Raw genomic sequence first — 55,014 nt, 5'->3', positions numbered from 1 at the left:
GAGCGCGGTCTTGTCGGGCAGTTCGGCGAGGAAGACGACGCCGAAGACGACTGCCGTCACGGTCAGGCTGATCAAGGGATCCTCTATCGGTCGGGGCCGCCCCGCCGAGAGTGCTGGTCCTGGCTGCTCCTGCGCTGCGGACACCTCGGCACGGCAGCACACGGATCGCCCCCGCCGTACGGCACGGGCGTGCACTGCTTGCCGAAGGTCTCGCTGGCCGGGCTCGCGCACGAGACCTGCCTCCGGGCGCCGGCTCAGGCGAGCTGAGCAGTGTGTCGACGGTCCGGCGAAGAGCTACTCCCCTTCTGCGCCGTCCATAGTACGCGACCCCCGCGAGCGGGCCCGAGGGTCGAAAGTCCCGGACCGCTCCGTCACGAGTCCTGCCGCACCCGTAGACGCGCCATGCACACGTCACTAACTTCTTACCGGCCGCACACCTGTGCGCCATGCGGCGCCGTGAGCATTCCCCTGCTCGCGTCCCGACACCCCCACACTCCAAGGGAGTTCGCATGCCGAAGTTCTACGCGCGTCGACGGCTCGGTTTCCTCGCCGCGTTCACCGGGCTCATAGCCTCGGCCGGGCTGCTCAACGGCCCGGCCGCCTCCGCCGCCCTCCCCACCCCGGTCAGCGCCGCCACCGCCCGCACCTATCTCGCCTCCCTCACCGTGGAGACCGAGAGCCGCACCGGCTACGACCGCGACCTCTTCCCGCACTGGATCTCCCAGTCCGGCAACTGCAACACCCGCGAGACCGTCCTCAAGCGCGACGGTTCGGGCGTCACCACCGACACCTCCTGCTACCCCACCCGCGGCAGCTGGTACTCCCCCTACGACGGCGCCACCTGGTCCGCCGCCTCCGACGTCGACATCGACCACCTGGTCCCGCTCGCCGAGGCCTGGGACTCCGGCGCCGGCTCCTGGACCACCTCCCGGCGCCAGTCCTTCGCCAACGACCTGACCCGCCCCCAGCTCCTCGCGGTCACCGACAACGTCAACCAGTCCAAGGGCGACCAGGACCCCGCCACCTGGATGCCCTCGCGCAGCGCCTACCGCTGCACGTACGTCCGCGCCTGGGTCCAGGTGAAGTACTACTACGACCTCTCGGTCGACTCCGCGGAGAAGTCGGCGCTGCGGGGCCACCTCGCGAACTGCTGATCCACCGTCCGCCGCGGGTCCGGCGCGCGTTCGGCGCGGAACCTCCCCGCCGGCCTCCGTCGTTCCGTACCGTACGGGGCGACGGAGGAGGGGATCACCATGGCCGGACTGCGCCTGGGACCACTGCTGAGATACACCGACGGCTCGTGCGCGACCGTGTGGGTCGAGAGCGACCGGCCGTGCACCGCCGAGGTGCGCTGCGCCGACGGCGCCACGGGCACGACCCGTACGTTCCAGATCGCGGGCCACCACTACGCGCTGGTCGCGGTGAGCGGCCTGACACCCGGCACGGCGACCGAGTACGAGGTGCTCCTCGACGGCGCGCGCGTGTGGCCGCCGCCCGACTCCCGTTTCCCGCCCTCCGTCATCGCCACGTCCCCGGCGGACGCGGGCGCGCGCATCGCCTTCGGCTCCTGCCGCTGGGCCGCGCCCCCGGCCGGCGGCCACGATCCGGTGGGGCCGGACGCGCTGGACACCCTCTCCGCCCGCATCGCGGCCGACCCCCAGGGCGCGCGCCCCGACGTACTGCTCCTGCTCGGCGACCAGGTCTACGCCGACGAGATCTCCGACGCCACGCGCCGCTGGATCTCCGGCCGCCGCGACCTCGCCGACCCTCCCGGCGCCCAGGTCGCGGACTACGAGGAGTACACCCGCCTCTACTACGAGTCGTGGCTCGACCCCGAGGTGCGCTGGCTGCTGTCGACCGTGCCCAGCTGCATGATCTTCGACGACCACGACGTCATCGACGACTGGAACACCTCAGAGGCCTGGCTCGCCGACATGCGGGCCACCGACTGGTGGCGCGAACGGCTGCTGAGCGGGCTGATGTCCTACTGGGTGTACCAGCAACTCGGCAACCTCTCCCCCGCGGAGCTGGCCACCGACCCCCTCTACGCGGCCGTCCGCGACATCCCCGACGGCACCGACGTGCTGCGCACGTTCGCCGCGCGGGCCGACGCCGACCCGGCCTCCGTCCGCTGGAGCTACCGGCGCGACTTCGGCCGCGTACGGCTGCTGATGGTGGACTCCCGCGCGGCCCGCGTCCTGAAGGAGGACCGCCGCGCGATGCTCGACCCGGGCGAGGCCGCCTGGCTGCGCGAGCAGATCCTCGACGGGCGGGGCGGCGGGGCGGAGGTGGACGCGGGCGACCACGCGGAGACGGGCACGGGTAAGCGTGCGGAGGCGAGCGATCACGCGGAGACGGGCGCGGGTAAGCGTACGGACGCGAGCGACCACGCGGAGACAGGCGCGGGCGACGGTGCGACGGTCGGTGCGCGCGTCGGCGAGCGGGAGGGCGCCTACGACCACCTGCTGATCGGCACCTCCCTGCCCTGGCTGCTGCCTCACCTGGTGCACGACGTGGAGGCGTGGAACGCAGCGATGTGCGCCGGTGAGCGGGGCGCGCGCTGGGCGCGGCTCGGGGAGCGGATCCGGCGGGGCGCCGACCTGGAGCACTGGTCGGCCTTCCCGTCCTCGTTCGACGCCCTCGGGGACCTGATCGCCGAGGCCGGTACGGGGCCCGGGGCGCCCGCGACGGTGAGCGTGCTGTCGGGCGACGTCCACCACGCCTACGTGGCCGAACCGTCCTGGCCGGGGCGCGCACCCGACGCGCACGTCGCGCAGCTGACCTGCTCCCCCGTCCACAACTCCGTCCCGATCTCCATCCGGCTCGGCTTCCGTTTCGGCTGGAGCGCATTGGCGCGTGCCCTCGGGCGGCGCGTCGCCCGGCACGGGCGCTGCGCGGAGCCGGCGGTCGGCTGGCGCAAAACCGGCGGCCCGTGGTTCGGCAACCAGATCATGACGCTGACGCTGCGGGGGCGGTCGGCCCGGCTGCGGCTCGAGCAGGCCCGGGCGGAACGCGACGGGACGACCGCCCTGCGGATGATCACGGACCGGGAGCTGGCGTAGGACCAGGGCGGGGCCGGGTATGGATTCAGTCATGCCAACAGGCCTCGGCCTGAGCGTGGGAGCGCTCCCACCTGCGGGATGCGCCACGACGGGACAGTGACCGCCCGCCACGTTATGGCCAAATGTTGAACTTGCAAGTACTCATTAGGCTCACCTAACGTGGGCAGCCCACTCGGTTCCGTCCCCACCGGCCCCTGTCCCGGGCCGGCCCGACCGAAGGAGCACCCCCCACATGTCCGGACGCCTCAACAGCGCTCAGCCCTATGCCCTCGGCCTGTTCCGCATGGTCGTCGGCCTGCTTTTCGCCTGCCACGGCGCCGCCTCCCTCTTCGGGGTCCTCGGCGGCGCTTCCGGCACCGGCGGCACGGTCGAGGCGGGCACCTGGCCCGGCTGGTACGCCGCCGTGATCCAGCTGGTCGGCGGCGGCCTCGTCCTGCTGGGACTCGGCACCCGCGCCGCCGCGCTCGTCTCCTCGGGCTCCATGGCCTACGCGTACTTCAAGGTGCACCAGCCGGGCGCCCTGTGGCCGATGGAGAACGGCGGCGAGGCCTCGGCCATGTTCTGCTGGGCCTTCCTGCTGCTCGCCTTCACCGGCTCCGGCGCCTTCGGGCTCGACCGGCTCTTCGCCCGGCGCGCGTCCGAGCCGGAGCAGGCGGCCACGGAGCGGCAGACCCCGGTCGCGGCCTGATCCGCCTCCACGTCCCCGGAGGGCCCGGGGACGTGACGGCCTCCTCTTGGTGAACGTTCCGTGCCGAACACCCAAGCCCCCTGTGAACCGCCTGTCACACCCCCGGCGTACGCTGTATGGCTGTCATCGGCCGCTCCTGCCGTCCCCGCGTCCTGCGGCATGGCCCGGCCCACGGGGGAGTAACGGGAGTTGTGGTGGTCGAGAGTCTCGGAAGCATCGGTTCGCTGGTCAGCAGCCCATGGATCTATGTGCTGGTGGCCACTTCCGTGCTCCTCGACATCTTCCTGCCGGTGCTGCCGAGCGGCGTGCTGGTGATCGCGGCGGCCACGGCGGCGGCAGCGGGCTCGGGCGCGGCGGCCGCCGGACGGGTCCCGCAGGACGTGCCCGACATCCTGCTCCTGGTCCTGTGCGCGGCGACCGCCTCCGTCCTCGGCGACCTGGCGGTCTACCGCCTCGCGTGGCGCGGCGGGCCGCGTCTGGACCGCGCGATCGCCCGTTCCCGTCGGCTGACGACGGCGCAGGAACGTCTCGGCGGAGCGCTCGCCCGAGGGGGCGGCGCCCTCGTCGTACTGGCCCGTTTCGCCCCCGCCGGCCGCTCGGTGGTCTCCCTCGTCGCCGGCACCGCGCACCGCCGGATCCGCGAGTTCCTCCCCTGGTCCGCCCTCGCCGGACTCGCCTGGGCCCTGTACAGCGTGGCCCTCGGCTACTTCGGCAGTCAGTGGCTGGGCGCGACCTGGCTGGCGACGGGGGTGTCCCTGGCGGCGCTCTTCGGCGCGGGCGCGGTGGCGGCGTACCTGATGCGCCGCCAGCCCGGGGCGCGGGAGGCGTCGTAGCGGACGCCGGGGCCGGGGTCGCGACGACCCATCGGTCACGACTCCGAGTCACAGGTCACGGGTCACACGTCACGGGCACAGGTCACGAGGCCCGCCGGGCACCGGCGCCTCCCCGTACCTCCAGGTCGGCGAGCAGCTCGGCCGTGGCGCCCGCGACGGCCTCCACGGCCCGTTCGAAGACCTCGCGATTGTGCGCGGCCGGCGCGCGGAAACCGGAGACCTTGCGAACGTACTGCAGGGCGGCGGCCCTGATCTCGTCCTCGGTGGCCTCCTCGGGGAGCGCGGGCGGACGCAGTGTCTTGATGCTGCGGCACATGGCCTCAGTCTCCTCTCTTCAGGTCCACCCGCCAGTCGTTCGACCTGATCCAGTGGCCCTTGGGGTATTCGAAGTCGGCCTGGCCGAGCAGGGTGAAGCCGGCCCGTCGGCAGACCGCGTTGGAGGCGGCGTGGTCGATGCTCGGGAACGCGTGCAGATACCGGTGCGGACCGGCGTCGCGGGCGGCCTCCGCCACGGCACGGGCGGCCCGCGCGGCCAGCCCCCGCCCCTGGAACTCCGGCAGCACCGCCCACCCGGTCTCCCAGACCTCCGCGCCCCGCCAGGTCCGCTGCCAGTACCCGATCGAGCCGACGGTCTCGCCGCCGTCCGCCAGCGTGACCCTGTACATCCGCCCCGATTCCAACCCGACGTAGCGCCGGTGCCGTACCGCGAGCTGCTCCTCGGTCTCCGGGCCGCCCAGGTGCGCGGTCATCTCGGGGGCGTTGGTCCTGCGCAGCAGGCACAGATCCCCCTCCGCCCAGGGCACCAGGCACACCCAGTCCCCTTCACCACCGGCCCGCTCTTCCACGCCGTCCATGTTCTTCACCTGTCTCCTTCAAGGATGCCCCGTCCTTTAGGGCGGGGAGGAATCGAAGCTCCTGCGGGGCAGGGCAAGGAGCGGCGGTCCGCCGCCAGGGCGGATCGCCGTTGACCTCGGACTGCCCGCAGAGGCCCACGAGTTGACTCGCCGATCAAGGCGTTACTAGCGTCATTTGCGTGAAGATAACCGCGCAGGTGAAGTTGTTGCCTGCGTCCGCGCATGACGCGGACGCATTGGTGGCGACCCTGCGTGCCTGCAACCGGGCCGCGAACGCGGCCTCGCAGGTGGCGTTCGCGAAGGACCTCAAGCGCCGGAACGTGCTGCAAGAGGCCGTGTACCACCGGATCAAGGCTGACTTCGATCTCGGGGCACAGGCCGCTGTGCGCACGGTGAAGAAGGTGTGCGACGCCTACGCCACGTTCAAGGCGAACCTTCGGGCCGGGAACTACGGCCCCGAGGGCTCGAAGCGACGGATCAGGGCCGAGTCGAAGCCGGTCCGCTTCCGTGAGACGTCGGCGCAACCGTTCGACGACCGGATGCTGACCTGGAACCTGGACACCAGGACGGTGTCGGTCTGGACGGTGGCCGGCCGGCTCAAGGGCATCCCGTTCGTCTGCTCCCCGGAGGCGATGCGGCTCCTCGCGCAGCGCAAGGGAGAGTCCGACCTGGTGATGCGGGACGGCATGTTCTTCCTCATCGCCACCATCGACATCCCCGAACCCGAGGTTTCCGGGCCTGACGGCTTCCTCGGGGTGGACCTCGGGATCGTGAACATCGCCACCACCTCGGACGGCCGGATCATGTCCAGCCGTCAGGTGAACCGGTACCGGCAGCGTAAGCGCGACCTGCGCGGCACGCTGGTCTTTCCTGGCCGTGACCCTCTGCCGGATACCGGTCAGGTCTTCCAGACCGATACCCCGCGAGGTGCGTTCAGCAGTATGCACGAGCTTCTTGGCGATGATGTGGTTGCGCTGGGTGGCGTACCGGGCTTCCTTGCGCCGCTGGCGCTTGAGGACACGAGCCGCGCTTTTGGTGCGCTTCTTCTGGAGCTGGCACGACTGCACTCCTGGGCCTTCGCCCAGCTCGGCGCCTTTGTCGAGTACAAGGCCAGGCGGGCGGGTGTCGCCGTGGTCCATGTGGACCCGCGCAACACCTCCCGCCAGTGCTCCGAGTGCTGGCACACCCACCGCACCAACCGGGTGACACAGGCACGGTTCGTGTGCCGGTCCTGCGGGATCGTCCTGCACGCGGACCACAACGGCTCCCGCAACATCGCCCACCGGGCCGATGCCGCGTGGCAGCGGGGCGCAGTCAACCACCCCAGAACGCCATAGGCGTTCCGGACGCAGGGTCCCACAGGGGAACAACAGCACCACGTTCCTCTCTGCCTGCAAGCCTCCCCCCTTCAGGGGGAGGTAGTTGACGGTAGGGCAGGGGTCTGCCCCGGCGGGGGCCACTCATTCGCGTGAACCACTGAAGGGAACGCGCGCCTCAAAATCGAACAGGCGTATCATTGGATCGTGGCTACGACCTATGACTTCCCCAGTGACCTCCTCGCCGGTCAGGAGGAACTGCATCAGGTCCGGGCCGAGTTGTCGGCCCTGCTCAAGAGACTGCCCTGGTCCGTCGAACCACTCGACGGCTTCAGCGACGACAACGGCTGGCGCAAGGTCGAACGCCCGGCCTCGCCCGGCTGGTCCGCGGACGAACAGGCCGAGGTGGAGAAGCTCCGACGGCGCGAGCGCGAACTCGCCGTGTTCGTCAGCACCCATCGCTACTGGTCGCAGATCACCGGCCCCGACCAGGTGACCGCCCGCTCGGAACTGAAACGCGCACACTCCGCCCCGGCCCCCGAGACCCCGCCCGAAGACGCCTGAGAAGACTGAGAAGACCCCGCACCGGCAGGGCACCGTGCGGAGCGCGCCGAGCGGGCGCACGCGAAAGGCCCCCGGAGCATTCTCCGAGGGCCTCGCACCGACGACAGCGGCGCCGGTCCTGGTGGGCGCGGACGGTTTCGAACCGCCGACATCCTGCTTGTAAGGCAGGCGCTCTACCCCTGAGCTACGCACCCAGGACGAGTGGACAGCGTACATGGCACAGGGCGCTGCCCGGCAATCGCATTGGCGCCGGCCTCCCGTCACACCGGGCGGGGGTTAACCCCACCCCCGATCCGGGAGTGGCCCGGATCCCGCCGGGGCCCGCCGCTCCATACGCTCGAAGAGCCTCGCCGCGCCGGGCCCCGCTCCGCGGAATCACCCGGCGGCGCCTCGTCGTCCGTCCTTGGGGGAACCGTCATGTCCCGCCGTATCCTTCCGGCCCGCGCGTCCGCCCACGCGTCCGCCCGCGCGTCGGTCCGCGCACTCGCCGCCGCCGGTACCGTCGCCGTCCTCGTCGCGGGCCTCAGTGCCTGCACCTCCGCGGAGGACGACAAGGACCCCGACCACCGGACCTTCTCCTTCCGGGGCGACACCCTCACCATCGACGCCGACGACTCCGGCCTGGAGGTCGTCGCCGCCGACGGCAATGCCGCCGGCAAGGTCGAGGTGACGCGGTGGTTCCAGGGCTCGGTCGTCCTCGGTTCCGACCCCGAGGTCACCTGGACCATGGAGGACGGCAACCGGCTGAAGTTGCGCACGCACTGCTCCGGCGTGGTCGCCGACTGTGCCGGCAAGCACCGCGTGGAGGTGCCGCGTGGCATCGCCGTCAAGGTGGAGACCGACGACGGCAGCGTGCGGGCGCAGGGCTTCCGGGACGCGCTGGAGATCCGTACGGCGGACGGGTCCGTCCGCGTCAGCGACACCACCGGGCCGCTGGAACTGCACAGCGACGACGGATCGCTGCGCGCGGACGTCTCCTCGCGCCGCATCGAGGCGTCCACCAAGGACGGCTCGGTCCGCCTCGATCTGCGCGACGTCCCGGACCTGGTGGAGACCCGCAGCGACGACGGCTCCGTGAGCGTCGCCCTGCCCCGCGACACGTACAAGGTGTCCGCCGAGAGCGACGACGGTTCGGTCGACGTGTCCGTGCCCCGGGACGACACCAGCGCCCACGTGGTGAACGCGCGGACCCAGGACGGCAAAGTCACGGTCCGAACCGCGAACTGACCGGCCCGTGTGTTCGTCCCTAACGGGTGGGAGAATGAACCCGGGCAGGACGGACGACACGGGAGAGGGATGTGACGGCGACACCATCGCAGCCGGACTCGCCGATGGTGCCGCGCGCGCGGCGCCTGCCTCACCACTCCATCCGCCGCCGCACGCCCGGCGCGGTCCGTGACGTGCTCACCCTCGTGGGCCTGCCGGTCCTCGTCGCGCTCGCGCTTCCCGCCGCGTTCACCGGAGGCGGCACGCGCCGCTGGTTCGGCGGGCGGGCCGAGAGCCAGCGGGCCGAGGCACAGGCCGCGAAGGACGACGCCGCGGCGGCCTTCTACGAGCTGGACACCGCGCAGCGGGACCTGCGGATCTCGGTGGAGACGATCGCGGCCGTCGACTCCTCCGCCGCCGCCCGGCGCGCGGTCGGCGACTTCGAGGCGCTCGGCCGGCGCATCGACGAGGTCAGCCACCAGTACATCAACGCCGTCGACGCCCACGACCTGGACCGGGACGACCTGGAGGCGTCGGCCGCCTCCCGCGCCCGCACCGAACTGACCGCCGCCAAGACCGAGCTCGGCCGCGTCAAACAGGAGCTGGACCGCTTCGCCCAAGGACTCGGCCCCCTGCTCGGCAAGGCCGAGACCCAGCTGGCCCGGCTGGCGCCCGCCGTCGAGCGGGCCCGGCAGGCGCTGCTCGCCGCCTCCAACGCCCTGGACACGGCACGCGAGTCCCGGCTGAACGCGGACGACCTCGCCGCCCGGCTCGCCGCCCTCGGCCCGGAGCTGACCCGGCTGAACCAGGGCGCCGGACAGCACGGCGTGCCCCAGACCCTGGAGCGGGCCGAGCGGGTCACCCGGGAGGCCGAGTCGGTCCGCGCGGAAGCCGAGCGGCTGCCCGAACGCGCCGCCGAGATCGGCCACCGGCTGGTCTCCCTGCGCACCCGCGCCCAGGCCCTGACCACCCGCACCGAGCAGGTCGAACCGGTACTGAGCGAGCTGCGACGCCGATTCACCGCCGCCTGCTGGCAGGACCTCCAGCAGGTGCCCGACCAGGCCGCCGAGTCGGTCCGGCAGGCCGAACGGAAACTGGCCGAGGCCCAGAGTGCCCGCGACGAACAGCGCTGGCCGGACGCCACCGCCCTGTTGTCGACGGTACGGGCACTGCTGAACGCGACCGACGAGGCCGTCTCGGCCGCCGGCGACCGCCTGCGGCAGCTGAACGCCGTGCAGAAGGACCCCCAGCAGGAGATCGAGCGCACCCGTTTCGCCATCCGGGACGCCCAGCGCCTGGCCATGGCCGGCCGCAACACGCCGGACCCCCGCCATGCGCGGCCGCTGGACGACGCGGTGGCGCGGCTGGAACGGGCGATCACCACGCTGGAGGGCCGGCACCCCGACTACTGGCACTTCCTCACGGAGACTGAGGAGGTCCGGCAGACGGTGGCCCATGTGGTCTCCCAGATCCGTGAGGAGCGCGGCGCCGGTCACTGATCACCGACCGGCCGCCGGTGAAGGTGCACGTCTCCCCCCGACCGGATTCGGCTTCACCCGCCGACGCCGGCCGTCCCGCCGGTTAACCTGTGCCCATGCCTCGCTACGAGTACCGCTGCCGGAGCTGCGGCGACACCTTCGAACTGAGCCGCCCCATGGCCGAGTCCTCCGCTCCCGCCGCCTGCCCGGCCGGCCACGACGACACGGTGAAGCTGCTGTCGACGGTCGCGGTCGGCGGCTCCTCCACCGGCTCCGCTCCCGCTCCCGCGCCGGGCGGCGGAGGCGGTGGCGGCTGCTGCGGCGGAGGCTGCTGCGGCTGACCGCCCGGCTTCGGCTCCCGTCGGCCTCCTTCAGCTGCCCAGGTAGCGCAGCACGGCCAGCACTCTGCGTGAATAGCCCTCCCCTCCGGTCAGTTCCAGCTTGTCGAAGATCGCGTTGGTGTGTTTCTCCACCGCGCTCTGCGAGATGTGCAGCCGCCGCGCGATCGCCGCGTTGGTGTGCCCCTGCGCCATCTCGGCCAGCACGTCCCGCTCCCGCGCGGTGAGCCGGGCGAGCAGGTCGGTGTGGGTGGTGCGGCCGAGCAGCTGCCGGACGACCTCCGGGTCGAAGGCCGCGCGTCCGCCGGCCACCCGCTCCAGCGCGTCCAGGAACTCGTCGATCTGGACCACCCGGTCCTTCAGCAGATACCCCACGCCTTCGGTGTCACCGGTCAGCAGCTCCGTCGCGTACCGCTTCTCGACGTACTGGGAGAGCACCAGGACCCCGACCTCGGGCCAGCGCTCGCGTATCTCCAGCGCGGCGCGCAGGCCCTCGTCCGTGTGCGTGGGCGGCATCCGGACATCGGCGACGACCACGTCCGGCGGGTCCTCGGCGACCGCCTTCAGCAGCAGCTCGGCGTTGCCCACGGCCGCGAGCACCTCGTGCCCCTCCTCCGTCAGCAGCCGCACCAGCCCCTCCCTCAGCAGGGTCGAGTCCTCGGCGAGGATCAACCGCATGGCAGCTCCGCGGTCACGAGGGTGGGCCCGCCCGGCGGGCTGACCACGCTGAGGCTGCCGTCGAGGGCCGCGACACGTCGGGCGAGCCCGAACAGTCCGCTGCCGGCGGCGTTCGCCCCGCCGCGGCCGTCGTCCTGGACGCTCACGTACATCCGTTGCTCCTCAGCTCTGACAGCGACGCTTATCCGGGTGGGCGCCGCGTGCTTGACGGCGTTCGTGACAGCCTCGCAGACGACGAAGTAGGCGACGGTCGCCACGGCCTGCTCGGGCTCCTCGGCCACGTCGTACTCCACTCCCACCGGCACGGACGCCCGCTCGGCGACCGTCTCCAGGGCCGCGCGCAGACCCGCCTCGTCCAGCGTGGTCGGGTAGATCCGCCAGGCCACCTCGCGCAGCTCGTCCAGGGCGCGGCGGCTCTCTTCGTGAGCCTGGCCCAGAAGCCGGTCCCGCCGGTCGGCGTCCTGGCTGCGGCGGGCACGGCCGAGCAGCATGCCGAGGGCGACGAGGCGCTGCTGCACGCCGTCGTGCAGGTCACGCTCGATGCGGCGCCGTTCGTCGTTCACCGCGTCGACCACGGCGGCGCGGCTGGCGGACAGCTCGGCGATGCGCCGCTCCAGCTCCTCCTGGTGGCGGGGGCCGAGGAAGTGGCGCGCCAGCTGCCCCTCCAATCCCACCACGCCGAATATTCCCTGCACGGCGAGGAACACGAGGAAGAAGCCGCCCAGACTGCCGAGGACGAACGAACCGGGGTTGCGTATGCCGTCCAGCAGGAGCCAGCCGTACATCCCGAAGGTGCCGTACCCGAGGCCGATCGCGGCCGTCAGCATCACCACGCCGCCCAGGACGCCCAGGGCCCAGTGGCAGGCCACGTACCGCAGGGCCCGCACGTCCTCGTGCGCGGGCGTGATGCGGAGGTCCAGCCACATCGCCAGCCGGGCCCGCTCCAGGCCCGCCAGTGTCCGCGCGCCCGCGAGGACCGGACGCAGGACGGCACGGCGGGCGGTGGGCCAGGCCGCCACCGGCAGGAGTACCGCGCCGGCCAGCAGGGCGAAGAGCAGCTCGACGGCGGCCGTGGCGGTCCCCATGATCAGGCCCACCCCGCACCGCACTGCACGTCGCGCCATGTTTCGCATGATCGCGAGGCTAGCCGGGCGCCGGCACGGCGCACACTGCGGAAAACCGCAATTCCCGCCTGCGGTACACCGCACACGATCGTGCGGTCTTCCTCAGGGTCCCTTCAGCCTCGATTTTCTAGCGTGGTCGGCATGACAGCCATCGCAGCGCAGACGGCCGCGGACAGCGGTGCCGCACCGCAGTGGATCAACGACCTCATGGACGCGCTCGGCGCACCGGGCGCCGGCCTGGCCATCGCTCTGGAGAACCTCTTTCCTCCCCTGCCGAGCGAAGTGATCCTTCCCCTCGCCGGGTTCGCGGCGAGCTCCGGCCGGATGAACCTGATCGCCGTCCTGCTGTGGACGACGGCCGGTTCGGTCATCGGCGCGCTCGCTCTGTACGGGGTCGGCGCCCTGCTCGGCCGGGACCGCACGGTGGCGATAGCGGGCAAGCTGCCGCTGGTGAAGGTGTCGGACATAGAGAAGACGGAGGCGTGGTTCCAGAAGCACGGGACCAAGGCGGTCTTCTTCGGTCGGATGATCCCCATCTTCCGGAGCCTGATCTCCGTGCCGGCGGGTGTGGAGAGGATGCGGCTGCCCGTCTTCCTCGCTCTGACCACGCTGGGCAGCGCGATCTGGAACACGGTGTTCGTGCTCGCGGGCTACGCGCTGGGGGACAACTGGTCCGAGGTCTCGGGCATCGCCTCCACCTATTCGAAGGTGATCCTCGCCCTGGCCGCCCTGGCGTTGCTGGTCTTCATCGGCATGCGTCTGCTGCGGCCCGGCGGCGGACAGCGCAGGCGGGGCCGCGGACGCGACGGAGGACAGGAGATACGTCCGTCGGCCGATGACGACGGCCACCCCGGCACCGGGGGCGGTGCCGGGGGCCGTGGCGGCGGGGTCAGCGAGCCGGATTCGCCGCGCGGAGGAACTCCCGGAGAATCCGCTCACCGGCCAGCACGCCGCGCTCGGGCAAGGCGCTGATCTCCGGAGCCGTCCAGTCGGAGTCGGCCAGCTCGCCGTGGCCGGGGCGCCACCCCCGGTCGGCGGCGAGCAGCAGGTCGGCGTCGAGGAGGGAGTCGCCGGCGGCGAGGGTGAGGTCGGCGCCGGTGCGGCGGGCGACCTCGCGCACGGCGGCGCTCTTGGTGAGCGGCTTGGGGACGGCGTAGATCTTCCGGCCTTGGAGGGACACGGTCCAGCCCCGGTTCTCGGCCCACACGGCGAGTTCCTTCACCCAGTCCTCGGGCAGCAGCTCGCGCTCGACCACGAGGTAGGCGAAGAGGTCTTCGGCGACCCGGTGCTTGCGGACCCACAAGGGGTCGGCGGTGTTCATGAGGTGGTCGCGGATCTCGGCCAGCGATGCGCATTCGTCGGCCAGCCGTGCGGTCACCCGCGCGTGCCAGTCGGGGTCGGAGACGCCGTCCACCAGCAGGTGGCCGCCGTTGGCGCAGATCGCGTACCGGGCGGGCGGGCCGGGGAGGTTGATGCGCTGGTACTGCGCGCGGGTGCGGGTGGTCGTCGGTACGAAGACCGCCGTGTCGCCGAGTTCGGCCAGCAGTCCGGCGGCCGTCTCGGTCATGTAGGAGAGGGGTCTGCTCTGGTAGACCTCGACGCACAGCAGCCGGGGTGCCCGCAGGTCGGGCATGGTCAGCCCGAGCGCGGCGGCGGAGTAGATGAGCGTGCGATCGAGGTCGCTCGCGACGAGCACCGGCATCAGAGCGCCACCGCCTTGCCGTCGGCGCCGGTCGCGCCCCGCGTGTACTTGGGGTGGATCAGACCGACGCAGGTGTAGGGGAGGCCGGCGACCTCCTCGACGGGTACGCCCCGCTGCTCCGCCAGGAGGCGTACATGGTCGAGGTCGGCGCCGGCGCCGGCTCGGGCGAGCACCTTCCACGGGACTCGGCGCAGCATGACGCGGGTGGTCTCGCCGACGCCGGGCTTGACGAGGTTGACGTCGTGGATGCCGTACTCCTCGCTGATGCGCTCGACGGCGGTCCAGCCCTCCCAGGTGGGGCTGCGGTCGGCGGACAGGAGGTCCTTGACCTGGGCGTCGACCGTGTCGGCGACGTCCGGGAAGCGGGCGGTGACGGCGTCGAGGAAGGCCGTCGACAGGTCGGCGCCGGCGAGTTCGCGGTAGAACTTCGCGCCGTGGAAGTCGTGCGGGCCGACGAGATCGGCGCGGAGCACGGTGCGGGATATCAGGCCGGAGACTGTGGAGTTGAGGCAGGCGGAGGGGATGAGGAAGTCGTCCCGGGTGCCGTAGGTGCGTACGCAGGAACCGGGATCGGCCAGCACGGCGATCTCGGGGTCGAAGCCGGTGATGCCGTCGCTGGACTCGAAGTCGCGCAGGGCGGCGGCGAGTTCACGGGTGATGGCGCCCTTGCCGGTCCAGCCGTCGACGAAGACGACGTCGGCGGGGTCGTGGCGGTCGGCCAGCCAGCGCAGTGCGTTGGCGTCGATACCGCGGCCCCGGACGATCGACACCGCGTAGTGAGGGAGGTCGAGACCATGGCGGTACTGCGCCCAGCGGCGCATCAGGATTCCGACGGGTGTGCCCGCGCGGGCGAGGGACACCAGGACGGGGCGGGGGGACCGCTCCGTGAGCACGATCTCGGTGACGGCGCCGACGGCGCGGGCCAGGCGGGCGGCGGACGTCGCCAGCGCCGCGTGGAACAGTTCCTGGTACTGCTCGCTGGGCTGGTACTCCACCGGCAGCGACTCGGCGTAGTGGGCGCCGCCGCTCTGGATGGCCTCCTCGCGCTCCTCGGTCGGAGCTTCCAGCGTCACGTCCGAGAGGTCCTGGAGCAGCCAGCCCACCTCGTCGGGGGCGTACGAGGAGAAGTCGGGGCCGCGCAGGGGCTCGGGCAGCATGGGGGGCCTTTCGGGGGCGTGCGAGGCATGCGGGGCTTGCGGGACGTACGACGGGACCACAGCCAGCAGGACGTGCGGGGAGTGGGCGGTGAGCCGGGCCAGCAGTCCGTCGGGCGCGTGGAGTGCGGGGGTGTCGGCGGCCGAGTCGACGACGGCGACGGCGGCGTCGAAGCCGGCGCCCGCGACGTTGTAGGCGTAGCGCTCGCCGGGACCGTCGGCCGGATCGTCGTGCGCGGGGAAGACCAGGCGGGTGCGTATCGCGTAGCCGGGGTCGTCCACCGCGAGGACGGGAGAGCGGGTGGTGGTCGAGTAGCGCACGTCGGCATCGACCGTGTGCTCGAGCTCGCGGGCCAGGCGCAGTGGGGCGTACATCAGCTCTTCGAAGCCGAGGACGAGCACGCGCCGGGCGCCGCTGGGCAGCGCTTCGGCGATCCGGCCGGCCATGCCGGGCAGCGCCGCCTCCAGCCGCTCCCGGTGAGCCGGCGTGAACCCGTGCCGTCCGCCGTCCGGTACGCCCGCGGGCCAGTGCAGGTCGACGCGCGCGACGGTCCCCGCGGCGGACGTGGGAGCCGGGGCGGGCGTTTCCGGCCCGGCGGCGCCCTGTGCGGAGGCTCCCGCACGGATCGGGGCGGGTACGGTGGCGCCGGCGCCGGTGCCGGTGCCGGTGCCGGTGGCGGTGGCGGTCACACCGTCGCGGGAGGTTTGCGCGAGCCCGGGTTTCTCGGCGGCCCGGCTTTCGCCGGCGGGCCCGGCGGCGAGTGCCTCGTACCGGGCGACCAGTTCCTGCCCCTTCCGGAGGACGTCGTCCGGCAGCCGGACCGTGCCGGAGGCGGCCGTCACCAGGTCCACGCGGGCGCCGATCTCCCGGGCGAAATCCTCGAGCCGGCCCGCGTCGGCGGGCGAGCGCATGTCGACCAGGGCCACGACGACGTACCGCTTGCGCGGGTAGCGCTCGTGCAGGGCGCGGACGGTGTTGAGGACCGTGTTGCCGGTGGAGAACTCGTCGTCGACGAGGACCAGCGGCCCGTCCCCGGCGAGCAGCGCCGGGTCCTCGGGCAGCAGTAGGTGGGAGGTCGCGTGCGAGTGGGATTCCTCGAAGCCGCCCGCACGGGCGACGCCGGCGACCGGGCGGCGGGTGGAGTGCAGGTACGGGGCGGTGCCGAGGCCGTCGGCGACCGAGTGGCCGAGGCCGGTGGCGGTCTCCGCGTAGCCGAGGACGACGGCGCGGTCGGCGGCCTCGGCACCGAGCAGGTCGCGGACGCGGCGGCCGAGGGCGACGCCGTGGCCGTGGACGACGGAGGGCGACTGCGGGACGTGCTTGCCGAGCACGTTGGAGACGAGCAGGTGCGCCCGCTTGGGGTTGCGGCGCAGGGCGAGTCCCAGCAGGGCGGGCAGTGTGTCGTCGCCGGCGAGTTCGACGCCGAGCCGCTCGGCGACCCAGCTGCCGGACCAGACTCCGGCGCGCTCGTCGGCGCGCGCCCTCTCGGTCATGTACTCGTGCCTCCCGTTGTCCACCGCGGTGTGGGCCCTTGCGTCGGTCATGGATTCCTTGCGTTCGGTCGGACGGGGCGTTCGGTCGGACGGGGTGTTCAGTCGGACAGGCCGGCGGCGAGCAGTTCCACGAAGCCGATGTCCTCGTTGGCCACCCCGAAGACCTCGGCGCGCAGCAGTGTCCGCTCGGCCCAGGCACGGTGGGGCTTCACCTCGTTCATCTTGTTGGTGTACGACGACCTCAGTACACCCCCGCCGCAGCGTTCCGGCCGCAGGATGTCCTGGGCGTCGCTGAACTCCTCGTGGCTGACCACGGACAGCGCGTGCACCGGCAGCACGTGCGAGGGGTGGATGCAGGTCTTGCCGAGCAGTCCGTTGGCGCGGTCCAGGGAGATCTCCCGCAACAGGCCGTCCATGGCGTGTTCGATGAGCTTCGATCGCAGTTCCACGGCCTGCACTTCGAGGAAGGGGCTCTGCCTCAGTTGAGGTTTGAACATCCTCTCCTGGACGCGGAAGTACTCCCACACCGGTCCGGTCACGGTGAATCCGGTGCCGTCGGCCCTGGCCAGCATGTTCACGACGTCGGCAATCACGGAGGCGACGATCTGGACGTCGTACGCCGTCATGTCGGGGCCCCTGCGCAGCCCGTAGGAGGAGCAGAAGTCGGTCACGCCGAGGCGCAGGGCGAGCACGCGGTCGCGGTACTTGTCGACCGCGCGGAAGATGCCTTCCAGGGTCTGGACTCGGGTCTCGCGGTACAGCAGGTCGGGCGACTCCAGCACGGGCATGGCGAAGAGCCGGTGCCCGGTGGCGCCCTCGGCGGCGGAGAGGGCCTCCAGGAAGGGCATGCCGCGTGTCTCGGTGAACTTCGGCAGTACGAATCCGGACAGCAGCCGGACCGCCGGGCCGAGGCGCCGTACGAGGTCGGGTATCTGCTCGGGGGTGCGGACCCGGACGAACAGCAGAGGAACGTCGACGTCGGAACGTTTCTCCAGGTCGTTGAGCCGACGGACGAGATTCTCCTCGCCGACCGGCACGTCGGCGTCGTCGATCGAGTCCTCCAGGCACAGCACCATGGACACCACGCCCCGAGCGGCCTGCTTGAGGATGTCCTCGTCGAGTCTGGGCCGGGTGGCCGGGCTGTAGAGCGTCGCGCCCAGGGCCGTGGACAGCAGCCGGGCCGGGGAGTCCGCCGTGAAGGTGCAGGGCTCCTGGTGGAAGAGACGTTTCCGCACTTCAGGGGCGATCTGTCCGAAATGACGCATGAATACTCCCCCGTGGTGTCTGGGCGACCTGTGAACTGTCCAAGGTGGCCGGTAATAGTACGTACGTGACCATGTCGGCGGTTCCCACCGGGCATGAATTCCAGGTAACCCGGCCGTGTCGACGGCGGCGACCCGGGGGTGCGCGGACACGACCCGAGTACCCGCCCCCGCGTTGTCGTGACCAGGACCGAGAAGGCAGGATGACGGCATGACGCACGCGATGCTGAAGGGATCGAACGTCCCGCTGCAAGCCACCACGGTACGCGCCGTGCTGCGCTGGACTCCCGGGCAGGGGGTCCCCGACGTCGACGCCTCCGCACTGCTGCTGGGGCCCGACGACCGTGTGCGTTCCGACGAGGACTTCGTCTTCTACAACCAGCCCCGGCACCCCTCCGGCCAGGTCTGGCGGCTCGGCAAGAAGCGGGTCGCCGAGGGTCTGACCGACACGATCCAGACAGACCTGACGGGGGTCGAGGCCTCGGTGGGCCGGATCCTGCTGGTCGCCTCGGCCGACGGCGTCGCCTTCGACCGGGGCACCTCGCTGCGCATCCTGCTGTACGACGCCACGGTCGGCGACGCGGAGCCGCTGGCCCACTTCGACGTCAAGCCGGAGACGGGCCAGGAGACGGCGCTGATCTGCGGCGAGCTCTACCGGCGCGGGGAGGGCTGGAAGTTCCGGGCGCTGGGCGAGGGGTACTCGAACGGGCTCAGGGGCCTGGCGACCGACTTCGGCATCTCGGTGGACGAGTCGGAAGGGGCGGACGACCCCGTGTCGGCGCTCCGGCCGGAGACGTCCCCGCACACGCCCGCCCAGTCGTCGCCGCCCGTTCCCGCCCAGCCGCCCGCTCCCGCGGCGCCGGCGGTCGGTCCCGAGGAGCCGACGACCGTCCAGCCTCTGCCCCCGGAGGTCTCCCGCCCGCTGCCCCCGGAGCAGCCCGCTGGGGTCCCGGCGCAGCCCGCGTACGGCTACCCGCAGCAGCCGCCGCCGGTTCAGCCCGCCTACGGCTATCCGCAGCCGGCTGCCAGGCCCTCGTACGGGTACCCGCAGGCTCCCGCAGCGGCGGGAGTCACCGGCGCGCAGTCCGGCTACGGTTACCCGCCGCCGGTGTCCGGGACGCCCGACCCGGACTTCCGGCTGCCGCCGCAGGGGCCGCAGTTCGTCGGCCGGTAGGCGGTCCACCTCACCGGTCGCCTCACCGGTCGCCCACCAGGCCCGTTCCGCATCTGGGTCCGGGCGCCGCGGTCCGGGCGCCGCGGCCGGGTTCCTACCGCTCCGCCTTGCTCTTGTGCCCCCGGCCCCACTGCAGTCCCCACCCGTAGAGCCGGTCCAGCTCCCCCTGGAAGCCGTACACGAACTTCACCTCGCGGCGGACGAAGATCTCGTCCTTGACGTTCTCGATCATCACCACTGCGCAGGACCGGGCCTGGGGGTGACGCTCGTCGAGGCCTATCTCGATGCGGGGCCCGTTGCTCGGGTAGAGCGTCACGATGGCGTGGGTGCGGTCGAAGGCCGGCGTCTGGTCGTAGATGTAGGCGAAGAGCAGCAGTCGCTTGATGGCGTCCTTGTGGTCCAGGTTGACGTAGATCGTCTCGCCGGAGGCCGAGCCGAACCGGTCGTCGCCGCTGAGCTTGACGTACGGCGGCCCGTTGACGTCGCCCAGGAAGCCGCCGAGCGGCTGGACGACCCCGCGGGTGCCGTCCTGGAGTTCGTAGAGGCAGCCGAGGTCGAGGTCGACGTTGACCATGCTCTGGCTGTGGCCCACGACCTCGGGGGGCTTGAGTGCCTTGAAGGGGTGGCGCAGCAGGCTCTCGCGCTGGGTGCCCATGATGTCCGAGGTCCGCATCCGCCAGGAGAGGTTGATGCGGAGGTTGCCGGTCGCCGCTCCCTGTCTGGTCAGGGAGACCTGGCTGTGCCGTTTGGTCAGCTGGATGGAGTTGGTCGCCGCGCTGCCCGAGTCGAACTCGGACTCGCGACCGCGCCACAGACCGTCCAAGAAGCCCATTCCCGCCCCCACGTTCACTCGCACCGGCCGCGGACCGCCGACGGGGCGGCCCCGAGGAGTCGTCCTCGTCGGCCGCCCCGTCGAGAGCGTTCCTCACCCGGGCCGTGTTCACACCAGAGGTGCGGGCGCACCGGGGGCGAACCCGGCCCGGGAACAGAAGGGTTTCACACCCCGGAGGAGACCTCCGCCTTCTCCTTGCCGCCTTCTCCCCCGGCCGCGGCGAGCCGCTTGTTGCGGCGCACGGAGGACCAGAAGGAGGCGCCGATGAGGACGACACCGATCATGCCGGTGATGAACTCGTTGATCTCGTACTGGATGGTCACCAGCAGGACGATCGCCAGGGCGCCGATCGCGTAGTGGGCGCCGTGCTCCAGGTAGACGTAGTCGTCGAGGGTGCCCTCGCGGACCAGGTAGACCGTGAGCGAACGGACGTACATGGCGCCGATGCCCAGACCCAGGGCCATCAGGACGATGTCGTTGGTGATGGCGAAGGCGCCGATGACGCCGTCGAAGGAGAACGACGCGTCCAGGACCTCGAGGTAGAGGAACATGAAGAACGCGGCCTTGCCGGCCAGCTTGACGGCCGACTTGGGCTTGCCCGCGCGTTCGGCGGCCTCTTCCGCCTCGTGTTCGCGCTCCTCCTCTTCCTCGAGCTTGTCCTCGAAGAAGCCGGAGAGGCCGCCGACGACCAGGTAGGTGATGAGACCGGCGATGCCGGAGAGTAGGACCGTCTCCGCCTTGTCGGCGTGGGTGCCGCCGTGCTGGTGGGCGTGGGCGCCGAAGGTGATCGCGGAGATCAGCAGCACGATCAGGGCGATGCAGACCGACAGCATGTCGACCTTGCCGAGCTTGGCCAGCGGGCGCTCCAGCCAGCCCAGCCACTTGATGTCCCGGTCCTCGAAGATGAAGTCGAGGAAGATCATCAGGAGGAACATGCCACCGAAGGCGGCGATCGACGGGTGGGCGTCGGTCACCAGCTCCTGGTAGCGGTCCTTGTCGGTGAGGGCGAGGTCGACGGCCTCGATCGGGCCGAGCGACGCGCTGACGGCGACGATGACGACCGGGAAGACCAGGCGCATGCCGAAGACGGCGATCAGGATGCCGATGGTGAGGAAGATCTTCTGCCAGAAGGCATTCATCTTCTTCAGGATCCCGGCGTTGACCACCGCGTTGTCGAAGGACAGCGAGATCTCCAGGATGGACAGGATCGCCACCACTCCGAAGGCGGCCCACCCCCCGTAGAAGATCGCGGCCACCAGGCCGAGCGCGGTGACCGCGAACGACCACCCGAAGGTTTTCAGAACCACTGGCTACCCAATCGTGTTTGTACGGGGCTCCCCCGCGCCGTACGCGGCTTTACGAAACGTTGACTCCGAAGTCTAGGGCGATGCCGCGGAGCCCCGACGCGTACCCCTGCCCGACCGCACGGAACTTCCACTCGCCCTGGTAGCGGTAGAGCTCTCCGAAGATCATCGCGGTCTCGGTGGAGGCGTCCTCGCTGAGGTCGTAGCGGGCGAGTTCCTGGCCGTCGGCCTGGTTGACGACCCGGATGAAGGCGTTGCTCACCTGGCCGAAGGTCTGGCCGCGCTCGTCGGCCATGTGGATCGACACCGGGAAGACGATCTTGTCGCACCGTTCGGGCACCGTCGAGAGGTCGACGATCACCGACTCGTCGTCACCGTCGCCCTCGCCGGTGAGGTTGTCGCCGGTGTGCTCGATGGAGCCGTCCGGGCTCTTGAGCTGGTTGTAGAAGACGAACCACTCGTCGCCGAGCACCCGGCCGCTGCTGCACGCCAGCGCGCTGGCGTCGAGGTCGAAGGGTGCTCCGGTGGTGGAGCGCGCGTCCCAGCCGAGTCCGACCAGTACCTGTGTGAGGTTCGGTGCGGCCTTGGACAGGGAGACGTTGCCTCCCTTGGCAAGCGTGACGCCCATGTTGCTGTCCCTCCCCGGGTGATGGTTCCTGGTGTTCCTGCGCGTCCGGCGCCGCACGCAAACCGTGCGGCGCCGGACGGTCGGGGCGCTGGCCCCGGCGGTTCAGGTCGCTCAGACGTTGACGCCGAAGTCCTGGGCGATGCCGCGCAGGCCCGAGGCGTAGCCCTGGCCGATGGCGCGGAACTTCCACTCGGCGCCGTGCCGGTACAGCTCGCCGAAGACCATGGCGGTCTCCGTGGAGGCGTCCTCACTGAGGTCGTAGCGGGCGATCTCGGCGCCGCCGGCCTGGTTGACGACGCGGATGAACGCGTTGCGGACCTGGCCGAAGGACTGCTGGCGGTTCTCGGCGTCGTAGATCGACACCGGGAAGGTGATCTTCTCGACGTCGGCGGGGACGGTGGCGAGGTCGATCTTGATCTGCTCGTCGTCGCCCTCGCCCTCACCGGTGAGGTTGTCACCGGTGTGCTCGACCGAGCCGTCCGGGCTCTTCAGGTTGTTGAAGAAGATGAAGTGCGCGTCGCTGGCGACCTTGCCGCCGCTGTTCAGCAGCAGCGCGCTGGCGTCGAGGTCGAAGTCGGTACCGGTCGTGGTGCGGATGTCCCACCCCAGACCGACGATGACCGCGGTGAGGCCGGGGGCCTCCTTGGTCAGCGATACGTTGCCGCCCTTGCTGAGGCTGACTCCCACGAGTCCTCCATTGGTGTCCAGGGGCGGGGCGCCCCGTAGTGCGTGGATATCGGATCAACGATCCGATCCTAGTGACGGGTTCCCGCCCCCCGCAGGCCCTGCGGCCGACAAATCACATGGTGTCGGTTCACACCGTGCCGGGCACGGGGCGACGATCACAGGGTGTCGAGCGCCTTCACGTACTCGTCGAGGTCGCGGGCGTCCGGCAGGCCGTTGACGACGGTCCAGCGGACGACGCCCTCCCGGTCGATGATGAAGGTGCCGCGGACGGCGCAGCCCTTGTCCTCGTCGAAGACGCCGTAGTCGCGCGAGACGTTGCCGTGCGGCCAGAAATCGGACAGCAGCGGGTACTCCAGGCCCTCCTGCTCGGCGAAGACGCGCAGGGTGTGGATGGAGTCGTTGGACACGGCGAGCACCTGGGTGTCGCGGTCGGAGAACCGCGGCAGGTTGTCGCGCACCTCGCACAGCTCGCCGGTGCACACGCCGGTGAAGGCGAACGGGTAGAAGAGCAGCACGACGTTCTTGTGCCCGTGGAAGTCGGACAGCCGGACGGTCGCGCCGTGGTTGTCCTTGAGTTCGAAGTCGGGGGCCTTGTCGCCGACCTGGAGCGCCATGTCCTGTTCGTCCCTTCAGAGGGTGGTTCGCTGGAACCACCCTACGCAGGGCCGCGACGCAGGGATCATCGCGGACCGCGGACGGGCCGGCGGCGGCCGGCCCGTCCGGGGTCCGGTGGTGCGGAGCCCGGTCGGCTACCGCTTGGTCTTGGCCGCCTTGGGCGTCGCCAGCCGGCTGCCGCTCCAGTCCTTTCCGACGCTGACGCTCTTGGACGCCGTCAGTCCGGCCGTCGTCGAAGCCTCCGAGATGTCGCTGGCCTCGACGTACCCCGGACGGCCGGTCTTCGGCGTCAGAAGGAGGATCGACCCGCCCTCTTCGATGTACGTGGTGGCATCCACCAGCGCATCCGTCAGGTCGCCGTCGTCGTCACGGAACCACAGCACGACGGCGTCGGCCACGTCCTCGTAGTCCTCGTCCACCAGCTCGCCCTCGACGGCGCCTTCGATGGCCTCGCGGAGCTCCTGGTCGACGTCGTCGTCGTAGCCGATCTCCTGGACCACCTGCCCGGGCTGGAAACCCAGCCTGACGGCAGGGTTCGTCCGCTCCTCCGCGTGGTCCGCGGTCGCGCTCACGGGTTGCCTCCTGATCATGTTCGGTAAATGTCTTCAGCCACGCGCGTGCGCGAAGCTTGGCCGTAGTCCACACGGGCGGGACGGATCGCGCAAGTACCCGGCGACTGGGACCGCCGAAACGGTGACGATCCCGGCCGTGTCGCCGCAACTCCAGCCATGCCGTCCGACCCGAAGGTGACGTACACCACACCTATCTGCCCCGTTTGCGTATTTGGGAACCATGTGTGGGTACGAGACTCGAATGAACGTGCCCCCGATCCCCATGGAGGAACCGGTTACCCCACGGTACAGATGACGTTTGCCCCCGCGAGGTACACGATGGGGATCCCGCGGGGAATCGGCGCAGACACCAGGCAGCATCCGGCATCAGGCAGCATCCGGCAAAGTGGCCCTCTGACAGCGAAGGAACAGCGTGGCTTCCGCATCCGACCGCAGTGATCGCAGTCCGATCATCATTGGCGGCCTTCCGAGTCAGGTTCCTGACTTCGATCCCGAGGAAACGCAGGAGTGGCTCGACTCCCTCGACGCCGCCGTCGACGCGCGCGGCCGGGAGCGGGCCCGCTACCTGATGCTGCGGCTGATCGAGCGGGCCCGCGAGAAGCGCGTGGCCGTGCCCGAGATGCGCAGCACGGACTACGTCAACACCATCCCGACCAAGAGCGAGCCGTTCTTCCCCGGCAACGAGGAGATCGAGCGCAAGATCCTCAACGCCACCCGGTGGAACGCCGCGGTGATGGTCTCGCGCGCGCAGCGGCCCGGCATCGGGGTCGGCGGTCACATCGCCACCTTCGCCTCCTCGGCGTCCCTGTACGACGTGGGCTTCAACCACTTCTTCCGCGGCAAGGACGAGGGCGACGGCGGCGACCAGGTCTTCTTCCAGGGCCACGCCTCGCCGGGCATCTACGCGCGCGCCTACCTGCTGGACCGGCTCAGCGAGCAGCACCTGGACGGCTTCCGGCAGGAGAAGTCCGCGGCGCCGAACGCGCTGTCGTCGTACCCGCACCCTCGCTCGATGCCGGACTTCTGGGAGTTTCCGACGGTCTCGATGGGCCTCGGCCCGATCGGCGCGATCTACCAGGCGCGGATGAACCGCTACATGCACGCGCGCGGGATCGCGGACACGTCGAAGTCGCACGTGTGGGCGTACCTGGGCGACGGCGAGATGGACGAGCCGGAGTCGCTGGGCCAGCTCTCCATCGCCGCCCGCGAGGGCCTGGACAACCTGACCTTCGTGGTCAACTGCAACCTCCAGCGCCTGGACGGCCCGGTGCGCGGCAACGGGAAGATCATCCAGGAGCTGGAGTCGGTCTTCCGGGGCGCCGGCTGGAACGTGATCAAGCTGGTGTGGGACCGCACCTGGGACCCGCTGCTCGCCCAGGACCGCGACGGCGTGCTGGTCAACCGCATGAACACCACCCCGGACGGCCAGTTCCAGACCTACGCCACCGAGTCCGGCGCGTACATCCGCGACCACTTCTTCGGCGACGACCACCGGCTGCGCGCGATGGTCGAGAACATGACCGACGACCAGATCCTGCACCTGGGGCGCGGCGGTCACGACCACCGGAAGATCTACGCGGCGTACAAGGCGGCGCTGGAGCACAAGGGCCAGCCCACCGTCATCCTCGCCAAGACGATCAAGGGCTGGACGCTGGGGCCGAACTTCGAGGGCCGCAACGCCACGCACCAGATGAAGAAGCTGACGGTCGACGACCTCAAGCGCTTCCGCGACCGGCTGCACCTGCCGATCTCCGACAAGGAGCTGGAGTCCGGCCCGCCGCCGTACTACCACCCGGGCCGGGACACGGAGGAGATGCAGTACATGCACGACCGCCGGCTCGGCCTCGGCGGCTACGTGCCGACCCGCGTCGTACGGTCGAAGCCGCTCGCCCTGCCGGACGACAAGACGTACGCGACCGTGAAGAAGGGGTCGGGTCAGCAGTCCATCGCGACGACGATGGCGTTCGTGCGGCTGCTCAAGGACCTCATGCGGGACAAGGAGCTCGGCAAGCGGTTCGTGCTGATCGCGCCGGACGAGTACCGCACGTTCGGCATGGATTCGTTCTTCCCTAGCGCGAAGATCTACAACCCGTTGGGCCAGCAGTACGAGTCCGTGGACCGGGACCTGCTGCTCGCCTACAAGGAGGCGCCGAACGGCCAGATGCTGCACGACGGCATCTCGGAGGCGGGCTGCACTGCCTCGCTGATCGCGGCCGGATCGGCGTACGCCACGCACGGCGAGCCGCTCGTCCCGGTCTACGTCTTCTACTCGATGTTCGGTTTCCAGCGCACCGGTGACCAGTTCTGGCAGATGGGTGACCAGCTGGCGCGCGGTTTCGTACTGGGCGCGACCGCTGGACGTACGACGCTGACCGGTGAGGGTCTGCAGCACGCGGACGGCCACTCCCAGCTGCTCGCCTCCACCAACCCGGCGTGCGTGGCGTACGACCCGGCCTTCGGGTTCGAGATCGCGCACATCGTCAAGGACGGCCTGCGCCGGATGTACGGGGCGGACGAGCAGCACCCGCACGGCGAGGACGTCTTCTACTACCTCACCGTCTACAACGAGCCGATCCAGCACCCGGCCGAGCCGGAGAACGTGGACGTCGAGGGCATCCTCAAGGGCGTCCACCGCTTCAGCGAGGGCACGGGCGGCTCGATCCCGGCGCAGATCATGGCGTCCGGGGTCGCGGTGCCGTGGGCGGTCCAGGCCCAGCGGATCCTCGCCGAGGAGTGGAACGTGCGCGCCGACGTCTGGTCGGCGACCTCCTGGAACGAGCTCCGGCGCGAGGCGGTGGCCTGCGAGGAGCACAACCTGCTGCACCCCGAGGAGGAGCAGCAGGTGCCGTACGTGACGCGGAAGCTGGCCGGCGCGCAGGGGCCGTTCGTGGCCGTCTCGGACTGGATGCGGTCGGTGCCGGACCAGATCGCGCGCTGGGTGCCGGGGACGTACCAGTCGCTGGGCGCGGACGGCTGGGGCTTCGCGGACACGCGCGGGGCGGCCCGGCGGTTCTTCCACATCGACGCGGAGTCGATCGTGGTGGCGGTGCTGAGCGAGCTGGCGCGGGAGGGGAAGGTCGACCGGTCGGTGCTGAAGCAGGCGATCGACCGGTACCGGCTGCTGGACGTGGCGGCGGCCGACCCCGGCGTCGCGGGCGGAGACGCGTAGGCGCGCGGGCCCCCGCAGGCGCGTACTCGGTGGTGTCCGGGGCGGTGGGGTTTCGGCTCCGCCGCCCCGGCCGTCCTTCCGGCCTGCGCACGACGCGGGCAGGCGAGCGTGGAAAGGGTCGGGGCACGGGCGGCGGACGAGCTTGACAACGGCGAGGGTCGCGCGATCCGGCCCGGTCCGTAGCCACGTCCGGCCACGTGAGCGGGGGTACCCGCACGAGTCGGCTCCGGTGCTCGCCGTCATCAACTCGTTGAACTCCTCGTGGAGTTCGGGTACCCCCGTACGGCGGCTCATGCCTGCCCGGGGCGTGCTGCCTGCGCGCTGCCCCCCTCCAGCAGCGCGCCGCAGCCTCTCGCCCTCCGTGCCCTGCGGAGGACTTGACCCACTGTGACCTGCGAGGTCCGTCGGAGGGGAGGGTTCACCGGCCCTGTCACCCGGATAGGCGAACAGGGCCGGGAACATACAGGGATCAGATGTGGCCCACGCCCGCACCGGCCTCCGCGTTCTCACCGCGCTTGGTGAGGAAGGCGACCAGCACGGCCACGGCGGCCACCCCGGCGGCGACGAGCGACGCCAGGCTCATGCCGGAGATGAAGGTGTCGTGCGCGACGTCGGTGATCTTCGCGGCGATCTGCTCCGGGGTGCCCTCGGGCACCGGCGCGATGCCCTGCTGCACCGCCTGGGCCGTCAGCTCCTCCTGGGCCGGCGTGAGCGCGGGCAGCCCCGCGTCCGTCCAGTTGCCCGCGAGGTCGCTGTCGACCTTGGAGGCCATCACGGCGCCCAGCACGGCGGTGCCGAGGCTGCCGCCGATCTGCATCGCCGCCTGCTGGAGACCGCCGGCGACGCCCGACAGCTCCATCGGGGCGTTGCCCACGATGACCTCGGTGGCGCCCACCATGACCGGTGCGAGTCCGAGACCGAGCAGCGCGAACCAGACGGACATCGCGACGCTGCCGGTGTCCTTCTCGAGCGTGGACATGCCGTACATGGCGACCGCGGTGAAGACCATGCCGCCCGCGAGCGGCACGCGCGGCCCGACCTTGGTGATCATCGCGCCGGCCAGCGGCGAGGCGACGATCATCATCGCGGTGAGCGGCAGCAGGTGCAGGCCGGCGTCGATGGGGCTCATGCCGTGCACGTTCTGGAGGTAGAACGTCACGAAGAACAGGCCGCCCATGAAGGCGATGGCCATCAGGACCATCAGGACGACACCCGCCGACAGCGGCACCGAGCGGAACATCGCCAGCGGGATCAGCGGCTCCTTCACCTTGGTCTCCCAGAAGGAGAAGGCGGCGAAGCCCGCCACCGACACCGCGATGAACAGCCAGGTCTGGCCGGAGCCCCAGCCCCACTCGGGCGCCTTGATGAGCGCCCACACCAGGCAGAACATGGAGGCCGACAGCAGGACGATGCCGACGATGTCGAAGGAGCGCGGCGCGTTCTCGGCCCGGTGGTCCAGCAGGATCAGTACGCCGAGCACCACGGCGAGGACGCCGACCGGCACGTTGATGAAGAACACCGACTGCCAGTTGACGTGCTCGACCAGCACGCCGCCCAGGATCGGGCCGCCCGCGGTGGACGCGCCGATGACCATGCCCCAGATGCCGATGGCCATGTTGAGCTTCTCGGCCGGGAAGGTGGCCCGCAGCAGGCCGAGCGCGGCCGGCATCAGCAGGGCGCCGAACAGTCCCTGGAAGACACGGAAGACGATGACGGCGGCGATGCTGTCGGAGAGTCCGATGGCTCCCGAGGACGCGGCGAAGCCGGCCACGCCGATGAGGAAGGTCTGCCGGTGGCCGAAGCGGTCACCGAGCTTGCCCGCGGTGATCAGGGAGACCGCGAGGGCGAGGAAGTAGGCGTTGGTGATCCACTGCAGCTCGGACCAGCTGGCGCCGAGGTCCTTGCCGATGGCCGGGTTGGCGATGGCCACGATGGTGCCGTCGAGGGCCACCATCATGACCCCGACCGCGACGGTGATGAGGGTGACCCACGGGTGTCCGCGCAGCCCCGTGGCCGGCGCCGGGCCCGACGGGGTGGACGGTCCGTCCCCCGGCCCCGTCTTGTCGATGGTGGTCTGACTAGTCATACCGGCGAGGCTAATGACAGCCGCTGACAGTTGACAAACGGTTTCACCGGTCGGTAACTGACAGGACATCTGCGGCTAGCCTGAACTGCGGAAACGACGCGAGAACGACAGCACGGCGACACGCCCGAGCCGACCGAGGAGCGACCTTTTGAAGATGGCGGAGACAGCGCCCCCGCAGGGTCTGCGCGAGATGAAGAAGCAGCGGACCCGGGACACCCTGCTGCGCTCCGCCCTCGAGCTGTTCACGGCGCGGGGCTACGAGGCGACGACCGTGGACGACATCGCGGAGGCGGCCGAGGTCTCGCAGCGCACCTTCTTCCGCTACTTCGCCAGCAAGGAGGAGGCCGCCTTCTTCGTGTCACGGCTCGCGGAGTCGCACTTCGTCGACGCCGTACGCCGCCGGCCGCCCGAGGAGGCGCCGCTGGACGCGCTGCGACACGCCCTCGTGGAGAGCTGGGACACCATCGGGGAGGCCGTCGAGCAGCTCGTTCCGCTGGAGCTGCACATGCGGTTCTACCGGGTGATCGAGTCGACGCCCGCCCTGCTCGCCGCCCACCTGCGGCGCGCCACCGAGCTGGAGGAGGAGATCGCCCGCGTCGTCGCCGACCGCGAGCACCTCGACGTCGACGCGGACCCCCGGCCCCGCGTGGTCGTGGCCGTCTTCGGGGCGGTCATGCGGGTCACCGAACGGATCTGGTCGACGCGGGACGACGCCGGCCTCGCGGCGCTGCGCGAGCTGACCTCCGCCTACCTCGACCAGGTCGAGCCCGCCCTCACCGGCGACTGGCGGACCGGGGGGACCTCGTAAAACTTCGTAAAACCGCGTAGGAACGCCATAGGAGCCCCCTACCAGAAGACCGAAACGTGATCCGTGTCACTGGATTCACGCGAGACCGTCCCGTTCTCCTAGTGTGTCCTCCCAGTGACTTCCTTCGACACCTCCCCGCAACTCAACGTCTGGCGCGCACTGCTTGCCCTGGCCGTGGTGTTCGTGATGCTGGCGACCACCGGCTGGACCGCCCTGCGCAACCAGCGGGGGCCCACGGCACTCGAAGCGTCGGTCACGGCCTGGGAGCACGGCCGGATCGACGGACGCCGGCTGCCCGACGCGCAGTCGGCTCCCGCCCGGCTGGCCCGCTTCTTCGCCTCGCTCTCCGACTGGCAGCGCACGAGCCTGGCCCGCCGCTACCCCCTCGCCGTCGGCAACATGAACGGCGCCCCCGTGGACGTGCGCTACCTCGCCAACCGGGCGGCGCTGCGCAAGGCACGCGCGGTGGAGCGACTACGGATGCACGACAAACGCCTGTCCCCGTCCGGGAAGCGCGAGGCCGGCCGGCGCGCACACCGCTACGACTCGATGCTGGACCCCGACCGCCACATCCTCGCCTTCGACCCGGCGGGCTCGGGCAAGGTCGCCGAGGTGTTCGGGAACCTGAACCGCGCCGACCGGGTGTCCGTCGTCGTGCCCGGCGTGGACACCGAACTGCTCACCTTCCAGCGCACCGACCGCAAGTACTCGGCGCCCGCCGGCATGGCCGAGTCGCTGTACGCGGCCGAGCACGAGGCGAGCCCGGGCACGCGTACGGCCGTGATCGCCTGGGCCGACTACACCTCCCCCGACGGACTCGGCATGGAGGCGGCCACGGCGACCCGAGCCGCGGACGGCGCCGTCCGGCTGAACGCCCTGCTGCGGGCGCTGCCCGGCCGGGCCCCGGTCTCCCTGTTCTGCCACAGCTACGGCTCGGTGGTCTGCGGACTGGCCGCCGACCACCTGCCCGTCCGGGTGACCGACATAGCGGTGGCGGGCAGCCCCGGCATGCGCGTCGAGAAGGCCGCCCACCTGAACACCTCCGCCCACGTGTGGGCGATGCGGGACGCCGACGACTGGATCCAGGACGTGCCGTACATGGAGGTCGGCGGCCTCGGACACGGCGCGGACCCGGTGTCCGCGGCGTTCGGGGCACGGGTGCTGTCCGCGCGGGGCGCCCAGGGACACAGCGGCTACTTCGTGCCGGGCACGGAGAGCCTGCGGAACTTCGCGGAGATCGGCGTTGGCGCATACCGCACGGTCGCCTGCGCCGCAGAGAACGGCACATGCCGGGCGGGTTTGTCCGAAGCAGTGGCCGCCTGACGCGCGTAGAGGTGCAGATACTCCGGTTTGCACGGGGAGGGGACGGAAGAGCTCGTGCCGCATACGATGAGCCGCATGGGTGACGTACTGGCCGGATTTCATGCCGCCTGGGAGTTCGAGTCCGACTCCGTGCTCATCCGCTACGAACGAGGGATTCGAACACCCAAGCTGTTCCAGGCCCTGGGGGAACGCCGTGTACCCCTGGAGGCGATCGCCGGCGTGACGCTCACGCCCGGCAGGCGCGGCACCGTCGTGCTGCGCGTCGAGCCGCGCCCGGGCGCCGACCCGCTGATGGAGGCGGCGGCCGGGCAGCTGAAGGAAGGGTGCGACCCGTACCGGCTGGTGCTGCCCGCCGAACGGGAGGTGCTCGCGGAGTACTACGCCGACGAGCTGCGCGGGCTGCTGACCGAGTCCGGCAAGACCGAGCGGTACCTGGTGGCGGCGCCCGAGGCGCCGCTGCACTTCAAAGCGTACGACGGGAAGGCGTCCTTCGACGGCACGTCGGTGTCCTTCCGGTGGTTCTGGACGGGCGCGTCGTCGGCGAAGTGGAAGGCCGGCGACCAGACGTTCCCGGTCGCCGGCCTGGGCGGGGTGGAGTGGCGCTCCCCCGAGCTGTTCGACGGGTACCTGCGGCTGCTGCCGCGGGACGCGTCCGCCACGGCCGCCGCGCCGGCCGTTCCGCAGGCCGACCAGGATCCCGCCGCCGTCGTGTTCGGGCTCGGGTACGGGCCGGTGCACGAGTCACTGCCGTTCGCCGCGGCGGTGCTGGCGGCGGTGCGGGAGCGGGGCGCGGGCGCGCCGGTTCCGGTGCCCGTGCCGGCGCCTCGGCGGGACCCGGCGGACATCGCCGAGCGGATACGGCATCTCGGGGAGCTGCATCAGGCGGGGCTGGTGACGGACGAGGAGTTCTCTTCCAAGAAGGCGGAGTTGTTGGCGGAGCTGTGACGCGTCTGCCGGGTTCGGTCTCGTCGTCGGGTGCGGGTCGTCAGTGGCTGGTCGCGCCCACGCGGTGGAGCCGCAGATCGAAACAGCCCCGCGCCCCTGGGGACGCCGCGGTGCCCGGCGCCCCACAGTGTCCCTCCCTACTCCCGTCCGGCAGAAGTGAACGTCATGTCCGCGTAGCGGTCGCCCGCGACCTTCTCCGCGATCGGGTCCAGCAGGGCCAGCTCGGTGTCCGTCAGGACGATCCGCGTCGCCGCCGTGTTCTCCTCCACCCGGGTCGGCTTCCGGGTGCCCGGGATCGGGATCACCGGCAGGCCGTGCACCTCCGCCCGCTGCTGGGCCCAGGCCAGGGCGATCTGGCCGAGGGTGGCGCCGTGGGCCTCGGCGACCGTGCGGACCGGGTCGAGGAGGGCCGCGTTGGCCGCCGCGTTGTCGCCGGTGAAGCGGGGCTGCTGACGGCGGAAGTCGCCGTCCGTGAGGTCCTGGTCGGCGTCGGCGAAGGCACCGGTGAGGAAGCCGCGGCCGAGCGGCGAGTACGGGACGAGGGCCACGCCCAGTTCACGGGCGGCCGGCACCACGCCCGCCTCGATGTCCCGGCTGAACAGCGACCACTCCGACTGCACGGCGGCGATCGGGTGGACCGCCTGCGCGGCCCGCAGCTCGTCGCCCGTCACCTCGCTCAGCCCGAGGTGCTTGACCTTGCCCTCGCGCACGAGGTCGGCCATGACGGCGACGGTCTCCTCGATCGGGACGTTCACGTCGCGCCGGTGCATGTAGTAGAGGTCGATGACGTCGATGCCGAGGCGCTTCAGGCTGCCCTCGACGGCCTGGCGGACGTACGGCGGGTCGTTGCGGATGATCCGCTTCGTCGGGTCGTCCGGCGGGATGGACAGGGCGAACTTGGTCGCGATGACGACCTCGTCGCGGTGGGCCCGGAAGAACGGCGCCAGGAACCGCTCGTTCTCGCCCGCCCCGTACGCGTCGGCCGTGTCGTACAGCGTGACGCCGAGTTCCAGCGCCCGCTCCAGGGTCGCCCGTGACGCGTCGGCGTCCGAGGGGCCGTATCCGAAGCTCATGCCCATGCAGCCCAGGCCCTGGACGCCCACCTCGGGGCCGCCGTCGCCGAGCCGCGTCGTCGGGATCCTGCTGTCGGTCATCGGGTGCTCTCCTTTTCACGGGCGCGTCCGGCGTCCCCGTAGAAGCTGATCTTCCGGTCGAGTACGGCGAGGGTGTCCTGGAGTTCGGCGATCCGCGTCAGCACGTCGCGGCGCGTGGACTCCAGCAGTTCCCGCCGGTCGAGGTAGGTGTTCTCGCCCTCGCGCACCAGCTCCGCGTACCGGACCATGTCGGCGACCGGCATGCCGGTCATGCGGAGCTTGCCGACGAAGTCGAGCCAGTCCAGGTCGCGGTTGCTGTAGCGGCGCTGCCCGGTGTGCGAGCGGTCGATGTGGGACATCAGGCCGATCCGCTCGTACCAGCGCAGGGTGTGGGCCGTCAGCCCGGTGAAGGCGACGACCTCGCTGATGGTGTAGCGGTCCTGCCCGTCCGGCCTCGGGTGGCGCGGGGGCGGGGCGGAGCAGATGTCCGTGCTGGTGGAGTCCGGCGCGAGCGTCCCGGCCGTGGTCTGCATCACCGTCATGAGCCACACGCTATGACCTTGGAGTGCACTCCAAGCAAGCGCGTACGGCGGGAAGACGGCGGGATGGCGTGCGTCGCAGCTGATTGGCATGCCCGGCATGACCTTGTACGCCGTGCGCTGCCCGAGGACGGAGCGCCCTGGGACGCCGGCCACCCCGGTGGCCAGGACGCTCGACTACCGCATCGGGGGCGCGAGCAACCCGCGGGGCATGGAGGCCCTGCTGGAGTGGTTCCGCGAGCGCGGCGCCCGGCGGGTCCGCCTCACCGCGTCCGCGCAGGCCGATCCCATGTACGTGTCGATGGGCTTCGCGCCCGAGCCGGACCCCTTGCTGGAGCTGAGGCTCTGAGCGCTTAGGCTCGACGCCATGTCCTTGCAGAGCTTCGCGTTGATCGAGAACTGGCCGGTTCCCTCCGCCGCGGCGGGCGTCGTGCGCGCCGACGGCACGATCCTGGGCACCCACGGCCCGGTCGCGCACCGCTTCCCCCTCGCCTCGGTCACCAAGCCGCTCGCGGCGTACGCGGCGCTCGTCGCGTACGAGGAGGGCGCGATCGAGCTGGACGAGCCCGCGGGGCCGCCCGGGTCGACGGTCCGTCACCTGCTCGCGCACACCTCGGGCCTGGCCTTCGACGAGCACCGGACGACCGCCCCTCCCGGTGAGCGCCGGCTGTACTCCAACGCCGGTTTCGAGCAGCTCGGCGACCACATCGCGAAGGCGGCGGACATGCCGTTCGCCGAGTACGCGCGGCAGGCGGTGCTGGAGCCGCTGGGCATGACGCACACCACTCTCGACGGCTCCCCGGCGAAGGACGGGGTGTCCACGGTCGAGGACCTGCTCCGGTTCGCCGCCGAGGTGCAGGCGCCGCGTCTGCTGGACCCGCGCACGGTCGCCGAGGCGATGACGGTCCAGTACCCGGGAACGAAGGGCGTCCTGCCGGGCTACGGCCACCAGAACCCCAACGACTGGGGGCTCGGCTTCGAGATCCGGGACGGGAAATCCCCCCACTGGACGGGCGCCGCCTCCTCGCCGCGCACCTTCGGGCACTTCGGCCAGTCCGGTACGTTCCTGTGGGTCGACCCGGACGCCCGGCTCGCCTGCGTCGCCCTCACCGACCGCGCGTTCGGACCGTGGGCGGTCGAGGTCTGGCCGGCGTTCACGGACGCGGTGCTGGCGGAGGCGCGCGGCTGAGGTGGGCTACTCCCTGGGCCTTTACCGGTTCTCCGACGGCGAGTTGGCCGACTTCGACATGGACGTAGTCCGGGCGGTCCTCTCGCCCGTCGCGGCCGGGCCAGCGGGGGTGATCGACGGGGCCACGGAGTACTGGATCCGCTCCGCCGACGGCAGCGAGGTCGAGGTGATCGTCTCCGGCGGCCAGATCAGCGTGATACGTCCACAGGTCGGTGACGTGTGGAAAATCATCATCGAGCTGGCGGATCGGCTCCGTGCGGCGATCCTCGACCCCGACGGCAGGGTCCTGTGCCGGGAGGAGATGCGCGGACACCTCCCCGAGGGCATGGAGCACGATGCCGTCTTCGTCCCGGAGATCACCCTCGCGGCCTTCGAGAGGGCGGCGGGCCCGTTCACGCACCCGCTGACCTGACGCGTCAGCGGGCCGCCATCTCCCAAACCAGCAGCTCCGCGCCGGACGTCGCCCCCGCCACCGCCTCCACGCCCTCGGCGTCCGTGACGCGGGCCGCGTCCCCCGCGCCCAGCGCCTCCCCGCTCAGCACCACCTCGCCCCGCACCACGTGCACGTACACGCAAGCCCCGTCCGGCACCGCCGTCCGCTCCCCCGCTCCCAGTCGCCGCACGTGGAGCATCGCGGCGGACTCCGGGACGGCGTACGGGGTGGAGTCGGCGATGCCGCGGACGATCTCGTAGGCGGGGTCGCCGCCGGGGTCGAGCGGGGCCAGCCACATCTGGACGAAGGTCAGGGGCGCGGGGCCGTCGTTGCGCTCGACGTGGCGTACGCCAGCCGCCGCGCTGAGGCGCTGGACGTCACCGGCCCGCACGACCGTCTCGTGGCCCGCGGTGTCCCGGTGGGTCAGCTCGCCCTCCACCACCCACGTGACGATCTCGGTGTGGCTGTGCGGGTGCTCGTCGAAGCCGGCGCCGGGGGCGAGGTGCTCCTCGTTGCAGGCGAGCAGGGCGCCGAAGCGCAGGTTGTCGGGGTCGTAGTGGGGGCCGAAGGAGAAGGCGTGCCGTGTCTCGATCCCGGCCGCCGGGTCACCGCCCTGGTAGCGCTCGTCGGCGCGCCGTACGTCCATCACGCCGTCCACCGTAGCCCCGGCGCGCCCGGTGGCCGAGGGCGGCCGAGGCCCCGAGCACCGCCCCGGCGACACGTGCACCCGTCCCGATAAGGCAGTCTTGTCCCCGTGCCCGAACCCGAGACCAGCAAGCCAGAGCCCGCGGCGCGCGCCGTCCATCCGCACACCGCGACCCTGAAGCGGCTGGAGCAGTCCTCCGGATCGCTCGCCGCGCAGGCCATCGCGCGCATGGACGAGACCCTGCCGTGGTACCGGGCCATGCCACCGGAGAACCGTTCCTGGATCGGGCTGGTGGCCCAGGCGGGCATCGCCGCGTTCACCGAGTGGTTCCGGCGGCCGGACGCGCCCCAGGCCATCTCCACCGACGTCTTCGGCACCGCGCCGCGCGAGCTGACCCGGGCGATCACGCTGCGGCAGACCGTGGAGATGGTGCGGACCACCATCGAGGTGATGGAGTCCGCCATCGACGAGGTCGCCGCGCCCGGTGACGAGTCGGTGCTGCGCGAGGCGCTGCTCGTGTACGCCCGGGAGATCGCTTTCGCGACGGCCCAGGTGTACGCGCAGGCCGCCGAGGCACGGGGTGCCTGGGACGCGCGGCTGGAGTCGCTGGTGGTGAACGCCGTGCTCAGCGGGGAGGCCGACGAGGGGGCCGTGTCCCGGGCGGCCGCGCTGGGGTGGAACTCGCCCGAGCATGTCTGCGTCGTGCTGGGCACCGCGCCCGACGGGGACTCCGAGCTGACCGTGGAGGCGATCCGGCGGGCGGCGCGGCACGCCAAGCTCCAGGTGCTGACCGGGGTCCTCGGGGACCGGCTGGTGGTGATCGCGGGCGGCAGCGACAACCCGCTCGCCGTGGCCAAGTCGCTGATCGGGCCGTTCGCGCAGGGGCCGGTGGTGGCCGGTCCGGTGGTGCCCGACCTGCTCGCCGCGACCCGGTCCGCGCAGGCCGCCGCCGCCGGCCTCAAGGCCTGCACCGCCTGGCAGGACGCCCCGCGCCCGGTGCTGGCGGACGATCTGCTTCCGGAGCGCGCGATCGCCTCCGACCCCTCGGCCCGCGTGCAGCTGGTGGAGGAGATCTACAGACCGCTGGAGGAAGCCGGGGCGGCGCTGCTGGAAACGCTCAGCGTCTATCTCGAACAGGCGAGCAGCCTCGAAGGGGCCGCCCGGATGCTCTTCGTTCACCCGAACACCGTGCGCTACCGGCTCCGACGTGTGACTGACGTCACCGGGTGGTCACCCTCTGATGTACGGTCTGCGTTCACACTGCGGATCGCGCTCATCCTGGGGCGTCTGGCCGATGGAGATCCGCAACTCTAAGCTTTTGTCGGGGGTCTACAAAACCCCCTCGTGTTCTATGTCCCTGTCCTCACGGGCGGCCGCGCCCGTCCTCAAGAGAGAGTGTGAGAGTGCTCGTACTCGTCGCTCCCGGCCAGGGTGCCCAGACGCCCGGCTTCCTGACTGACTGGCTCGCCCTTCCCGGCGCCGCCGACCGCGTCGCCGCATGGTCCGACGCCATCGGACTCGATCTCGCCCACTACGGCACCAAGGCCGACGCGGACGAGATCCGTGACACGTCCGTGGCGCAGCCGCTGCTGGTCGCCGCGGGTCTGCTGTCCGCCGCGGCACTCGGTGACATGTCCGAGATCGCGCCGGGCGCGGTCGCGGGTCACAGTGTCGGTGAGATCACCGCCGCCGCGTTCGCCGGTGTCCTCGACGACACCGCCGCGCTGGCCCTCGTACGCAAGCGGGGTCTGGCCATGGCGGACGCCGCCGCGGTCACCGAGACCGGCATGTCGGCGCTGCTCGGCGGCGACCCCGAGGTGAGCGTCGCGCACCTGGAGAAGCTCGGCCTGACCCCGGCGAACGTGAACGGCGCCGGTCAGATCGTGGCGGCCGGCACTATGGAGCAGCTGGCCGCGCTGAACGAGGACAAGCCCGAGGGCGTGCGCAAGGTCGTCCCGCTGAAGGTGGCCGGCGCGTTCCACACGCACCACATGGCGCCCGCCGTGGACAAGCTCGCCGAGGCCGCGAAGGCGCTCGCGCCCGCCGACCCGAAGGTGACGTACGTCTCCAACAAGGACGGGCGGGCCGTCGCCTCCGGCGCCGAGGTGCTGGAGCGCCTGGTCGGGCAGGTCGCCAACCCGGTCCGCTGGGACCGGTGCATGGAGACGTTCAAGGAGCTCGGCGTCACCGCGCTGATCGAGGTGTGCCCCGGCGGCACCCTGACCGGCCTGGCCAAGCGTGCGCTGCCCGGTGTGAAGACCCTGGCCCTGAAGACCCCCGCCGACCTCGACGCGGCCCGCGAGCTCGTGGCCGAGCACGCCGGACACGCCGAGCAGGCCTGACAAGGAGCGCGAGAGCATGTCGAAGATCAAGCCCAGCAAGGGCGCCCCGTACGCGCGCATCCTCGGTGTCGGCGGCTACCGCCCGACCCGGGTCGTGCCGAACGAGGTGATCCTCGAGACGATCGACTCGTCCGACGAGTGGATCCGCTCGCGCTCCGGCATCGAGACCCGGCACTGGGCGGGTCCGGACGAGACCGTCGCCGCGATGTCGATCGAGGCGTCCGGCAAGGCGATCGCGGACGCCGGGATCGACGCCTCGCAGATCGGCGCCGTGGTCGTCTCGACCGTGTCGCACTTCAGCCAGACCCCGGCCGTCGCGACGGAGATCGCCGACAAGCTGGGCACGGACAAGGCCGCCGCCTTCGACATCTCGGCGGGCTGCGCGGGCTTCGGCTACGGCCTGACGCTGGCCAAGGGCATGATCGTCGAGGGTTCGGCGGAGTACGTCCTGGTCATCGGCGTGGAGCGGCTCAGCGACCTGACCGACCTGGAGGACCGGGCCACGGCCTTCCTCTTCGGTGACGGCGCGGGCGCGGTCGTGGTCGGCCCGTCCCAGGAGCCGGCGATCGGCCCGACCGTCTGGGGCTCGGAGGGCGACAAGTCCGAGACGATCAAGCAGACGGTCCCGTGGGACCGCTTCAGGATCGGCGACGTCTCCGAGCTGCCCCTCGACTCCGAGGGCAACGTGAAGTTTCCTGCGATCACGCAGGAGGGCCAGGCGGTGTTCCGCTGGGCCGTGTTCGAGATGGCGAAGGTCGCCCAGCAGGCGCTGGACGCGGCCGGGATCAGCCCGGACGACCTCGACGTCTTCATCCCGCACCAGGCCAATGTGCGGATCATCGACTCGATGGTGAAGACACTGAAGCTGCCGGAGCACGTCATGGTCGCCCGTGACATCCGCACCACCGGCAACACCTCGGCCGCCTCGATTCCGCTCGCGATGGAGCGGCTCCTGGCGACCGGCGAGGCGAAGAGCGGCGACACCGCGCTCGTCATCGGCTTCGGGGCGGGTCTCGTCTACGCCGCGACGGTCGTTACCCTCCCCTAGGCACTCCGTGCCGGATCATGCGGTCCGGAGCGGAACACAAGAGCCACCCACTCTGGAACATCTACGAAGGAGCGCCATCATGGCCGCCACTCAGGAAGAGATCGTCGCCGGTCTCGCGGAGATCGTGAACGAGATCGCCGGCATCCCGGTTGAGGACGTCCAGCTGGACAAGTCCTTCACCGACGACCTGGACGTCGACTCGCTGTCCATGGTCGAGGTCGTCGTCGCCGCCGAAGAGCGCTTCGACGTCAAGATCCCGGACGACGACGTCAAGAACCTCAAGACGGTCGGCGACGCGACCGAGTACATCCTCAAGAACCAGAAGTGACCTCCGGTCGCTGACCCTGGGCTGACTGCCCCGCCACCCGGCGGTGGCGCCGTACGAATCCGTATCCCGTTGGAGAAAGAATTCCCGTGAGCTCGACCAAGCGCACCGTGGTCGTCACCGGTATCGGCGCAACCACACCGCTGGGTGGCGACGCAGCCTCGACCTGGGAGGGCCTGGTCGCCGGCAAGTCCGGCGTCAAGCCCCTGGAGCAGGAATGGGCCGCCGACCAGGCGGTCCGCATCGCCGCGCCCGTCGCCGTGGACCCCTCCGAGGTCATCCCGCGGCCGCAGGCCCGCCGACTGGACCGCTCGGCCCAGTTCGCGCTGATCGCCGCGCAGGAGGCCTGGAAGGACGCCGGTTTCACCGCCAAGGCGGGCGAGGCGACCGAACCCGGTGAGGGCGGCGGCGTCGACCCCGACCGGCTCGGCGCGGTCATCGCCTCCGGCATCGGCGGCGTGACGACCCTGCTCGACCAGTACGACGTGCTGAAGGAGAAGGGCGTCCGCCGCGTCTCCCCGCACACCGTCCCCATGCTGATGCCGAACGGCCCCTCCGCCAACGTGGGTCTGGCCGTGGGCGCCCGCGCGGGCGTGCACACGCCGGTCTCCGCCTGCGCGTCGGGCGCCGAGGCCATCGGCTACGCCATCGAGATGATCCGCACCGGCCGCGCCGACGTCGTCGTCGCGGGTGGCACGGAGGCGGCGATCCACCCGCTGCCCATCGCCGCGTTCGGCAACATGATGGCGATGTCCAAGAACAACGACGACCCGCAGGGCGCCTCGCGTCCCTGGGACACGGGCCGTGACGGCTTCGTCCTCGGTGAGGGCGCCGGCGTCCTCGTCCTGGAGTCCGCGGAGCACGCCGCCGCGCGCGGCGCCCGCGTCTACGCGGAGGCGGTCGGTCAGGGCGTCTCGGCCGACAGCCACGACATCGTGCAGCCGGAGCCGGAGGGCCGCGGCATCTCGCACGCCCTGCAGAACCTGCTGGACCGCTCCGACCTGGACCCGGCCGAGATCGTGCACGTCAACGCGCACGCCACTTCGACGCCGGCCGGTGACATCGCCGAGCTGAAGGCGCTGCGCAAGGTCCTCGGCGACGACGTCGACCACATGGCGGTCTCCGGCACCAAGTCGATGACCGGTCACCTCCTGGGTGGCGCGGGCGGCGTGGAGTCCGTGGCGACGGTCCTCGCGCTGTACCACCGGGTGGCGCCGCCGACCATCAACGTCGAGAACCTCGACCCGGAGGCCGAGGCCAACGCGGACATCGTGCGCGGTGAGGCCCGGAAGCTGCCGGTCGAGGGCCGCATCGCCGCGCTGAACGACTCGTTCGGCTTCGGCGGCCACAATGTCGTACTCGCGTTCCGGACGGTCTGAGCGGCTTCCGTAAGCGTGTGAAAGGGCCCCACCGGTCGGTGGGGCCCTTTCACATGTCCGGGTACGGCTCCCGAGACTCAGACCACCTGGTGCAGCCAGCGCACCGGGGCGCCCTCCCCCGCGTAGCGGAAGGGCTCCAGCTCGTCGTCCCAGGGCTTGCCGAGGAGGCCCGCGATGTCGGACTCCAGGTCGCTCTCGCCGTGCTGGGAGCGGGTCAGGGCGGCCCGCAGGCGGTCCTCGGGGACCAGGATGTCGCCGTGGATGCCGGTGACGGCGTGGAAGATGCCGAGGTCGGGGGTGCAGCTGTAGCGCTCGCCCTCGGCGTTCGCGGACGGCTCCGCGGTGACCTCGAAGCGCAGCAGCTGCCAGCCCCGCAGCGCCGAGGCGAGCTTGGAGGCGGTGCCGGCCTGGCCCTGCCAGGAGAACTCCGAGCGCCAGGTGCCGGGCGCGGCGGGCTGCCGGATCCAGTCCAGGCTGACGCGCGTGCCGAGCACCCCGGCGACGGCCCACTCGACGTGCGGGCAGAGCGCGCGCGGCGCGGAGTGCACGTACAGGACTCCACGTGTCGTCACCGGAACCTCCGGGCTGAGCGGGACATCTCGGAACAGGGTGAACGGCCCGCGGCCGGGCGGGCCACGTTGATGGCGAGGCTACCGTGCGCCGGGGCGCGGAGTGTGACGTACCGTCGGTCCCGGTGCCGACAAACCTCCGCCATTCACCCGGCAGGACGCTTGTGCGGGTGTGAGACGCAGCATCGCCGCCCCCGGGAACCCTCGCGCGGTGTCATGGGTTGAGCACACTGGAGGCACGAGGCGAGACGAGGGACGGGACCGGCATGGGGCAGGGCAGGGAGCGCGGGGCGCGGCGCGTCCGCCGCCGTGCGCGTGCCGTACTCGCCGTCCGCGCGACGGCCGTGCTGACGGCGGCCGTCGTCGGCGCGGCGGGCTGCGACGCGGTGGGCGGTGACTCCCCCGCCCCGTCCGCCTCCGCGTCGAAGAGCCCGAAGCCCGCTCCGCTGTGGGACACCAGCCCGGAGTCGGTCGCCGCCGTGGGCGACTCCATCACGCGCGGCTTCGACGCGTGCGCGGTCCTGTCGGACTGTCCCGAGGTCTCGTGGGCCACCGGCACCAGCGCCGAGGTCGACAGTCTGGCCGTACGGCTGCTGGGGAAGGCTCAGGCGGCGGAGAACAGCTGGAACTACGCGGTCACCGGCGCCCGGATGGCGGACCTGACGGGGCAGATGACGCGGGCGGCGGCGCGGAAGCCGGAGCTGGTGGCGGTGATGGCCGGGGCCAATGACGCCTGCCGGGCCACGACCTCCGCGATGACGTCGGTGGCCGACTTCCGGGCGCAGTTCGAGGAGGCCATGGGCACCCTGCGCGAGAAGCTGCCGAAGGCGCAGGTGTACGTCGCGAGCATCCCGGACCTGAAGCGGCTGTGGTCCCAGGGGCGCACCAACCCGCTGGGCAAGCAGGTCTGGAAGCTGGGCATCTGCCCGTCGATGCTGGCGGACGCGGACGCGCTGGACTCGGCGGCGGTCTCGCGGCGCAACACGGTGCGGGACCGGGTGGAGGACTACAACGCGGTGCTGCGGGACGTCTGCGCGAAGGACCGGCGGTGCCGCACCGACGGCGGGGCGGTGCACGAGTTCCGGTTCGGCACGGACCAGTTGAGCCGCTGGGACTGGTTCCACCCGAGCGTGGACGGCCAGGCGCGGCTGGCGGAGATCGCCTACCGCGCGGTCACCGCGAAGAAGCCCTGACCCCTGGCCCTGACTCCAGCCCTGACCCGTTCTGACCTGGGCGGCGTGTCCTAGAGTTCCGCACATGAACGAACTCTTCGGCACACTTCCCGACGGCACCCCCGTTCACCGCTGGACCCTTCAGCGGGCCGGCGTACGGGTGCGGGTCCTGTCGTACGGCGGGATCGTGCAGTCGGCCGAGGTCCCGGACCGGGACGGGAACCGTGCCGACGTGGTGCTGGGGTTCGCCGGTCTGGACGGCTATCTCGCGCACCCGGAGCCCTACTTCGGGGCGCTCGTGGGCCGGTACGCCAACCGGATCGCGGGCGGCCGTTTCCCGCTGGACGGGCGGACGTACGCGCTGGCGCTCAACAACGGGCCGAACTCGCTGCACGGCGGCGAGCGCGGCTTCGACAAGCGCGTGTGGGACGTGGTGCCGGTGGCGGACGGTGTCCGGCTGAGCCGGGTCAGCCCGCACGGCGAGGAGGGCTTCCCGGGCCGGCTGGAGATGTCGGTGACGTACGCGCTGGACGCGTCGGGTGCGCTGCGGATCGTCTACGAGGCGGTCACCGACGCGCCGACCGTGGTGAACCCGACCAACCACAGCTACTTCAACCTGGGCGGGCCCGGGTCCGGGCACGCGGGCGGTCACGAGCTGCGGCTCGCCGCCTCCCGGATCACGCCGGTGGACGCCGACCTGATCCCGGCGGGCGCGCCCCAGGACGTGACGGACACGCGCTTCGACTTCCGGCGCCCGCGCAAGGTCGGCTCCGGCTACGACCACAACTTCGTCCTGGACAAGGGCGTGACGGACACCGCCGTCGAGGTCGCCGAGCTGTACGACCCGGCGTCGGGGCGGGCGCTGACCGTGTCGACGACCGAGCCGGGCCTCCAGCTGTACACCGCCGACCACCTGGGCGAGCCCTTCGCGCCCGGCGACGGCGTCGCGCTGGAGACGCAGCACTTCCCCGACTCCCCGAACCGCCCGGAGTTCCCCAGCACCGTGCTGCGGCCGGGTGAGGTGTTCCGCTCGGAGACGGTGTACGGCTTCTCGGTGCGGTAGCGGGCGCGTACGGGCTTCGGCCGCGGTACTGAGCCCCGGCCCGGCCGTCAGGTCCCGGGCCGGGGCTGCTCGCGGGGGCACGCCGTCGGGCGGCGGCCCGTCTCAGACGTTAATCGCCGCCGAGATCCGGTGACCGGTGATCGAGCGTCCGAACCGGAGTTCGTACGAACCCTTCACAAACGCCCATGAGCCGGTCGCCGTAGCGCGCGTCCCTCCCGTCACGCGATACTGCCGCCGTCCGCAGCGCACCCCACGGCGACGGAAGGCCTGGACTCCCTTGACACACATACGCGTTCGAACCGGCGTACTCGGACTGGCCCTGGTGGCGGGACTCGTGGTCCCCGCGACGGCCACGGCGGCTCCCCCGAGGGCCACCGCACCCGCACCCACCGTCGAGGAACGGCGACTCGACGGCGAGGTGCCCCAGGAGATCCTGCGGCGCTCCGGGTTCGCCGGGGTGGCACCGGCGTTCGCCCGCGGGCTCGGGCGGGCCGACTCCTACCGGGAGGCCCGCCGTCTCGCCGCGCGCGAGGGCTCGGCGCTGTGGCGGCGGGCGGTGGACCGGGCGCAGGGACGCGGCCCCGCCCGCGGGGACATCACCCGCGACGACGACCGGCCGCTGTACTGGGCCCGGCTCGGGATGACCCGGGAGCTGCGCACCTGGAATCCGGGGTTCCAGCTGACGGAGCGGCAGCGGGACGCGCTGCTCGGCGTACTGGAGCGCACCTCACGCGGCCAGACCGACATCGACCTGCCCGGCGGGGAGCAGCGGGGCAAGGGCCTCAAGCGGGTCCTGCTCACCGGTTTCGACCCGTTCACCCTGGACCGCGACATCCGGATCTCCAACCCGTCCGGCGCCGCCGCGCTCGCGCTGGACGGCACCGTGATCCAGACGGAGGCGGGTCCCGCGCGGGTGGAGACGGCCGTGTTCCCGGTGCGGTGGCGGGACTTCACGCAAGGGGCGGTGGAGGAGGCGCTGCGGCCGTACCTGCCGCGGGTGGACCTGTTCACGACGGTGAGCCAGGGCCGGGTCGGGCGGTTCGACGTGGAGCGGACCAACGGGGCGTGGCGGGGCGGCTTCCCCGACAACGACAACGTCTCCCGTACGGAGACGGTGCCCGTGGCCGCTCCGGCCTCGCAGCCGCAGTGGACGACCACGACGCTGCCGTACGAGGCGATCACGGCGGCGGACACCGGCCGGTTCCCCGTGTACGACAACACGAGCGTGACGGAGATCCCGGCGGGGGGCACGGAGGCGGTCGTACGGCCGGACGGGCCGACGCCCGGTTCGACGGCCCGTGCGGGCGGCGGCGGGGACTACCTCTCCAACGAGATCGCCTACCGGGCGACCCTGCTGCGGGACCGGCTCGGCCTGCGCAGCACGCTGCCGGGCGGGCACGTCCACACGCCGGTGCTGCGGTTCGGGGCGGAGAACGCCGACCCGGCGACGGGGACGGTCACCGACCCCGCGTTCGTGCGGAACCGGCTGGACATCGTGGCGCAGGTGCGGTCGATCGTGGCGGTGGCGGTCAGTGCGTCGGAGCCGGACCGGAGCTGACCGCCGGGTCCGCGGAATCGCCGTCCCGGACCTCCTCGCCCAGCAGTTCGCGGGCGAGGAGGGTGGCGCCGGCGACCGCGCCCGGCATCAGGAACACCGCGACGAAGGGCACCAGGAAGGAAACGGCCAGCGGGGTGCCGTAGCCCCAGACCAGCGTCTTGCGGGAGCGCAGGAGGGCGAGCCGGTCGCGCAGCTCGACGCCGCGGCGCTGGAGGGCGACGGAGGTCAGCTCCTCGGTGAGGAAGAAGCCGGTGACGAAGAAACCGACCACCGGGACGACGGTCTGCCCGACCACCGGGATGAAGCCGAGCGCGAAGAGCAGTACGCCCCACAGGACGGCGCGGACCAGGACGCGGAGGCTGTCGCGGCCGGAGATCCACAGCTCGCGCAGGAGCGGCAGGTTCGACTCGGGGGCGGTGCCGTCCGGGGAGACGTCCCGGTCGACGCGTTCGGAGAGGCTCTCGTAGAAGGGCTGGCCGATCAGGAGGGTGACCGCGGTGAAGGTGAGGACGGCCAGGAGCAGCGCGAGGGCGAAGAGGACGGCGGTGAGGAAGCCGCGGAAGAGGCCGGACCAGGGGCTCGACCAGTCGTCGGCGAAGGGGGTCGCCCAGGCGACGAAGTCCGTGCCCCACAGCGCCAGCGACACCAGCGCCGCCACGTACAGGACAAGGGTGATCAGGCCGGGGACCAGCCCGAAGCCGTAGCTCTTGCCGTGCCGGGCCACCCAGCGCTGGCCCTTCAGAAGATGACCGAATCCCGCCCCAAGATCGCGCATGGGCGGAACTCTACCGGGACTGTACCGGCCGGACGGAGGCCGCCGGAGCGCGCCGGAGCGCGCCGGAGGCCGCACCCGCATGTGCCGGGTGCGGCCTCCGGTGAGTCCCGCGCGACGGGCTCGCGGTCAGACGAGCGTCACGGTGATGTTGCCGCGGGTCGCCTTCGAGTACGGGCAGACCTGGTGGGCCTTCTCCACGAGCGAGCGCGCGGTGGCGGCGTCCACCGACGGGATCTCGGCGGAGATCTCGACGATGATGCCGAAGCCGTCGTCGTTCTTGCCGATGCCGACCTTCGCGGTGACGGTCGAGCCGGAGACGTCGGCGCCCTCCTGGCGGGCCACGACGGCGAGCGCGCCCTGGAAGCAGGCGCTGTACCCGGCGGCGAACAGCTGCTCCGGGTTGGTGCCGGCGCCGTTGCCGCCCATCTCCTTGGGCGGGTTCACGACCACGTCGATCTTGCCGTCATCGGTGGCGACCCGGCCGTCGCGGCCGTTCTCGGCGGTGGCGACGGCGGTGTAGAGGACCTCGGACTGCTGAATGGGCATGCGGTTGTCTTCCTCCTCGGTCCGCCGTGACTCGCGCCCACGACCACGACGGATTTCGGAAAGACGCTACCGCATGCCGGAAATTCAGTGAAGGCCGCTCTTGCCACGCGGGGGCGTCAGAGCTTGACGATCATCTTGCCGGTGTTGTCGCCGCGCAGGACCCCGAGGAACGCCTCCAGGTTGTTCTCGATGCCCTCGACGACCGTCTCGCGGTACTTCAGCTCGCCGGAGCGGACCCAGGGGCCGACCTCCTGGACGAACTGCGGCTGGAGGTCGTAGTGGTCGCCGACCAGGAAGCCCTCGATGCGGCCGCGGGTCTGGATCAGGCGGGCGAGGTTCTTCGGGCCGGGGGCGGGCTCGGTGTTGTTGTAGACGGAGATCGCGCCGCAGATGGCGATGCGGCCGTCCCGGTTGAGGGACCCGATGGCGGCCTCCAGGTGGTCGCCGCCCACGTTGTCGAAGTAGACGTCGATGCCGTCCGGGGCGGCGGCGCGCAGCTGCTCGCTCACCGGGCCGTCCTTGTAGTTGAAGGCGGCGTCGAAGCCGTACTCGTCGAGGAGCAGCTTGACCTTCTCGTCCGAGCCCGCCGAGCCGATGACGCGGGAGGCGCCCTTGAGCTTCGCGATCTGGCCGACCTGGCTGCCGACGGCGCCCGCGGCACCGGACACGAAGACGGAGTCGCCCTCCTTGAAGGACGCGGTGCGCAGCAGCCCGGCGTACGCGGTCAGGCCCGTCATGCCGAGCACGCCCAGGTACGTCGACAGCGGCGCCGCCTCCGGGTCGACCTTCACGGCGTTCTTCGCGTCCACGGCGGCGTACTCGCGCCAGCCGAAGAAGTGCAGGACGTGGTCGCCGACGGCGATGCCCTCGGCGTCGGAGGCGACGACCTCGCCGACGGCGCCGCCCTGCATGGCCTTGCCCAGCTCGTAGGGGGCGACGTAGGACTTGGCGGCGCTCATGCGGCCGCGCATGTAGGGGTCGACGGAGACGTACAGGTTGCGCACGAGCACCTGGCCCTCGCCCGGGGTGGGCAGCTCCGCCTCGACGAGGGAGAAGTCCTCGGGCTTGGGCCAGCCGACGGGGCGGCTGTCCAGGTGCCATTCGCGGTTGACGGCGGGGAGGGAGGGGGAGTCGGTCATGGCGCACCTTCCTGGTGGCGGACGGGGAGGAAATACTTCAGCCTCTGAAACAACCATGCGGCTGAACATTTCATGTTGTCAAACAAATGGGTACCCTGGATTCCATGGCCACACCACGCGACACGACCCGTCGACCCGACGCACTCACCCTGGAGGTCGTCGAGCTGATCGGCGAGGTCGTGGCCCGCTTCCACGCGGACTACGAGGAGGCGGCCGCGGAGCGCGCCCTGACCGGGGCGCAGGCCAAGCTGCTCAGCCTGCTGTCACTGGAGCCGCTGCCGATGCGGAAGCTGGCGCAGAAGCTGAAGTGCGAGCCGTCGAACGTGACCGGGATCGTGGACCGGCTGGAGGCGAGGGGGCTGGTCGAGCGGCGGCCCGATCCCGCCGACCGGCGGGTGAAGGTGGCGGCGGCGACGGACGAGGGGCGCCGGGTCGCGCGGGGACTGCGGGAGTCACTGCGGTTCGCGCGGGAGCCGCTCGCCGGGCTGTCGGAGGGGGAGCGGGTGGCGCTGCGGGACGCGTTGCGGAGGATGCTCGGGGAGGACTCGACGGAGAGCTGACCCTCAGCGCGATTCGAACTCGTACCGCAACTCGTAGAGGTGCCCGGCCTTCACCATGACCGTCACCTCGATCGGGCTGCCCCCATCCCCGTGGACGACCCGGAGGGTGCGCAGGACCGGCATACTGCTGGTGAGGTGGAGTGCCTGGTACTGCTCCTGGGTCGGAATCCGCGCGGAGACTCGGTCCACGGTGCGGCGCGCGGGGTGGCCCAGTTCCGCCAGCAGCGCGGGTGCGCCGCCCTTGATTCGACGTCGCTCCATGAACGCCGTGTCCCGGGCGATGTCCAACGGGTAATAGCAGTCGACGAGTTCCGCGGGTTCGTCGTCGATCAGGAGAATTTGGCTGCGCAGCAGTGCCGTGCCGTCCGCAGGGAGGCTGAAGGCGGCGCGGACGTCGGCCGGCGGGCGGGCCTCCGCGACATTGCGAAGGACACTGCGGGCGTGGGTGCCGTGCTTGGCGGCCTCCGTGAGCCAACGGTCGGCAGTCGTGAGCGTGGCCGGTGAAACCGTACGCTGACGGTGCTCGCGGACCGTGACGGAGGCTCCCGCCCTGCCGACCGCGAGACCCTCCTCCTTCAGAAGCTGCAACGCCTTCTGCACCGTGGCGTTCGACGCGTCGAACCGCTCTTTGAGCCGCGCCGTCGAGGGGAGACTCGCACCCGGCGCCAGTTCGCCACTCATGATGTCGTCACGCAGGTCGGCGGCGATGCGCTCGTGGAGGGAGCGACGGTCGACACCTTCCGTTTCCGCTTGGGGCACGGTCATCCGATCTCGATCTCGATCTCATAGCGCAGCCTCTGCCGCAGGGCAGGCATCACCATACGATCCACCTGGATCGGGTGGCCCTCGCGGTCGAGCGTCACTCGGGTGAGCCGCAGCACCGGCTCATCGGGGTCAGTCTCCAGGGCCCGGCGCTCTTCCTCGTCCGGCATCGTGGCCGTCACGTCCTCGCGCACCAGGACGCCGGTGTGGCCGAGCTCGGCGAGCAACGCCACGGCGCCACCACGGATCTTGGCAGTGCGCGCCAGGGCGGTGCCCTGGGCGACGGCCAGCGGGTAGTACGTATCGGTCAGCTCGTTCGGCCGCTCGTCGAGGAGGATCAGGCGTCGGCGCACGACGACCGGTTCTCCTTCGGCGATGCCGAATAGTTTCGCCACCTCGGCGGGCGCGGGTACCTCGCCGGCATGCAGGATGCGCTGGGTTCCCCGGCGGCCCTGCGCCTCGGCCTCTGCACCCCAGGCGTCGCCGTGGCCCTTCCCCTGCGGCGTCAGGTACGGAAGAGACGTGCTGACCCAACTGCTCGCACTCATGAGGCCCTCCTCGCGGCCGACGCTTATGCCCATCGGGGGCCAACGTTAGGCGACTTCGTCCGTGTGTTCCTCGCCATCCTGCCACCTAGCTACCTTTCGCGAAAAGCGCTAAGGTCGCGCTCGTCGGACGCCCCAACTTCCGGAGGTGGCCTCTCGTGCCCGTGTCACGACACCGTCGTTTCCCACGCTCGCGCGCCTCGGTACGCGACGCCCGCGCCTTCGTTCGTCAGGTTTTGACGGGCTGGGGTCACACCGATCGACTGGACGACATAACGCTCTGCGTCTCGGAGTTGGCCACCAACGCGCTCCTCCACGGAGCGCCGCCCGGCAGGGAGTACTGCGTGAGCCTCACGCTCGACGGCTCGGTGATCCGCCTCGCGGTGCGGGACAGCGGCGACCGGCAGCTCGATATCGGCGTCCGGGAGGCCGACCTGGAGGCATGTTCCGGGCGCGGCTTACGACTTGCCCGGGAGGTCGCCGACGACATGGGGATCACCCAGGAAATCGTCGGCAAGAGCGTCTGGGTGACCTTCAAGAGCGTGTCGCCGAACGAATGCGCCGCGCCATCCTGAACGCAAGCCCGGCGGATACTGTCCGAATGGATGGATCAAGGGCTTCTTGGGTCAACACCACGCACGATTGGACCGCCGTCGTGGACGCGGACCACCTCGGTCGAATCCGCAGGAGGCCGGCAGAGTTCGCACCGGGCGGGCCGGGACACCTCGTTCTTGAGACCGTTGCCTACGCTGCTGATGAAGCAGCGAGCAGGGGCGGCGGGCGGTGTGTGGTCACGCTGCATACCGACGGCTCAGTGTCAGTGAAGGATGACGGCCGGGGCACCGACACTCGAGTCGACGAGCATGGCTGCGTGGTGAAGAAGCCGGTCATGGCCACGAAAGATCTTCGATTCTTCGATCGCCCGGAAACGGAACGGCTACCGGACGGACATCCGCGTCGTGGCATGTCCGTCGTCGCGGCGCTCAGCGAGTGGCTGATCCATACCAACCACCGCCGCAACGGATCCTGGAGCCAGCGCTATGAGCACGGTGTCCCGGTGAGTGATCTGATGCCCGTCGGGGCCGACGGGACCACGGGGACCTGCGTCCGCTTCCTTCCGAACGAAGCCCTGCGTTCGCCATGGGCGTTGACCGCGAGCGACCTGGCGCGGTGGTCCGAGCAGTGGCCCGAACTCATCGCCCGCCTCGACGACCAGCGCGACGGCAGGGGCCGGCCAAGTCCGTGACCACGACCACAGGACCGAGCCGCACCGGGAAGAGCAGACCGGTCGGCTCTCGGCGGACACCTCCGTGAGGGGCGCAGCGGCCGGGCGAAGACCGAGGCGCGGCTCCTACGTGCACCACCACAGGAAGCGGTCGCACGTCTCCGTGGGCGTGGGATCCGGCGAGGCCGTAGGGGTGGGGGTGGTGGTCGGGGGCGGGTCGGCCGGGGATGTCTCCGGGCGGTCCGGGGTGCCGGGTGCGTCCGGTGCCGACTCCGGCGGGGGCTGGGAGGGGTCTCCCTCCTCCTCGGCCGTTTCCCGGTCCTCCGCCGACGGGGACTGAGAGGCCGACGCGGACGCCGACGCCGAGGTCGACGCGGAGGCCTCCGGAGAGGGCGCGCCCGAGGTCGGGGCCGTGTCCGAGGTCGCGTCGACCGGTACGGCGGACGTCTCCCCCACCTGCCGTGTCGCCTCGCCGTCCGTGGACTCGCCGCCGGCCGCCGCCGGTTTCGGCGGGGTGCCCGGGGCGTCCAGGCCGAGTTCCGCGAGGCTCAGTCCGCCGGCGGCCAGGACGAACCCGGCGGTGACGAACAGGGCCCGGCGGCGGCGCCTGCGGTGTGCGGCGGCCTTGCGGTCGCGGCGGCCGGCCCGGGCGCCGGGCACGGCGTCGCCGGGGTCCCCGTCGGCGTCCCCGTCGGCGTCCTCCTCGGCCGCGCTCGCCTCGTCGGCGGACCACGGCGGGCTCGCCTCACTCGCCGTCAGGTTTACGTCAGAGGCGCTGAATTGCCCGACAGGGACGCCACACCCCGGGCAGGCGAGGGCGCCGTTGAGGTGCCGTCGGCACGGGTGGCAGTAGTCCATGACGCGGGAAGGTTAAGTTCCGGGGCGGGCGTGTTCCTAGAGGCCACTGTGAAAGTTGTGTGGGGAAGCCGCCGGGGGCGTCCCTCGCCGTACTTTCGAAACTGCCGAAACCGTTATGTGTCCGACCCATTGACACCCCCACCGCCCCCTCCTTACTGTCACGCCAGCATTTCGAACGAGTGACGAAATATCGAACATAGCGAAGGGCAACCGCCGTGCGCATCACCGGAATCAGCACACACGTGGTCGGGACGCCGTGGCGCAACCTGACATACGTTCAGGTGCACACCGACGAGGGGATCACTGGAGTCGGCGAGACCCGGATGCTGGGGCACACCGACGCGCTCCTCGGCTACCTGAAGGAGGCCGAGGCCAACCACATTCTGGGCTCCGACCCGTTCGCCGTCGAGGACCTGGTCCGCCGCATGAAGTACGGCGACTACGGCCGCGCCGGCGAGATCGTGATGTCCGGCATCGCGGTCGTCGAGATGGCGTGCTGGGACATCAAGGGCAAGGCCCTCGGCGTCCCGGTCTGGCAGCTGCTGGGTGGCAAGGTCACCGACAAGGTGAAGGCGTACGCCAACGGGTGGTACACGACGGAGCGGACCCCGGAGGCTTACCACAAGGCCGCGCAGGGCGTCATGGAGCGCGGGTACCGGGCGCTGAAGATCGACCCGTTCGGCACCGGGCACTTCGAGCTGGACCAGCAGCAGACGAACTACGCCGTCTCCCTCATCGAGGCCGTACGGGACGCCATCGGGCCGGACGCCGAGCTGATGCTGGAGATGCACGGCCGCTTCTCCCCCTCCACCGCCGTGCGGCTCGCGCGCGAACTCGCGCCCTTCAAGCCGGCCTGGCTGGAGGAGCCGGTCCCGCCGGAGAACCTCAAGGCGCTGAAGAAGGTCGCCGAGAAGGTCGACATCCCGGTCGCCACCGGTGAGCGCATCCACGACCGGATCGAGTTCCGCGAGCTGTTCGAGGACCAGTCGGTGGACGTCATCCAGCCCGACGTCGGTCACATCGGCGGCATCTGGGAGACGCGGAAGCTGGCCGCGACCGCCGAGACGCACTACACGCTCGTCGCGCCCCACAACGTGGGCGGTTCCGTCCTCACCGCCGCCTCCCTCCAGGTCGGCTTCACCTCCCCGAACTTCAAGATCCTGGAGCACTTCAACGACTTCGCGGACGCGGAGATCAAGAAGGTGGTCAAGGGCGCGCCGGTGGTGGACCCGGAGGACGGCTGCTTCCACCTGTCCGACGCGCCCGGTCTCGGCGTCGAGCTGGACACGGACGCGGCGGCCGAGTTCCCCCAGCAGCAGGCGCGGTTCGACCTGTGGGCCGAGGGCTGGGAGCAGCGCAAGCCCAAGGGGACCGGGGCATGAGCGGCGCGGTCGTCGTCGAGGCGCCGGGCGAGTACCGGCTGGCTCCGCACGAGCCGCGCGAGCCCGGCCCCGGGGAGGCGCTGGTGCGGGTGCACGCGTCCGGCATCTGCGGCAGCGACCGCGAGGTCTGGCAGGGCAACCGGCCCGAGGGGTACGTGCGTTACCCGCTCACCCCGGGCCACGAGTGGTCGGGGACCGTCGAGCGGGTCGGCGCCGGGGTGCCGGGCTCCCTCGCCGGGCGCAAGGTGGTCGGTGAGGGCTTCCGCAACTGCCAGGTGTGCGACCGCTGCCACGCGGGCGAGACGACACTGTGCACGGCCGGTTACGAGGAGACCGGGTTCACGCAGCCCGGTGCCATGGCGCCCACGCTGACCCTGCCCGCGCGGCTCCTGCACGTGCTGCCCGACGACGCCGACCTCACGGCCGCCGCCCTGCTGGAGCCCGCCGCCTGCATCGCCGCCGCCGCGCTCAAGGCCAACGCCCGGCCCGGCGAGCGGGTCGCAGTCGTCGGCACCGGGACGCTCGGCATGTTCGCCGTGCAGTTCCTGCGGGCCGCCTCGCCCGGCGAGCTGCTCGTCGTCGGCACGCGGGGGGACCGGGAGGCGCTGTCGAGGCAGTACGGGGCGACCGGCTTCCGCACCAAGGACCAGCCGCTGCCGGACGACTTCGACGTCGTGATCGAGACCGCCGGGTCCGCGGACGCCGCCCGGACCGCCGCCGCACTGCTGCGCCGGGGCGGGCGCCTGGTCCTGACCGGTATCCCGGCACCGGGCGCCGACGGGCTCGACCCCACCGACCTCGTGGTGCGTCAGCTGGAGGTGCACACCGTCTTCGGGGCGCCGCCGGACGCCTGGGCGCACACGGTGCGGGTCTTCGCGGCCGGTCTGCTGGACCCGCGGCCACTGGTCACGCACGAGCTGCCGCTCGCCGAGTTCCCCGAGGCCATCGAGCTGGTGGGGTCCGGCGACCCGAAGGTCGGCAAGGTGCTGCTGCATCCCTGACCCCGCCCCTTGAGCCGTACGCCGGTACGGGGGTGACCTGACGGCCCCCGTACCGGCGTACCTCCACTTCGAGGCTTTTCGTACCTCACGCCGCGAACCCCGTCCGACATGTCGAACAAGGCGTGCCGGACCCCGGCTCCGGCGTACCGAACCTAAGGAACGCTTGTGACCGACGCTTCCGCCAAGGCCGCCGCACGCAGGCCCGGTGAGCAGGCGCTCACCGCGCTCGGCCTGGCCGCGCCCGCCCTCGACCCCGCCGACGCCTCGCCGCACTCCTTCCCGGGCGGCGGCCGCTGGCGCACCGAGATCCCCTCCTGCGAGGGGCCGGAGGCGCTGGGGGTGGTGCTGAAGGAGTCCTCGCGGCTGGACGTACCGATCCACCGGATCAGCCAGGGCAGCGGCGTGTGGATGCTGACCGACGCCGAGATCACCGAGATGGTCGAGGCCACCGCCGAACGCGACATCGAGCTCTGCCTGTTCACCGGCCCGCGCGGCACCTGGGACATCGGCGGCTCCACCCGGACCGACTCCGGCGGCGCGGGGCTGCGCGCCCGCGGGCACGACGCGGTCGCCGGGTGCGTCGAGGACGCCGTACGGGCCACCGAACTGGGCGTCAAGTGCCTGCTCGTCGCCGACGAGGGCGTGCTGTGGACGCTGCACCGGGCGCGGACGGCCGGCCTCGTCCCCGCCGACACCACGCTCAAGCTCTCGGCACTCGTCGGGCCGGTCAACCCGGCCTCGTACGCGGTCTACGAAGGGCTCGGCGCCGACTCCATCAACGTGCCCAGCGACCTGACGCCGGATCATCTGACCGAAATACGGCGGGTTTCGGCCGCGCCGATGGACATGTACATCGAGGCTCCGGACGACCTGGGCGGCTACGTCCGGATGTACGAGATCGCCGAGCTGATCCGGCGCGGCGCCCCGCTGTACCTGAAGTTCGGCCTTTCCAAGGCGCCCGGGATCTA

General features: G+C 71.4%; 57 protein-coding genes and 1 tRNA gene (2 of these 58 only partly in view). 32 read left to right on the top strand and 26 right to left on the bottom strand.

Annotation, left to right across the window (positions count from 1 at the left end; translation table 11 throughout):
• Window positions 1-75, bottom strand: partial view of a TMEM165/GDT1 family protein gene (locus KUM03_RS27425; protein WP_217252362.1) — the 5' end (the start) only. Its footprint begins 507 nt before the window's first position; 75 of the gene's 582 nt are visible here — the first part of the coding sequence; it begins with the start codon at window positions 73-75; the stop codon falls past the left edge of the window.
• A 434-nt stretch (window positions 76-509) separates the two neighbouring features.
• Between KUM03_RS27425 and KUM03_RS27420 the strand changes: the two genes are divergently transcribed.
• The 4 genes from KUM03_RS27420 to KUM03_RS27405 all read left to right on the top strand — a co-directional run bounded on the left by KUM03_RS27420 (window position 510) and on the right by KUM03_RS27405 (window position 4,583).
• Entirely contained in the window at window positions 510-1,154 is a 645-nt protein-coding gene (locus KUM03_RS27420) for an HNH endonuclease family protein (RefSeq protein WP_217252359.1), read from the top strand.
• 99 nt (window positions 1,155-1,253) lie between these two features.
• Window positions 1,254-3,062 (top strand): alkaline phosphatase D family protein, encoded by a 1,809-nt coding sequence (locus tag KUM03_RS27415; protein WP_217252357.1) that lies wholly within the window; start codon window positions 1,254-1,256, stop codon window positions 3,060-3,062.
• A gap of 232 nt (window positions 3,063-3,294) precedes the next feature.
• A complete protein-coding gene (locus tag KUM03_RS27410; protein ID WP_217252355.1) occupies window positions 3,295-3,750 on the top strand; it encodes a DoxX family protein in 456 nt (151 codons plus the stop codon).
• Window positions 3,751-3,944: 194 nt separating this feature from the next.
• Entirely contained in the window at window positions 3,945-4,583 is a 639-nt protein-coding gene (locus KUM03_RS27405) for a DedA family protein (protein ID WP_217252353.1), read from the top strand.
• A gap of 82 nt (window positions 4,584-4,665) precedes the next feature.
• Here the strand turns inward: KUM03_RS27405 and KUM03_RS27400 are convergent, their stop codons facing one another.
• Window positions 4,666-4,899 (bottom strand): DUF2277 domain-containing protein, encoded by a 234-nt coding sequence (locus KUM03_RS27400; protein WP_073722681.1) that lies wholly within the window; start codon window positions 4,897-4,899, stop codon window positions 4,666-4,668.
• 4 nt (window positions 4,900-4,903) lie between these two features.
• Window positions 4,904-5,437 (bottom strand): GNAT family N-acetyltransferase, encoded by a 534-nt coding sequence (locus KUM03_RS27395; RefSeq protein WP_217252351.1) that lies wholly within the window; start codon window positions 5,435-5,437, stop codon window positions 4,904-4,906.
• Window positions 5,438-5,616: 179 nt separating this feature from the next.
• Here KUM03_RS27395 and KUM03_RS39085 point away from each other — a divergent pair, with 179 nt between their 5' ends.
• The gene (locus tag KUM03_RS39085) at window positions 5,617-6,774 is read left to right on the top strand and encodes a zinc ribbon domain-containing protein (RefSeq protein ID WP_217252348.1); all 1,158 of its coding nucleotides are present in this window, start codon (window positions 5,617-5,619) and stop codon (window positions 6,772-6,774) included.
• A 186-nt stretch (window positions 6,775-6,960) separates the two neighbouring features.
• Window positions 6,961-7,317: a hypothetical protein gene (locus KUM03_RS27385; RefSeq protein ID WP_217252346.1), complete on the top strand. Its 357-nt coding sequence runs from the start codon at window positions 6,961-6,963 to the stop codon at window positions 7,315-7,317.
• Between the two features lie 119 nt (window positions 7,318-7,436).
• Here KUM03_RS27385 and KUM03_RS27380 read toward each other — a convergent pair.
• Window positions 7,437-7,511 (bottom strand) — tRNA-Val (locus KUM03_RS27380).
• 223 nt (window positions 7,512-7,734) lie between these two features.
• Here KUM03_RS27380 and KUM03_RS27375 point away from each other — a divergent pair.
• The 3 genes from KUM03_RS27375 to KUM03_RS27365 all read left to right on the top strand — a co-directional run bounded on the left by KUM03_RS27375 (window position 7,735) and on the right by KUM03_RS27365 (window position 10,342).
• Window positions 7,735-8,544 (top strand): DUF4097 family beta strand repeat-containing protein, encoded by an 810-nt coding sequence (locus tag KUM03_RS27375; RefSeq protein WP_217252344.1) that lies wholly within the window; start codon window positions 7,735-7,737, stop codon window positions 8,542-8,544.
• A gap of 71 nt (window positions 8,545-8,615) precedes the next feature.
• Entirely contained in the window at window positions 8,616-10,022 is a 1,407-nt protein-coding gene (locus tag KUM03_RS27370; protein ID WP_217252342.1) for a hypothetical protein, read from the top strand.
• 95 nt (window positions 10,023-10,117) lie between these two features.
• Window positions 10,118-10,342, top strand: coding sequence for a zinc ribbon domain-containing protein (locus KUM03_RS27365; protein ID WP_073723898.1), 225 nt, complete (start codon window positions 10,118-10,120; stop codon window positions 10,340-10,342).
• 30 nt (window positions 10,343-10,372) lie between these two features.
• On the opposite strand, the gene KUM03_RS27360 is transcribed toward KUM03_RS27365, so the two are convergent.
• Both KUM03_RS27360 and KUM03_RS27355 read right to left on the bottom strand, forming a co-directional pair.
• Window positions 10,373-11,017, bottom strand: coding sequence for a response regulator transcription factor (locus tag KUM03_RS27360; protein WP_217252339.1), 645 nt, complete (start codon window positions 11,015-11,017; stop codon window positions 10,373-10,375).
• The gene (locus tag KUM03_RS27355; protein WP_217252337.1) at window positions 11,008-12,150 is read right to left on the bottom strand and encodes a sensor histidine kinase; all 1,143 of its coding nucleotides are present in this window, start codon (window positions 12,148-12,150) and stop codon (window positions 11,008-11,010) included. Before KUM03_RS27355 ends, KUM03_RS27360 begins: the two co-directional genes overlap by 10 nt.
• Before the next feature lie 132 nt (window positions 12,151-12,282).
• Here KUM03_RS27355 and KUM03_RS27350 point away from each other — a divergent pair, with 132 nt between their 5' ends.
• Window positions 12,283-13,113, top strand: coding sequence for a DedA family protein (locus tag KUM03_RS27350; RefSeq protein ID WP_217252335.1), 831 nt, complete (start codon window positions 12,283-12,285; stop codon window positions 13,111-13,113).
• On the opposite strand, the gene KUM03_RS27345 is transcribed toward KUM03_RS27350, so the two are convergent.
• The 3 genes from KUM03_RS27345 to KUM03_RS27335 are packed head-to-tail and all read right to left on the bottom strand — an operon-like array spanning window position 13,031 to window position 17,756.
• On the bottom strand, window positions 13,031-13,843 hold the full coding sequence (locus tag KUM03_RS27345) for an HAD family hydrolase (RefSeq protein WP_217252332.1): 813 nt from the start codon (window positions 13,841-13,843) through the stop codon (window positions 13,031-13,033). The two genes, KUM03_RS27350 and KUM03_RS27345, sit on opposite strands and share 83 nt — an antisense overlap.
• Complete coding sequence (locus KUM03_RS27340) at window positions 13,843-16,542, bottom strand: phosphoribosyltransferase (protein ID WP_374225396.1); 2,700 nt, start codon at window positions 16,540-16,542, stop codon at window positions 13,843-13,845. Before KUM03_RS27340 ends, KUM03_RS27345 begins: the two co-directional genes overlap by 1 nt.
• 47 nt (window positions 16,543-16,589) lie before the next feature.
• Window positions 16,590-17,756 (bottom strand): HpcH/HpaI aldolase/citrate lyase family protein, encoded by a 1,167-nt coding sequence (locus KUM03_RS27335; RefSeq protein ID WP_217252331.1) that lies wholly within the window; start codon window positions 17,754-17,756, stop codon window positions 16,590-16,592.
• Window positions 17,757-17,964: 208 nt separating this feature from the next.
• Here KUM03_RS27335 and KUM03_RS27330 point away from each other — a divergent pair, with 208 nt between their 5' ends.
• Window positions 17,965-18,927: a TerD family protein gene (locus tag KUM03_RS27330; RefSeq protein ID WP_217252330.1), complete on the top strand. Its 963-nt coding sequence runs from the start codon at window positions 17,965-17,967 to the stop codon at window positions 18,925-18,927.
• Between the two features lie 94 nt (window positions 18,928-19,021).
• Here the strand turns inward: KUM03_RS27330 and KUM03_RS27325 are convergent, their stop codons facing one another.
• The 6 genes from KUM03_RS27325 to KUM03_RS27300 form a co-directional block, all read right to left on the bottom strand.
• Window positions 19,022-19,759 carry a Tellurium resistance gene (locus KUM03_RS27325; protein WP_217252328.1) on the bottom strand — a complete coding sequence of 246 codons (738 nt, stop codon included), beginning with the start codon at window positions 19,757-19,759 and terminating at the stop codon, window positions 19,022-19,024.
• Between the two features lie 164 nt (window positions 19,760-19,923).
• A complete protein-coding gene (locus KUM03_RS27320; protein ID WP_031020227.1) occupies window positions 19,924-21,066 on the bottom strand; it encodes a DUF475 domain-containing protein in 1,143 nt (380 codons plus the stop codon).
• A gap of 49 nt (window positions 21,067-21,115) precedes the next feature.
• Complete coding sequence (locus KUM03_RS27315) at window positions 21,116-21,691, bottom strand: TerD family protein (protein ID WP_217252326.1); 576 nt, start codon at window positions 21,689-21,691, stop codon at window positions 21,116-21,118.
• A 111-nt stretch (window positions 21,692-21,802) separates the two neighbouring features.
• Window positions 21,803-22,378 (bottom strand): calcium homeostasis/redox stress adaptation protein, encoded by a 576-nt coding sequence (locus KUM03_RS27310; protein ID WP_053130137.1) that lies wholly within the window; start codon window positions 22,376-22,378, stop codon window positions 21,803-21,805.
• 155 nt (window positions 22,379-22,533) lie between these two features.
• Window positions 22,534-22,992, bottom strand: a complete 459-nt coding sequence (locus tag KUM03_RS27305) for a peroxiredoxin (RefSeq protein ID WP_217252324.1) — start codon at window positions 22,990-22,992, stop codon at window positions 22,534-22,536.
• A 135-nt stretch (window positions 22,993-23,127) separates the two neighbouring features.
• Window positions 23,128-23,565, bottom strand: a complete 438-nt coding sequence (locus tag KUM03_RS27300; protein WP_217252321.1) for a DUF3052 domain-containing protein — start codon at window positions 23,563-23,565, stop codon at window positions 23,128-23,130.
• A 412-nt stretch (window positions 23,566-23,977) separates the two neighbouring features.
• Between KUM03_RS27300 and aceE the strand changes: the two genes are divergently transcribed.
• Complete coding sequence (gene aceE, locus KUM03_RS27295; protein ID WP_217252319.1) at window positions 23,978-26,734, top strand: pyruvate dehydrogenase (acetyl-transferring), homodimeric type; 2,757 nt, start codon at window positions 23,978-23,980, stop codon at window positions 26,732-26,734.
• A 469-nt stretch (window positions 26,735-27,203) separates the two neighbouring features.
• Here aceE and KUM03_RS27290 read toward each other — a convergent pair whose 3' ends face one another.
• Window positions 27,204-28,820, bottom strand: coding sequence for an MFS transporter (locus KUM03_RS27290; RefSeq protein ID WP_217252316.1), 1,617 nt, complete (start codon window positions 28,818-28,820; stop codon window positions 27,204-27,206).
• A 154-nt stretch (window positions 28,821-28,974) separates the two neighbouring features.
• Here KUM03_RS27290 and KUM03_RS27285 point away from each other — a divergent pair, with 154 nt between their 5' ends.
• The 3 genes from KUM03_RS27285 to KUM03_RS27275 all read left to right on the top strand — a co-directional run bounded on the left by KUM03_RS27285 (window position 28,975) and on the right by KUM03_RS27275 (window position 31,896).
• Complete coding sequence (locus KUM03_RS27285) at window positions 28,975-29,628, top strand: TetR family transcriptional regulator (RefSeq protein WP_217252313.1); 654 nt, start codon at window positions 28,975-28,977, stop codon at window positions 29,626-29,628.
• 114 nt (window positions 29,629-29,742) lie between these two features.
• Complete coding sequence (locus KUM03_RS27280; RefSeq protein ID WP_217252311.1) at window positions 29,743-30,951, top strand: alpha/beta hydrolase; 1,209 nt, start codon at window positions 29,743-29,745, stop codon at window positions 30,949-30,951.
• Window positions 30,952-31,026: 75 nt separating this feature from the next.
• Window positions 31,027-31,896 (top strand): DUF4429 domain-containing protein, encoded by an 870-nt coding sequence (locus KUM03_RS27275; RefSeq protein ID WP_217252309.1) that lies wholly within the window; start codon window positions 31,027-31,029, stop codon window positions 31,894-31,896.
• Between the two features lie 137 nt (window positions 31,897-32,033).
• On the opposite strand, the gene KUM03_RS27270 is transcribed toward KUM03_RS27275, so the two are convergent.
• Together KUM03_RS27270 and KUM03_RS27265 are read right to left on the bottom strand one after the other, a co-directional pair.
• A complete protein-coding gene (locus KUM03_RS27270) occupies window positions 32,034-33,050 on the bottom strand; it encodes an aldo/keto reductase (RefSeq protein ID WP_217252306.1) in 1,017 nt (338 codons plus the stop codon).
• The gene (locus tag KUM03_RS27265) at window positions 33,047-33,532 is read right to left on the bottom strand and encodes a MerR family transcriptional regulator (RefSeq protein ID WP_217252304.1); all 486 of its coding nucleotides are present in this window, start codon (window positions 33,530-33,532) and stop codon (window positions 33,047-33,049) included. The genes KUM03_RS27270 and KUM03_RS27265 overlap by 4 nt, the downstream gene beginning before the upstream one ends.
• Before the next feature lie 97 nt (window positions 33,533-33,629).
• Here KUM03_RS27265 and KUM03_RS27260 point away from each other — a divergent pair, with 97 nt between their 5' ends.
• The 3 genes from KUM03_RS27260 to KUM03_RS27250 are packed head-to-tail and all read left to right on the top strand — an operon-like array spanning window position 33,630 to window position 35,130.
• Window positions 33,630-33,878, top strand: coding sequence for a hypothetical protein (locus tag KUM03_RS27260; RefSeq protein WP_374225395.1), 249 nt, complete (start codon window positions 33,630-33,632; stop codon window positions 33,876-33,878).
• 18 nt (window positions 33,879-33,896) lie between these two features.
• Window positions 33,897-34,718: a serine hydrolase gene (locus KUM03_RS27255; protein WP_217252301.1), complete on the top strand. Its 822-nt coding sequence runs from the start codon at window positions 33,897-33,899 to the stop codon at window positions 34,716-34,718.
• A gap of 1 nt (window position 34,719) precedes the next feature.
• The gene (locus KUM03_RS27250; RefSeq protein WP_217252299.1) at window positions 34,720-35,130 is read left to right on the top strand and encodes a hypothetical protein; all 411 of its coding nucleotides are present in this window, start codon (window positions 34,720-34,722) and stop codon (window positions 35,128-35,130) included.
• Between the two features lie 4 nt (window positions 35,131-35,134).
• On the opposite strand, the gene KUM03_RS27245 is transcribed toward KUM03_RS27250, so the two are convergent.
• Window positions 35,135-35,797 carry a pirin family protein gene (locus KUM03_RS27245; protein WP_217253023.1) on the bottom strand — a complete coding sequence of 221 codons (663 nt, stop codon included), beginning with the start codon at window positions 35,795-35,797 and terminating at the stop codon, window positions 35,135-35,137.
• A gap of 108 nt (window positions 35,798-35,905) precedes the next feature.
• On the opposite strand from KUM03_RS27245, the gene fasR reads away from it, so the two are divergent.
• From fasR to KUM03_RS27220, 5 genes are all read left to right on the top strand, one after another.
• Window positions 35,906-37,111, top strand: coding sequence for a CdaR family transcriptional regulator (gene fasR / locus KUM03_RS27240; RefSeq protein ID WP_217252297.1), 1,206 nt, complete (start codon window positions 35,906-35,908; stop codon window positions 37,109-37,111).
• Between the two features lie 89 nt (window positions 37,112-37,200).
• On the top strand, window positions 37,201-38,139 hold the full coding sequence (locus KUM03_RS27235; RefSeq protein ID WP_217252294.1) for an ACP S-malonyltransferase: 939 nt from the start codon (window positions 37,201-37,203) through the stop codon (window positions 38,137-38,139).
• A gap of 16 nt (window positions 38,140-38,155) precedes the next feature.
• Complete coding sequence (locus KUM03_RS27230) at window positions 38,156-39,187, top strand: ketoacyl-ACP synthase III (protein WP_217252292.1); 1,032 nt, start codon at window positions 38,156-38,158, stop codon at window positions 39,185-39,187.
• Window positions 39,188-39,266: 79 nt separating this feature from the next.
• The gene (locus tag KUM03_RS27225; RefSeq protein WP_043373398.1) at window positions 39,267-39,515 is read left to right on the top strand and encodes an acyl carrier protein; all 249 of its coding nucleotides are present in this window, start codon (window positions 39,267-39,269) and stop codon (window positions 39,513-39,515) included.
• 86 nt (window positions 39,516-39,601) lie between these two features.
• Window positions 39,602-40,891, top strand: coding sequence for a beta-ketoacyl synthase (locus tag KUM03_RS27220; RefSeq protein ID WP_217252290.1), 1,290 nt, complete (start codon window positions 39,602-39,604; stop codon window positions 40,889-40,891).
• A gap of 77 nt (window positions 40,892-40,968) precedes the next feature.
• On the opposite strand, the gene KUM03_RS27215 is transcribed toward KUM03_RS27220, so the two are convergent.
• Entirely contained in the window at window positions 40,969-41,463 is a 495-nt protein-coding gene (locus tag KUM03_RS27215) for a DUF3145 domain-containing protein (RefSeq protein WP_217252288.1), read from the bottom strand.
• Between the two features lie 263 nt (window positions 41,464-41,726).
• Between KUM03_RS27215 and KUM03_RS27210 the strand changes: the two genes are divergently transcribed.
• The 3 genes from KUM03_RS27210 to KUM03_RS27200 all read left to right on the top strand — a co-directional run bounded on the left by KUM03_RS27210 (window position 41,727) and on the right by KUM03_RS27200 (window position 45,253).
• Entirely contained in the window at window positions 41,727-42,653 is a 927-nt protein-coding gene (locus tag KUM03_RS27210) for an SGNH/GDSL hydrolase family protein (protein WP_217252286.1), read from the top strand.
• 64 nt (window positions 42,654-42,717) lie between these two features.
• A complete protein-coding gene (locus tag KUM03_RS27205; protein WP_217252283.1) occupies window positions 42,718-43,695 on the top strand; it encodes an aldose epimerase family protein in 978 nt (325 codons plus the stop codon).
• A gap of 277 nt (window positions 43,696-43,972) precedes the next feature.
• A complete protein-coding gene (locus tag KUM03_RS27200) occupies window positions 43,973-45,253 on the top strand; it encodes a pyroglutamyl peptidase (RefSeq protein ID WP_217252281.1) in 1,281 nt (426 codons plus the stop codon).
• On the opposite strand, the gene KUM03_RS27195 is transcribed toward KUM03_RS27200, so the two are convergent.
• The 3 genes from KUM03_RS27195 to KUM03_RS27185 all read right to left on the bottom strand — a co-directional run bounded on the left by KUM03_RS27195 (window position 45,225) and on the right by KUM03_RS27185 (window position 47,713).
• A complete protein-coding gene (locus KUM03_RS27195; RefSeq protein ID WP_217252279.1) occupies window positions 45,225-46,028 on the bottom strand; it encodes an EI24 domain-containing protein in 804 nt (267 codons plus the stop codon). The two genes, KUM03_RS27200 and KUM03_RS27195, sit on opposite strands and share 29 nt — an antisense overlap.
• 126 nt (window positions 46,029-46,154) lie before the next feature.
• Window positions 46,155-46,574, bottom strand: coding sequence for an organic hydroperoxide resistance protein (locus KUM03_RS27190; protein WP_217252277.1), 420 nt, complete (start codon window positions 46,572-46,574; stop codon window positions 46,155-46,157).
• 116 nt (window positions 46,575-46,690) lie between these two features.
• On the bottom strand, window positions 46,691-47,713 hold the full coding sequence (locus KUM03_RS27185; RefSeq protein WP_217252275.1) for an NADP-dependent oxidoreductase: 1,023 nt from the start codon (window positions 47,711-47,713) through the stop codon (window positions 46,691-46,693).
• Window positions 47,714-47,817: 104 nt separating this feature from the next.
• On the opposite strand from KUM03_RS27185, the gene KUM03_RS27180 reads away from it, so the two are divergent.
• The gene (locus tag KUM03_RS27180; RefSeq protein WP_217252273.1) at window positions 47,818-48,273 is read left to right on the top strand and encodes a MarR family winged helix-turn-helix transcriptional regulator; all 456 of its coding nucleotides are present in this window, start codon (window positions 47,818-47,820) and stop codon (window positions 48,271-48,273) included.
• Window positions 48,274-48,276: 3 nt separating this feature from the next.
• Here KUM03_RS27180 and KUM03_RS27175 read toward each other — a convergent pair whose 3' ends face one another.
• Window positions 48,277-49,038: a GntR family transcriptional regulator gene (locus KUM03_RS27175; RefSeq protein WP_217252270.1), complete on the bottom strand. Its 762-nt coding sequence runs from the start codon at window positions 49,036-49,038 to the stop codon at window positions 48,277-48,279.
• Window positions 49,035-49,583, bottom strand: a complete 549-nt coding sequence (locus KUM03_RS27170) for a GntR family transcriptional regulator (protein WP_217252268.1) — start codon at window positions 49,581-49,583, stop codon at window positions 49,035-49,037. Before KUM03_RS27170 ends, KUM03_RS27175 begins: the two co-directional genes overlap by 4 nt.
• A 155-nt stretch (window positions 49,584-49,738) precedes the next feature.
• On the opposite strand from KUM03_RS27170, the gene KUM03_RS27165 reads away from it, so the two are divergent.
• Together KUM03_RS27165 and KUM03_RS38585 are read left to right on the top strand one after the other, a co-directional pair.
• Window positions 49,739-50,155 (top strand): ATP-binding protein, encoded by a 417-nt coding sequence (locus KUM03_RS27165; RefSeq protein WP_217252265.1) that lies wholly within the window; start codon window positions 49,739-49,741, stop codon window positions 50,153-50,155.
• 296 nt (window positions 50,156-50,451) lie between these two features.
• The gene (locus KUM03_RS38585; protein WP_254399891.1) at window positions 50,452-50,826 is read left to right on the top strand and encodes a hypothetical protein; all 375 of its coding nucleotides are present in this window, start codon (window positions 50,452-50,454) and stop codon (window positions 50,824-50,826) included.
• 105 nt (window positions 50,827-50,931) lie between these two features.
• On the opposite strand, the gene KUM03_RS27155 is transcribed toward KUM03_RS38585, so the two are convergent.
• The gene (locus KUM03_RS27155; RefSeq protein ID WP_217252263.1) at window positions 50,932-51,663 is read right to left on the bottom strand and encodes a hypothetical protein; all 732 of its coding nucleotides are present in this window, start codon (window positions 51,661-51,663) and stop codon (window positions 50,932-50,934) included.
• 215 nt (window positions 51,664-51,878) lie between these two features.
• On the opposite strand from KUM03_RS27155, the gene KUM03_RS27150 reads away from it, so the two are divergent.
• The 3 genes from KUM03_RS27150 to KUM03_RS27140 form a co-directional block, all read left to right on the top strand.
• Entirely contained in the window at window positions 51,879-53,045 is a 1,167-nt protein-coding gene (locus KUM03_RS27150) for a mandelate racemase/muconate lactonizing enzyme family protein (protein ID WP_217252260.1), read from the top strand.
• Window positions 53,042-54,046: a zinc-binding dehydrogenase gene (locus KUM03_RS27145; RefSeq protein WP_217252257.1), complete on the top strand. Its 1,005-nt coding sequence runs from the start codon at window positions 53,042-53,044 to the stop codon at window positions 54,044-54,046. The genes KUM03_RS27150 and KUM03_RS27145 overlap by 4 nt, the downstream gene beginning before the upstream one ends.
• Window positions 54,047-54,211: 165 nt before the next feature.
• A protein-coding gene (locus tag KUM03_RS27140; RefSeq protein ID WP_217252255.1) for a hypothetical protein crosses the window boundary here: on the top strand, window positions 54,212-55,014 show its 5' portion. 169 nt of this gene lie beyond the right edge of the window; the window shows 803 of its 972 coding nt (coding positions 1-803); the start codon lies at window positions 54,212-54,214; its stop codon lies off the right edge, out of view.

This window comes from Streptomyces sp. AC602_WCS936, from assembly GCF_019049125.1.
Taxonomy (GTDB): Bacteria; Actinomycetota; Actinomycetes; order Streptomycetales; family Streptomycetaceae; genus Streptomyces.
Note: the sequence above shows the minus strand (reverse complement) of the source record. Positions and strands in the feature narration are given on the sequence as shown.

Coding starts and splice junctions, on each gene's coding strand:
- KUM03_RS27325 (WP_217252328.1), bottom strand. CDS start 19,759: ATGGGCTTCTTGGACGGTCTGTGGCGCGGTCGCGAGTCCGAGTTCGAC.
- KUM03_RS27360 (WP_217252339.1), bottom strand. CDS start 11,017: ATGCGGTTGATCCTCGCCGAGGACTCGACCCTGCTGAGGGAGGGGCTG.
- KUM03_RS27185 (WP_217252275.1), bottom strand. CDS start 47,713: ATGACCGACTCCCCCTCCCTCCCCGCCGTCAACCGCGAATGGCACCTG.
- KUM03_RS27330 (WP_217252330.1), top strand. CDS start 17,965: ATGACGCACGCGATGCTGAAGGGATCGAACGTCCCGCTGCAAGCCACC.
- KUM03_RS27175 (WP_217252270.1), bottom strand. CDS start 49,038: ATGACCGTGCCCCAAGCGGAAACGGAAGGTGTCGACCGTCGCTCCCTC.
- KUM03_RS27230 (WP_217252292.1), top strand. CDS start 38,156: ATGTCGAAGATCAAGCCCAGCAAGGGCGCCCCGTACGCGCGCATCCTC.
- KUM03_RS27170 (WP_217252268.1), bottom strand. CDS start 49,583: ATGAGTGCGAGCAGTTGGGTCAGCACGTCTCTTCCGTACCTGACGCCG.
- KUM03_RS27410 (WP_217252355.1), top strand. CDS start 3,295: ATGTCCGGACGCCTCAACAGCGCTCAGCCCTATGCCCTCGGCCTGTTC.
- KUM03_RS27270 (WP_217252306.1), bottom strand. CDS start 33,050: ATGACCGACAGCAGGATCCCGACGACGCGGCTCGGCGACGGCGGCCCC.
- KUM03_RS27180 (WP_217252273.1), top strand. CDS start 47,818: ATGGCCACACCACGCGACACGACCCGTCGACCCGACGCACTCACCCTG.
- KUM03_RS27335 (WP_217252331.1), bottom strand. CDS start 17,756: ATGCGTCATTTCGGACAGATCGCCCCTGAAGTGCGGAAACGTCTCTTC.
- KUM03_RS27375 (WP_217252344.1), top strand. CDS start 7,735: ATGTCCCGCCGTATCCTTCCGGCCCGCGCGTCCGCCCACGCGTCCGCC.
- KUM03_RS27400 (WP_073722681.1), bottom strand. CDS start 4,899: ATGTGCCGCAGCATCAAGACACTGCGTCCGCCCGCGCTCCCCGAGGAG.
- KUM03_RS27190 (WP_217252277.1), bottom strand. CDS start 46,574: ATGCCCATTCAGCAGTCCGAGGTCCTCTACACCGCCGTCGCCACCGCC.
- KUM03_RS27205 (WP_217252283.1), top strand. CDS start 42,718: ATGAACGAACTCTTCGGCACACTTCCCGACGGCACCCCCGTTCACCGC.
- KUM03_RS27265 (WP_217252304.1), bottom strand. CDS start 33,532: ATGACGGTGATGCAGACCACGGCCGGGACGCTCGCGCCGGACTCCACC.
- KUM03_RS27260 (WP_374225395.1), top strand. CDS start 33,630: ATGACCTTGTACGCCGTGCGCTGCCCGAGGACGGAGCGCCCTGGGACG.
- KUM03_RS27415 (WP_217252357.1), top strand. CDS start 1,254: ATGGCCGGACTGCGCCTGGGACCACTGCTGAGATACACCGACGGCTCG.
- KUM03_RS27145 (WP_217252257.1), top strand. CDS start 53,042: ATGAGCGGCGCGGTCGTCGTCGAGGCGCCGGGCGAGTACCGGCTGGCT.
- KUM03_RS27305 (WP_217252324.1), bottom strand. CDS start 22,992: ATGGCGCTCCAGGTCGGCGACAAGGCCCCCGACTTCGAACTCAAGGAC.
- KUM03_RS27285 (WP_217252313.1), top strand. CDS start 28,975: ATGGCGGAGACAGCGCCCCCGCAGGGTCTGCGCGAGATGAAGAAGCAG.
- KUM03_RS27155 (WP_217252263.1), bottom strand. CDS start 51,663: ATGGACTACTGCCACCCGTGCCGACGGCACCTCAACGGCGCCCTCGCC.
- KUM03_RS27275 (WP_217252309.1), top strand. CDS start 31,027: ATGGGTGACGTACTGGCCGGATTTCATGCCGCCTGGGAGTTCGAGTCC.
- KUM03_RS27225 (WP_043373398.1), top strand. CDS start 39,267: ATGGCCGCCACTCAGGAAGAGATCGTCGCCGGTCTCGCGGAGATCGTG.
- KUM03_RS27290 (WP_217252316.1), bottom strand. CDS start 28,820: ATGACTAGTCAGACCACCATCGACAAGACGGGGCCGGGGGACGGACCG.
- KUM03_RS27195 (WP_217252279.1), bottom strand. CDS start 46,028: ATGCGCGATCTTGGGGCGGGATTCGGTCATCTTCTGAAGGGCCAGCGC.
- KUM03_RS27345 (WP_217252332.1), bottom strand. CDS start 13,843: ATGCCGGTGCTCGTCGCGAGCGACCTCGATCGCACGCTCATCTACTCC.
- KUM03_RS27365 (WP_073723898.1), top strand. CDS start 10,118: ATGCCTCGCTACGAGTACCGCTGCCGGAGCTGCGGCGACACCTTCGAA.
- KUM03_RS27350 (WP_217252335.1), top strand. CDS start 12,283: ATGACAGCCATCGCAGCGCAGACGGCCGCGGACAGCGGTGCCGCACCG.
- KUM03_RS27395 (WP_217252351.1), bottom strand. CDS start 5,437: ATGGACGGCGTGGAAGAGCGGGCCGGTGGTGAAGGGGACTGGGTGTGC.
- KUM03_RS27255 (WP_217252301.1), top strand. CDS start 33,897: ATGTCCTTGCAGAGCTTCGCGTTGATCGAGAACTGGCCGGTTCCCTCC.
- KUM03_RS27340 (WP_374225396.1), bottom strand. CDS start 16,542: ATGACCGACGCAAGGGCCCACACCGCGGTGGACAACGGGAGGCACGAG.
- KUM03_RS27210 (WP_217252286.1), top strand. CDS start 41,727: ATGGGGCAGGGCAGGGAGCGCGGGGCGCGGCGCGTCCGCCGCCGTGCG.
- KUM03_RS27420 (WP_217252359.1), top strand. CDS start 510: ATGCCGAAGTTCTACGCGCGTCGACGGCTCGGTTTCCTCGCCGCGTTC.
- KUM03_RS27315 (WP_217252326.1), bottom strand. CDS start 21,691: ATGGGCGTCACGCTTGCCAAGGGAGGCAACGTCTCCCTGTCCAAGGCC.
- KUM03_RS27245 (WP_217253023.1), bottom strand. CDS start 35,797: ATGGACGTACGGCGCGCCGACGAGCGCTACCAGGGCGGTGACCCGGCG.
- KUM03_RS27355 (WP_217252337.1), bottom strand. CDS start 12,150: ATGCGAAACATGGCGCGACGTGCAGTGCGGTGCGGGGTGGGCCTGATC.